Raw genomic sequence first — 52,094 nt, 5'->3', positions numbered from 1 at the left:
AGGGTAGACGGAGCATTTAAATGATTCTGGAGAAGCGTCAGCGTTCGTTTTTGTGAAGGGATCCCAACCTTACCTCGTTGATTCAAAGGAATCCCTGAGCAATGGCGATCGGAAGAACATTTAAATGAGCAGTTTACTGTTTAACCCAGATAAAAAAAGGGGTATCCCATCGTCATTTTCATGACTTATGGGACAGCCCCTTAATCAATCGAATTCGAATTATTCGCCGTATATCGATACGACCGGGTTCGTCTGCTCGCGGTTGCGGCCGACGGAGAAGATCGCGATCGGAATACCTGTCAATTCCGATACGCGGTTCAAGTAGTTCAGCGTGTTAACTGGAAGATCCTCCAGCTTCTTAGCGCCAGTGATATCCTCGGACCAGCCTGGCATTTCTTCATATACCGCTTCGCATTCCGCAAGCACTTTCAGACTTGCCGGGTAATGCTCGATTACTTCGCCGCGATATTTGTATGCCGTACAAATTTTAACCGTTTCAAGACCCGACAGCACGTCGAGGGAATTGAGCGACAAACCTGTAATACCGCTAACGCGGCGGGCATGGCGGACAACGACCGTGTCGAACCAGCCGACGCGGCGCGGACGGCCTGTAACCGTACCGTACTCGTGGCCTTTGTCGCGGATCAGATCGCCAATTGCGTTCATTTGCTCTGTTGGGAACGGACCGTCGCCAACGCGAGTTGTATAGGCTTTCGCTACGCCGATAACCTGTTGAATTTTCGACGGGCCTACGCCCGAACCGATACATACGCCGCCCGCGGACGGGTTCGACGATGTTACGAACGGATATGTGCCTTGGTCGATATCGAGCATGACGCCTTGCGCACCTTCGAACAATACTTTTTTGTTCGCATCGATCGCATCGTTCAGCACAACGGATGTGTCTGTCACGTATTTGCGAATGAACTCGGCATAGCCCAAATATTCGGATACGATAGCGTCAGCGTCAAGCGGCTCTCCGCCATATACTTGCTGAATCACTTGGTTCTTCTCGACAACGAGACGACGAACTTTGGATTCAAACTCTTCGGCGTCCATCAAGTCAGCGATACGGATACCGTTGCGCGCTGCTTTGTCCATGTAGCAAGGGCCGATGCCTTTGCGCGTTGTGCCGATTTTGTTATCGCCTTTGCGCTCTTCTTCAAGACCGTCCAGCACGAGGTGGTAAGGCATGATAACATGAGCGCGGTCGCTAATCTTCAGGTTGTCTGTCGAGAAGCCATTGTCATGAATATAATTAATTTCGTCGATCAGCGCTTGCGGGTTAATAACCATGCCGTTGCCGATCACGCAAATTTTATTGTGATTGAAAATACCCGATGGAATCATCGTCAGCTTGTACTTCTTATTGTCGATGAGAATGGTGTGTCCGGCATTGTTACCGCCTTGGTAACGAGCGACAACGTCCGCACCGTCCGCCAAATAGTCGGTAATTTTGCCTTTCCCTTCGTCTCCCCACTGCGTACCGACAACAACTACCGTAGACATAAACATACCCCCGTCCGGTGTCTAAGCACACCGAAATTTACCGTCGTAATGAGCTTTGTGCGATGCCGGGTCCGATGGAGCAGCTCGTCTAAAGCAGAAGACAGCATTATTAGTGTATCAGTACGCCCTATAGAAGTCAAACTAAAAACGAACAATTGTACAGGGACCCATACAATTGTTCGGATATAATCTCATAATCTATGAAGCTTGCGAAGGATCCTCATGCGTTCGATCAATGCTTACGAATTTATTGAAGTTTTTCAAGAAAACAAGCTCTACCGTTCCTACCGGACCGTTACGCTGTTTGGCGATAATGATCTCGATAATGTTCTTCTTCTCCGATTCTTTATCGTAGTAATCGTCCCGGTAAAGGAACGCTACGATGTCGGCGTCCTGCTCGATCGATCCCGATTCCCGAAGGTCGGACATCATCGGACGTTTATCCTGCCGCTGCTCAACGCCCCGGCTGAGCTGGGACAGCGCAATAACGGGCACTTCAAGCTCCCTGGCAATCTGCTTCAGCGTACGTGAAATTTCCGATACCTCTTGCTGACGGTTCTCGCCGGCTTTGCCGCGTCCTTGAATAAGCTGGAGGTAATCGATCAGAATCATGCCGAGTCCGCGCTCTTTCTTGAGACGGCGGCACTTGGCGCGAATGTCGGCGACTGTAACACCCGGCGTGTCGTCTATATAGACCTGCGCTTCGGACAACGCACCGATCGCCATCGTCAGCTTCTCCCAGTCGTCGCCTTCCAAATAACCGGTCCGCATGCGGCCGGCGTCCACGTTCGACTCGGCGCATACCATACGTTGCACGAGCTGCGCCGCCGACATCTCCAAACTGAATATCGCGACCGTCTCGCGGGCGCGGACGCCGACGTTTTGCGCAATATTCAGCGCGAATGCCGTTTTACCTACAGAAGGACGGGCAGCTACAATGATAAGATCGTTTCTCTGAAAGCCTGACGTCATCTTGTCGAGATCGGTAAACCCCGACGGGATGCCGGTCGTCCCTTGCCCTTTGTTCATATAGAGCGTCTCGACCTTTTCAAATACTTCCATCAAGACGTCGCGGATCGATATAAAACCGCTGCTGGAGCGGCGATTTGAAATTTCAAGAATTTGGCGCTCTGCATCGCTTAAGAGTACACTAACCTCTTCCGTATTGGCATAACCGTCGGTCACGATATTCGTCGCCGTCCGAATAAGGCGCCGGAGCATCGATTTTTCTTCAACGATTTGCGCATAATAATCGACGTTGGCTGCCGTCGGCACCGCATTGGCCAGCTTGGCCAAATACGAAACCCCGCCGATTTCCTCCAGCAGCTGCTGATCCTGCAAATGCGCGGTCAGCGTTACAAGATCGACCGGCTGATTGCTCTCGCCCAACTCAACCATCGCTTCATAGATATGTTGATGGGGAACGCTGTAAAAGTCCTCGCTGCGTACCCGTTCCATCGCCGTGATCAGCGCTTCGGCCTGCAGCAATATGGCCCCGATGACAGCCTGCTCCGCTTCCAGGTTTTGCGGCGGAACGCGGTCAAACATCAGCTCCGTACTCATCAATAGTCCCCTCCCGTGTCTAATCTTATTCGCACAGGGAATAACTCCCCAATGGCGTTGTTATCTTACTGCTCGCATACTTAACTCGTTCAAGTATAGCAAGCCATATAGCATAGAGTAACAGCAGTTTGTTTCCAAGTCGGACGCTTCCGCCTGAACTTTCCATTCTAAATCTAGCACTAGCATTCTACTTTTCTCTGCCAGCGCTACATAACCCGCTATAAACAGAGGAAAAAGATGCAAAAGTGCATCTTTCCCTCTTGTTTCGTTTGACCCAGCCGGAGGAGCCTGCAAATTTGCAGGCTTTCGCTCCACGTCTGATCCTCATCCGCTATATTTACTCGAAAAGCCTGCACTGTTGCAGCTTTTGTCATCATAATCCAGTAAAGAGTCCTGAAAAACTGTACAATTGCAGTTTTGCCTTGCTCGTACACTCGAACACTTGGAAACGCGAACACACGCGGTCACACGGTCAAGCCGCCGAATGCTTCCTTCTACTCTTCAGCCGCCTGAACGTTCAGCTTCGCTTTCACGTCAACATGCAGCTTTACCGGCACTTGCGTTACGCCGAGCGTACGAATTGGATCTTCGAGCTCGATTTTGCGTTTATCGATCTTAATGCCCTTCTGTTCCGCCAGCGCCTCAGCGATTTGCTTGCTCGTAATCGCGCCGAACAACCGGCCGCCTTCGCCCGCTTTCGTCTTGATGACAACCGTCATCTCCTCCAGCTTCTTGCCAAGCTCTTGCGCGTCCAGCTTCTCTTGCGCTTTGCGCTTCGCTTCGGAAGCGTTCTGAACCTCCAGCGTCTTCAGGTTGCCGTCGGAAGCCAGCTTAGCCAGCCCTTGCGGCAGCAAGAAGTTGCGCACGTAGCCTTCCGACAGCTCCTTAACCTCGCCTTTTTTGCCTTGCCCTTTAACATCCTTCAAAAAGATTACTTTCATTCGAATAACCCCTCTTCCGCTTCAATTTCTTCCAAAACTTTTTTCAGCTTCTCGGCGACTTCGTTAACCGTGCCTTCCAGCTGTGCCGCAGCATTCGTCAAATGTCCGCCGCCGCCCATGCGCTCCATGACGACCTGCACGTTCATCGCGCCAAGCGAGCGGGCGCTGACACCGATCAGCCCATCCGGCCGCTCGCCGACAACGAAGGAAGCGAGAATGCCGGTCATGTTCAGCAGCGTATCGGCCGACTGTGCGATCAGCAGCTGCGCGACCTTGCGGCCCGGCTCCGCGACCGCAATCGCAATATGCTCATAATAGACGCCGGCATGCTTAATAATTTCTGCTTTCTTCACGTACTCTTCAAGATCTTCCTTCAGCATCCGCTGAATCATCATCGAATCGGCGCCATGCCGCCGTAGGAACGATGCCGCTTCGAACGTTCTCGCGCCGGTGCGGAGCGAGAAGCTTTTCGTATCGACCGTGATGCCCGCGAGCAGCGCCGTCGCCTCGCGTACATCGAGCGTAACGCGGTCATGAATGTATTGCAGCAGCTCGGTTACCAGCTCGCAAGTGGACGACGCGTACGGTTCCATATAGACGAGGATGGCGTTGCCGATAAACTCCTCGCCCCGCCGATGATGATCGACGACGACGATTTTGTTCGTCATGCTGAGCAGCTTCGGCTCCTTCACCATCGAAGCCTTATGCGTATCGACGACGATCGCCAGCGTCCCCGGCTCCATCAGTCCCATCGCCTGCTCCGGCGTCACGAAGCGCTTGGCGAACTTCTCGTCCTCCCGAAGCAGCTCCATCATTTTCTGGATGGCGGGATTGATGCCCTCAAGAACGATATACGCCTCTTTGCCGCCCATCTGCGCCGCCTTCAGCACGCCGATCGCCGCGCCAATCGCGTCCATATCGGGCATCTTGTGGCCCATAATGACGACATTGCTGCTCTCGCGAATCAAGTCGCGCAGCGCATGCGCTACGACGCGGGCGCGCACCCGTGTGCGCTTCTCCACCGCATTTGACTTGCCGCCGTAGAACGACTGCCGGCCGCCAAATTTCACCGACGCCTGGTCGCCGCCGCGTCCAAGCGCAATATCAAGGCTCGATTGCGCCCATTGGCCGAGCTCCACAATGCTCTCCGCGCCTGCGGCGAAGCCAATGCTTAGCGTAATCGGTATTTTCTGATCGCCGGTCATCTCCCGCACCTCGTCCAGCACGACAAAGCGAGATTGCTCCAGCTGTCTGAGCGTCTTCTGATCGGTTATGAGCAAGAAACGGTCGGACGTGAGCCGTTTCAAATAAATATGGAATCGCTGCGCCCATTCCGTAATTTCCGTTGTCACCTTCGCCTGAAGCGAGCTTCGCTGATGGTCATCCATCCCTTGCGTAACTTCCTCCAGACTGTCGATCATAACGACGCCGAGAGCAAGCTTCTCTTCATCGTATTTTCTGCCCAATTGCCACAAATCCGTTATATCGTTAATATACAGAATCCGTTCCTTAGGCTTGAAAATAAGCTGGTAAATGCGGCCCCCAAAGGTAGCCTCAATCGTTCCCTCGCGGTCCTTCGCCTGCTGCAAAATGGGAAACAGTTCCACCAGAGGAACACCGACCACTGATTCCTGCGTCGTCATTTGCGAAATATAGGGATTATGCCATTCCACCGTTTTATCTTCATTATACAAAATGATACCGATAGGCAATTCGCTGATAACGTCATTGCCCGCTTTTTTCACCCGGTAGGACAGCGTCCCTAAATAAGACTTCAGATCTTTCCGAAATGCGCGCTCAGCGAGCACTGCATAGACGCCTGCGGCAATCGTAAGCAGCAAAGCGGTTAGCCCGAGCACCCACTCGAACCACGCCAGCGCCACCGTCATCAATACCATTAATGCGAAAGCCCAGATCTGGTGCATTCCGTGCCATCGCGTGACAAGAAACTTCGGCATTTCCTTTTCGCTCCCGTGCTATGATTTCTTAAATGCTTTTCGGATCGGTAAAGCTACGTCGATCACGCCGATTAAGCTAAGCGGCGGGAAGAGCAGCACCGGAATCGCGATGAGAATCGGGAACACCTTGTGCCACCCGCGCTCATGCGCAATAAAGAAGAAAAATCCGATAGCTTGAATCGCAAAAGCGTACCGCATGAGCGGCATCAGGTTCATTAACGCAACCGCGAGAAAGGAACTGCTGTCGTTCGGTACAACAAGGTTGACTACATAAGCGATTAAATAATAAACAAAGAGAACGCGCGGCAGCATCCAATCTTTCGCCATCGGCAGCCCTGGCGCCTCGACCCCGCTAGCTCTGAGCAATCTGCGAGCGAGAAAATGCGTAATTACCGTATAGAAGAATGCCACGAATATAAAAGCCATGGGAATCGATTGAATCATAAGCCGGATGACCAATTCGGTATAGTCTGCATTCCAATCCGCCGGCAGCAGCTTCTGCCGCTCCAATCCGGCGTATGTATCGCGCACGACACTGCTCATTTGGTCAATCATCGAAAATCCGATCACATATTCAAAAGCGATCAGCTGAAGCAGCAATAACGCCAATAACGTCACGAACGTTCGCCTAAGCGCCATGCCGGCAGCAGCTTTCTTGCGATAGAAATGTCCCAAGACAAGGGATGGAACGAGGAAGAACACCGCTACTATGAGTACGGACGGCCCTACAAGAATGGCTGCCACAGCCCACACCGGAATTAGATGAAGCAGGAATGACCGCGGCGAAAGCATCGTATATAGAACAACGTAAGGCACCATCATCGGCAGGACGGCTAACAAATTCAAACCGGGAACCGCCAACGACAGAGTAAGGAGCAATGCCGCTGCGCTCCAAAGAACCGATTTTAATCCGGACTTCAAACCTTTCACCTCTGCGCACATTAATCGTAAGCCTTGCCTTTACAAGCTTTTCAAACCTCATTATAGCACAAAAGCAACACATAGCATCTTTTTCAGCGTGCAAACGATATTTCGAGCAAGTGTTAAAAAAGGCGGCGGCAAAAGGCTGCCATCAGCTTCCCTTCGCCGCCGCTTCTTAACGCCTCTTATTCCATCGCGACATCCCACACATTTTCGTCATAATTGACAGTGAAGCCCATTTGGCCAAGCAGCGACAGCGGAATGAAATCCTGCTTCCCGACCGAGAGCAGCGCGGCGCTTGCGCCAGAATCGGTCTCGACCGTATAGCCCCGCTCCAGCAGCAGCTGTCCGGCAGAAGGTGCGGCTTCCGGACCTGCCTCTACTGCCCCTGCCGCTCCCGTTCCCTTCACAGCTGCAGAGTCCGCCCCCATGCCTGCCAACGCTTTGAGCGCGTCCTTCGTCTGCTCCGTGCCCGATTGCTGTGTTTGCGCCGAATAGACGCGGCGAACGTCGTCCCAGCTTAGCCGGTAGCCATGCTGCTCCAGCGCGCGAATATCAACATAATGGGCGCCATACAAAGAAATGACCGGATACTGCTTCGCACCCCAGTTCAGTTCGCCGTCCACACCCTTCAAACGGACAAACTGGCTCCGTATCGGCTCGCCGACACGAATCCGCTTGTTCAGCTTGCCGTTCTCCAGCACCGCCCGGCCGCCGATCAGCACATGCTTGATGCCGCTTGAAGTCTGATCCGGCCGCTCCACCGTCGAGCGATCGATAATCGTCTTGTAGTCGAACACGACGATATCGGCGTCCATCCCTTTCGCCAGCCGCCCTTTGCGGCGCAGCGCCGGCGCTTGCTTCTCCAGCCGCTGCGCGGGCAGCAGGCTCATCTTCGCAACGGCGTCCATCAGCGTAATTGCCTTCCGCTCGCGCGCGTACAACCCGACTGTCCGCGCGAACGTGCCCGATGCCCGCGGATGATTGTTCAGCCCGGGCTCGAGAATAGCGTCGCTGCCGATCATGACGTACGGCGCTTTCAACGCATCGACGACATCCTGCTCCGGAATCGCGTACGCTACCGCCAGCTTTCCTTCCGAACGATAGCGGGCAAACGTCTGCTCCGTCAGCCGTTCCATCGTACCGGCAATTTGCAGGTCCTCAAACGAAATGCGGAACCGCGATTGCCAGCCCGCATCGAAGCGAGTCGAGTTCAAGTACGTTCCCCAGTAATCATAGGGGTAGATGCAGGCAGTCAGATCAAGCCCCTCGTCTCTTGCTCCCTCAACGAGCGCCAGCGACTGCTTCATCGAGAACGTGCCGCCCGTGCTGTTAATATGATCGATATGCACAGAGGCGCCGGTCTGCTTGGCGTAGCCGATCAGCTCGTTAATCGCCTCGATATTCGTGCCAGGCGGCTCCATATCGGAATAACGCGCATGGAAATAGACCGGCACATTGTACTCATGGGCCAGCTCCATAAGCGGAATGATTTCCGCCGCCGTAATGCCCGGCACATATTCAAGGCTGAACGAAATGCCCAGCGCGCCTTCGTTCAGCGCCTGCTCCGCTTGCAAGGTCAGCTCGCCGATCTGCTCCGGCTGCGCGCTGTCGTACCTGCCCAGACGGAACTGATTTCGCGCCTGCGTATAGAAGAAGGAGGCGCCGTAGTGGAGCGGCGTCTCGTTGCGTCCGTAATAGTCGTACCACTTGGCTGGCGTTGACGTGCCTCCGTGCATAGCGATGTTCGCAGTCACTCCATCGGCAATTTTCTGCCAGACGCCCAGCGGATTCGGATCGTACGACAGGTTGTCTATAAAGCCAGGGGCGACGACCATCCCTTTGGCGTCGATCACCTTTTTCCCTTTCAACGGTTTCGGCGTTACAATTGCGATCCCGCCGCCCTCGATGCCGACGTTCCATCCTGGCCCGTCTAGCTGTGTCTCCGGGTTGATGACTCGCCCTCCGGTAATGACGGTATCGTACGTTTTGGCAAGCTCTTCGTCGGTCCACTCCATCTGCTGCTGGACAACAGCCGCCTTTACTGCCTCTCCCGCTGTCCATTGTTTCGCCGCTCTCTTCTCCGCGTCTGCGTCATGCCGGTACCAGCCCGGATACAACGCCGCCGCTGCAACCGCAATCATAACAAAAAGACGGAACCGTCTGCGGTTTCCGTCTTTCTGGCGCTCCTGTTCGCTCATGTAAGACCCTCCTGAAGATGGTATGGCCTTATTCTCCCCTATTGCTGGAAAATTAGACCATACACCCTCTTGAGCTTAGCTAAGCTGAGCGTTTGCTGCTGCGGTTGAGCCTTGCATAATCGTCTGGCAATAATCGATAATTTCGCTTCGTCTAACAATGCCGATAAATCGGCCCATATCGTCCACGACAGGCACAAAGTTCTGCACCTTCGCCAAGCTGATCAAATCTTCCATCTTTGAATCGATTTGCACCGAGCGATTGTTAAGCCTGAGCGGCACCTCCGACAGCTTTACCCGGTTGGCCGTCTCAAACGTAATATCCGGCCGGTTTTTCATAAACCATAGCAAGTCGCCTTCCGTTACCGTACCGGCATAACCGCCGTCTTGATCGATGATCGGAACGGCCGTATAGCGGTGATGCTCCATTTTCTCAAGGGTTTGCCTGAGCGTCGCTTCTTGCGTTACGGTTACCACCTCCTGCTTCGGCAGAAGAAAAAACGCAATATTCATCCGTCATTCAACTCCATTTCCTTGCCACTTATGGATGCGCTGCCGTTGTTCCCTCGTTCGTATCCGCATTCCCGCTTCCGCTCGACAGCGACTGCACGGGCTGCTTCGATACATATTTATCCGGCAAAATGAGCGAGCCTTTAGCGGTATCCGCATCAAGCCAGCTTTGAATCATTTGCTGCGCCTTGCCCAAATCCTCTTCATCGGCAAAATAAACCCACGCTCCGCCTTCCTTGAGGCGTCGGCCTTCGCCCTTAAGCGTATGGCTGTAAATCGTCCGGTTGTCCGCTTGCAGCAGCGACTGCCCCAGCTCGATCATTTGGTTCGGCTGCATATCGGTGCTAAAGTTGTCGCCCATAATTTGAATGAGCTCCGGAATTTTCGTCCATTGGCTGACTGCAGCCGCCTTATCCAGCATCGCATTCAGAAACGTCTGGTGGCGTTCGGTCCGGCTCATATCGCCGCCCGCGTCTTCGCGATAGCGGACATAATTAAGCGCATCGGTCCCATTATACACGTCCTGGCCCGCTTTGACGACAAAATGCTCATGATCGGGATCGTCATTGACTAAATCTTTTTCTATTGGGAGAGATATCCCGCCCATAGCGTCTATGACGTTGCGAAAGCCTTCAAAATTAATGGTCGCGTAATGGTTGATCGGCGAGCCGAACAGCCTCTCGACGGTCTCCAGCGCCATTTTCGCCCCGCCGAAGGCATAGGCATGCGTAATTTTATCCTTCTTGTCTTTGCCTGCGATATCCACGTACGTATCGCGAGGAATCGAGACCATTAGAATGGCTCCGTCCTTTGGACGGACGACCGTATAGATCATCGTATCGGAGCGGCCGTCCTCGTGAGCGCGCTGATCGACGCCAAGCAGCAATACGGAAAATGGCTCCTGTGTTTTGCTCACGGTCGATACCGCTGCTATCTGCTCGCGGCCTTCGAGCGGCTTATAGCTGCCCTCAAGCCCTTTCTCCACCGTATCGGACAGAAAGAGATTGAAGCCGAGCACCGCAAGCGCCGCCCGATTCATATAAGCAGTTGCGCCAAGCAGAACAACAACGACAGCAACAATTGATAATTTAAATGGCAATGATTTCTTATTCATTTTTATTCGTTTTCTCCTAACCATATTTCATAGGTTATTCACCACTGCAATAAAGGTTGGCTTCCGGTCGCTGTTGTTTTCAGATTTCTTGAATGCATCCATTCGCAGACGAAATCCGAAAACAAAGGCGAACGCTTGCGCTCCTCCTGCTCAACCTTTATCTCCGTTGCTTGCACCTATGCTTTTTATTGGCGTGCACAATACAAAAAACGCACTCCTCAATTCTAAACGAGTCTGCCGCTCGACAAGTTACAAAACTTTTACAACACAAATCTGCTAATTTATACATAGCAACATCTCGCGATCTGGAATAATCTATCAATTGGTGGATTAAATGATGAGGAATATTGCAAGCGGACTTAGAATACAATCAAGGCAGGAATACTAATAGAAAGGGTGTGCCTTTATGACCACGCCTGGCTTTCAACCAGATCAATCCTCAACAGGTCTCGACCCGAAAATAGCAGGCTTGCTAGCTTATTTAGGATGGTTCGTTACAGGTATCATTTTTATCGCGATCGAGAAGCAAAGCCGGTTCGTCAAGTTCCACGCCATGCAATCCATTGTCGTTTCCGTCATTCTGATTGTTCTGAATATCGTGCTCGGCTTTATCCCTTTCATCGGATGGGTGCTTGGCGTCATTCTCGCACCGGTCAGCTTCATTCTATGGATCGCTCTTATGCTGCTCGCGCTGCAAGGCAAGTACTTTAAACTGCCGGTTATCGGCGACTGGGCCGAACAGCAGGCAAGCAAGTTCTAACAACAGGCGAGGCAGAGCCGGACTAGCATCGCCGGACTCTGCCTCTTTGTTTTACTTCAATTCCGCCAGCGCTTGCCTTGCCGCTTTCGTCAAGCTCGCGACAACCAGCTCATAGGAATGGTCGATCATGCTCTTCATTTCTTCATTGCTCAACGTTCCGTCATTCAGAACGGTGTTCCAGTGCTTCTTGTTCAAATGGTAGCCCGGCTTAACCGCCGCATGCTCCTCGCGCAGATTAGCAGCGATGATCGGATCGCATTTGAGCGACACCGATTCTGCGGAGAACAATGCGAACATTTTGCCGGCAACCTTCATGACGAGCGGTTCCGGCCCAAACGGATATTCTCCGCTTGCACCGCGTTTCTGCTCGCAATATTCAATTAACGATTGCATCCTGACATCGATCCTTTCCGGTTCGCTGCGGCTACGGCTTCAAGAACAGCGTAGCGTTGCAATATTTTCTAGCCAATGCTTGAAACTGCGCCGTCTGAATCGACAGCACCGCAATAAACAAAATGTTGCGCAGCGCTTCCCGCTGCTCGCTGCCTAAGTGCTCATACTGTTCCGCTATCCGAGCGGCTGCGGCGCGAATTCGCTTCTCCAGCAGCTGTTCCCGCTCCCCTTCATTCAACTCTTCGAACAAAGTGGCGTAGCAAACGTACAATTCCAGCGGATCAATCAGCTTCACTCCGCTCCCGCCGTTCCCGTTATCCTGCGGTTTGCGGAATAATAGATCGAATAAGCTGCGAATCGAATCAAAATCGAGATTAGCTTTCAAATCATCAATAATATAGAGAAGCGCAGCCTGATTGAGCGAATATTTTTTGCCGATTTGCGGGCAGGCGAAATACGCTTTAAAATCCCGCTTTACCCAGTTTTGCATCGAGGTCGTCGATAAATGAGAGTTCTCGATCAGCTGCCCCAGCGCGTTTATTTCTTGAAGCGAGCAGCCTCGCAGCTGATTGCCTTTAATTAGTTTTTCAAGTATGGGCGGCAATGCGGTCGATAGAAATGCCGGCAGCGTCTGGCCGGAAGTCAGCGCATCGCTGTGCGCCTTTCTCCAAGCATGCTGAAGCACCTGAAGCGGATTCCGATCGCCTCCGCCTTGCAGCGCCAGCAGCAAACCGGCCATCTCTTTGCGTGTAAGTGTGAAGGCCTCCATCTTGTCTTCTCCTGCCTCCTGCAACCAATGGTTCATTTCGAGTTCACATGAACTTATCTTACGCCCATGAACAATTGCTTGTAAAGCGGAGATAAATGCCGATAACAGCGCGATACGTTTGATTTATCCGCTCTATTTCTCAGTAACAGACCAGCATCGCTCCACAGTAAATTTGCATCTGATCTATCATTTTCGATATAGTAAACAATATATACTAGCGTAAACGGTTAAAGCTTTGGCAGCTTGCAGATATCGTTTCACGTTAAAACTACATTATAAAGGATTGTGAAGAACCGAAATGGACAGTAGTATAGGATTGAATTTGTTTTTGATTGCCTTATTGATCGTATTAACCGCTTTTTTCGTCGCAACGGAATTTGCGATTATCCGGCTTCGCACAAGCCGCGTCGATCAATTGGTGCTTGAAGGTAAGAAGAACGCTATCGCCGTGCAGCGCGTGACAAGCAACTTGGACGCTTATCTGTCCGCCTGTCAGCTCGGCATCACGATTACAGCGCTCGGACTCGGCTGGCTTGGAGAACCGACCGTCGAGAAAATCCTTTATCCCGTATTTGAAGGGGTAGGCATCAACGGCGACATTAGCCATATTTTATCCTTTATCATTGCTTTTGCTTCAGTTACCTTTCTTCACGTCGTAGTGGGCGAGCTTGCTCCGAAAACGTGGGCGATTCAGAAAGCCGAATTTATTAGCTTCCAGGTCGCGCAGCCCATTATTTGGTTCCACAAAATCATGTACCCTTTTATTTGGGCGTTGAACGGCTCGGCCGGTTTTATTACCCGCCTGTTCGGACTTAAGCCTGCTAAGGAGCATGAAGAGGCGCATACGGAAGAAGAGATTCAGATTATTCTGAACGACAGCTTCCAAAGCGGCAAGATCAACAATACCGAATACGGTTATGTTAGCCGCATCTTCGCCTTTGACGAAATGCTTGCCAAAGAAATTATGGTGCCCCGCACCGATATGATTTGCTTGTATACGAACAACTCGTTGATCGAGAATATGGAAATTATCCGCAAGGAACAATATACACGTTTCCCAGTTGCGACTGAGAGCAAAGACAATATTATCGGTATGATCAATACGAAGCAGCTGTTCTTGGAATTCCAGGACAACCGTGAATTTGATTTCAAAAAGCTCATTCATCCGGTGCTTACCGTATCCGAGGTACTGCCGGTCAAAACTTTGCTTAAGCGCATGCAGCAAGAACGCGTTCATATCGCCATTCTGATGGACGAATATGGCGGCACATCCGGTCTCATTACGATCGAAGACATCTTGGAAGAAATCGTTGGCGAAATCCGCGACGAATTCGACGGCGACGAGCGCCGCGAGATCGAGAAGCTTGCGGACAACTGCTACCTGCTGGACGGCAAAGTGCTGCTCGACGAGATCAGCGACATGACTGGCGCGCATCTGGACAATGACGATGTTGACACGGTCGGCGGCTGGTTGTACAGCATCATCCAAGATCCGAAGCCGGGCAAGGAGCTGCGCCACGAAAACATGCGGTTCATCATCCGTGAAATCGGCAAGCACCGCATCAAGAAAGTCGAGCTCATTATCGAAGATCCAAGCGAAGAAATTGTGGGCGAGGTTGAAACGGCGTAACGAAATAATAAAGCGAAAGCGATTCAGGAGCTCCTCGGCTCTTGAATCGCTTTTTTAATTTTACTCTGAAGGCTGGACATGCTTATCTGTAAAAACGGCCTTTAGCAGCGGCGGCGTAATCAACGTCGTCAAGATGACGACCAGCACGACCGATGTAAAATATTGCGGCAGCAGCAAGCCCGCCTGCAAGCCCGTTGCGGCGATAATAAGCGCTACCTCTCCCCTGGATACCATGCCGGAGCCGATAACAAGCGCAGACCGGTTGTTAAAGCCGGTCAATCTTGCTCCAACCCCGCCGCCAAGCAGCTTCGTAACGACCGCAATCAAAGTCAGCAGCACAATAAACAGCCATTGACTCCCTACCCCGTCAAACGTAATGTTCAAACCAATGCTTACGAAAAAGACCGGAACGAACAGCGTATAGGCGATTGGCTCGATTTTCGACTCGACTTGATGCTTGTAGGCCGTTTGCGAGATCGCAATGCCTGCTGCGAATGCGCCGATAATGCCGGCGATCCCCATTTGCTCAGCGAAATAGGAAAAGGCCAGGCAAACGATAAGACCGGCGCTCATGACCGCCTCGGTTACACGGAAAGGCGCGAACAGCCGCATGAAGCGCGGCACGACGAGCCAGCCGGCAACCGCAACGACAAGGAAGAACAGTACCTTCTTGCCGATCAGCAGGCCAATGGAGACGTCTTGCCCCGCTCCCAGAAAGCTCATCATGACCGCAAGCAGCACAACAACGATGACATCGTCGACAACGGCCGCGCCCAGAATCGTCGTTCCTTCCCTCGAGCCGAGTTTATCCATCTCCTTAAGCGTTTGAACCGATATGCTCACGGACGTGGCGCAAAGCAGCAGACCGAGGAATAACGCCTGATCCTTCGTCAGTCCAAAAGCTTCCGCCAACCCATAGCCTCCGATAAAAGGCAAAATAATGCCGCCAACCGCTACAGCAAAGCTGGACCTCCAGTTGCGGCGCAGCTGCTCCACATCCGTCTCGAGCCCCGCAATAAACATCAGAAGCAGCACGCCGATTTCGGCAAAATGGCCGATAAAATCATCCGGCTTCACCCAGCCGAGAATGGCTGGTCCGAGCACGATGCCGGCAAGCAGCTTGCCCAGCACAGAAGGCTGGCCCAGCTTTACGGACAGCGCTCCAGCCGCTTTCGTAGCGAGAATAATCAACATTAAATAAAGAATAAACGTCATCAGTGCGCACCTCTCCCTCTTCTCAAATAAGCATGCAAAAAAGAGCCTGCAATTATACAGGCTCTTCCGCAAAAGACAGAAAAAGCCCGTCGGTGACAGGCTCCTCCAAGTCCGTGCTTATTCATTTCTTGCCTTTTATTATACCAGATGCCTTATTACGGTTCAATCTTTTCTATCGGCTCATCCTCATAAAGCGTCGACTTCGCCTTCATATAGTTGAACAAATTCATGAAGATCACTTTGAGCACCGCATAGCCGGGAACTGCCAGAATGACGCCCGCTACCCCAAACAAATTGCCTGCTGTAAGAATGACAAAGATGATCGTGATCGGATGAATTTTTAACGTCTTGCCCATAATTTGCGGCGAAATGAATTTGCCTTCAATAAGCTGAACGATCGTCCAGATAACAATCATTTTAACCAGCATAATTGGCGAGGTTACGAGCGCGACGACCAGCGCAGGCGTAATCGCAATTGCCGGTCCCAAATAAGGAATGACGGCGGTACAAGCGGCAATGAGCGCAAGAACAAGCGAATATTTTAACCCGATAATAATGTAGCCGATGTAGAGCAGAAGCCCGATGCAGAAGCTGACAATGATCTGTCCGCGAATATAGCTACTGATCTGCAGATTCATCTCGCTAAATACGCGAAGCGAAGGCATACGCAGCTTGTTTGGAAGGAAGCCAACGATAGTGCGCGGCAGCTTTTTTCCCTCGTATAACAGATAGAACAAAATAAATGGCAGCGTAATGATGGCGAGTAGAATTTCTTTCAGCGTGCTAATGAAGGAACCGATGCTTGACCATGCGTTGTTTAATACTTCCGTTACCTTCTGCGTTGCATTATTGACCAGATCATTCGGATCAAAATTGAAGTATTGCTGGATTTGCCCCGTTAAATCGCTCCCCATTAGCGAATCGATTTGGTTTTGCGCCTGCTTCGCATAATAAGGGAAATTGTCGATTAATGAAGTGATCTGATCTGTTATAAGCGGAATGACTGCCCCAAGCAAAATCGCTATAAGTCCAATAATGATCAGGAACAACAGAAGAATCGAGTACACCCGTTTTATTTTCCATTTTTCCATATAGTCCACGATCGGATTCAGCAAATAATAAACGACGCCTGCCAGCAATACCGGGAGCAATATTGTCTTTAGCAGAACAGTCAGCGGCGTGAAAATAAACGATATTTTTGTAAACACAAAAATGTTCAGTCCGATGAGCAGCAGCACTAACAAAAAGACGACAAACTTATTATTAAGAAAAAATTGCTTAAAGCGGTTCGTGCTCTTACCCGTATGAAGATCCTCCATCCGCAAGCCTCACTCTCTATTCCGTATCTTCTAAATTATAGCATCGGACAAATAGCGAATGCGAATTATGAACAGGCGCTTGATAAAAAGAAAAACCCCTTATCCGCGCGGATAAGGGGTTTGCTTGATTAATAAGAATTAATGAACGAGGGAGAACAAGCCGTTCACGTGACCGAGGTAACGCACGTTGCTCGCTTCTTTCATCAGGGAAGCTGGAACGCCTTTCAGTCGAAGCTGGCTTGCGCCAACGGTGCCGATTGCGTCTTTGCGGCCAAGGCTCGCCAGTACGCCGGAGTTCACGAATTGGAACGACTTCATTGGGATGCCTTTATGCTCAGCATACAGGTTGTAGCCGATCGCTTCGCCCATTTGCCATGCGATTTGCGCGCTTGGCGGGTATGGACGGCCTTCCGGTCCGAATACAACCGCGTTGTCGCCAGCAAGGAATACGTCTGCATGCGATGTCGATTGCAGGAATTCAGTAACGGTCGCGCGGCCGCGGTTAACTTCAATACCGCAGTTTGCAACAACCGGGTTGCCTGTAACGCCGCCCGTCCATACGAATGTGTTCGTATCGATCGAGTTGCCGTCTTTCAGCATAACTTTTGTGCCTTGTACTTCTGTTACTGCAACGCCCATGATCAGCGTTACACCGCGGTTCGTCAAGCTCTCTTTCGCGCGGTCAACAAGCTCGGTTGGGAAGCCAGCCAGAATGGAAGGACCAGCCTCGATGTTGTACAGCTTGATTTGGCTGCGGTCGATGCCTTTTGCATCGCACCAGCTTGGCAGTTTGTCAGCAATTTCACCGATCAGCTCGATGCCTGTCAGGCCGCCGCCGCCGATAACGATCGTTGCGTCTTTCTCGTCTTTCGATTTCGCGTATGCATCCAAACGAGCTTGGATATGCGCGTATACTTTTTTCGCTTCTTCAACCGATTTCAGCGTCATGCTGTTTTCTTCGAGTCCAGGAATGCCGAAAAATGCGGTTTCGCCGCCAAGCGCTACAACGAGCTTATCGTAGCCCAGGTTGCCGCTTGCCAGCAGGCGAACTTGTTTTTTCTCCGGATCGATGTTTTCAACGTTGTCGATAATCAGCTCGATCGATTTGTTTTTCAGCAGCTTGTTAAGCGGCAGCGCAACGTTCTTCTCGTCCAGGCCGTTAACAGCCAGGCGGTGCAGTTCCGTTACGATTTGGTGGTAAGGAACGCGGTTCACGAGCGTGATCGACGCCTCTTCAGGCGAGAAATGTTTGCGGGCAGTAATTGCAGTCAGCAAGCCGCCGTAGCCGCCGCCTAGAATCAAAATTTGTTTAGCCATGCTAATCTAATCCTCCGTCCTAGTATAGATGCTTTTTAGTTAGCGTTATTTTTACGTTCGGACAATACCGTAAGGAAAGACTGCGCGAAACGAAGCGTAGCTTGAACTTGCGGGTCCTTAAGCATTTTCAACACGCCAAACAGGCCGATCGTCGTCGTTGCGTCCGCTTGAGCGCGGTCTCCTGCTTCTACTGCTGCTGCAGCCAAGCCTTTTGCTTTGTCTACAACCGGCATAATGAAGTCGCCTGCGCCATGAATCATATCATTTACAAGCACTTTGTCGTTTGCCACTGTTGTTGCCACATCGTAAACTTTAGTCAACAGCGTGACCATTTCCGCCAATTTAGGCAAGTTTTCTACCAAGGTGTTCAGCGAGGATTGAACCTCCGGCTTCAACAATTGTTCAAGCACATCCAGTTCACGTACAGATACTGCTTCTGCCCCGCTTTCGGGTTGTTTCGTTACTGTTTCGGACATACGAATTGCAGCCTCCCTTTGCTAGCTGTAAATTATGAGCTGTAATCGAACCAATTTCTAAAAATGCCACATTATTGTGAAAACATTCACATTCCGGACAAACGATAACGGCTCGTCGCTTCTCAATAAGCTTATTGTATGCTTCTTTCGAAAAATGTTCAATTCCTATTTTCGGCAAAAGGCTGCGATTTCGGGTATGAAATAGGTGTTTTTCTAAAGAAAATGAATTTATGCGTGAAAAAAAAACTTTCGAGAATCGTCTCAACAGGCTTTTGGAGCAGTAAGCTGCTCAGTCGTGGATGGAAGCAATGCTACAGTGCGCGCACGTTTGATGGCTACAGTCAGCAAGCGTTGCAATTGTTGAACAATATCTTATTATGTACCTTTTCTTACTAAAAACTTAATAGGGATGCTCATGGGCTCTAGAACATCCCTGCTTTGCCTTGCTGTCCGGTCGTACGGAGGATGTGCAGAAAAGTGCCTATTCTACTAAGCCGCTATATTTGTATCGCAGAAGCAAACAATTCTGTTTAAGATTTAACCCTCTATGCGATCTGCATTATAACAAGATGTGCGGAATCCGGCCTGGTTCCTCCAGCTAATGGAGTGATTGTAAGTGCTGTGGAATTACCCGCAGGATTTCGAACTGTGAGTACTGAATTGATGATTGTTGTTTGTACAAGCGCCATTCCTACTATTTGAGAAGTTCCTGTTGCACGCCCGACCACTGTATAGGCTAAGTCAGCACCATTTAGTGTTAAAATCAATTGACCCGCTTCATTTACATTTACCTGAAATAAAACCTGATATGTGCCAATTGCAGCCAAGTTAAATGAGCTCGCATTTATACGTGTAATCGCAGTCCCGCTAATTGGACCATCTTGCGGAAAACTTACGTCAGTGTTAGGAGCGACAGTTGCCGCGTTATTAGGAGGCATCAAGGCAAAAAAATCTGCAAAGCCTAATACTCCACCAGCCGGCCCTACAGGCCCCGTTGGTCCCGTTGCTCCTGTTGGACCCGTCAATCCAGCTGCGCCAATTGCTCCTGCAAGCCCTGCTAATCCTTGGGGCCCAAGTGCACCTATCGCTCCTACAAGTCCTGCTGCTCCCTGGGGTCCAAGTGCTCCTGTAAGTCCTTCGGGTCCAAGTTCGCCAATTGCTCCTACAAGTCCTGCTAATCCTTGAGGGCCAAGTGCTCCTGCGATTCCTTGGGGTCCAAGTGCTCCTATCGCTCCTATAAGTCCTGCTGCTCCCTGAGGTCCAAGTGCTCCTGCAAGTCCTTCGGGTCCAAGTTCGCCAATTGCTCCTACAAGCCCTGTTAGTCCTTGGGGTCCAAGAGCTCCTGCAAGTCCTTGAGGTCCAGCTTCTGCAATGGCTCCAGCAAGCTCTCGTAGTAATTGCTGCCCGTCAGGTGGGGGACACTTTTTACAAGCTATCTTCTTAATAACTCGAGGACGATGTTTCTTTTTTTTCCCTTTTGGACGGCACACAATAATGGGTTTCCTTTTGCAACGTTTTTTTATAATGGGACAACTCAATACGACACCTCCTATAAAGATTGTTCAGTGTACGTGAGTTGTTTTTCTTAAGCATGGACTAATAGCCAACTATTGTCTAGACTAGAAACTATTTATAGAAAAATAGGCCCTTTCGTATGATATGAACGTCCAATAGCCCCCACCTAGCGGCGGGAGCGAGATTTAGCCTATTATCAATTCAAGCGGTTCCGGGTTCAAAAACAATAGAAACAAAACACGGGGGATCCTAATCAAAGGATCCCCCGTACTCAAGTAACGACCTATTCAGTCGTATATGGCAGCAATGCTACTGTACGCGCACGTTTGATTGCAACAGTCAGCAAGCGTTGGTATTTCGCGCTTGTTCCAGTCACACGGCGTGGCAAGATTTTGCCGCGCTCGCTGATGAACTTACGGAGCAAGTCCGTGTCTTTATAGTCAATGTGAGTAATTTTGTTTACAGTGAAGAAACAAACTTTACGGCGTTTGTTGCGTCCGCCTTTGCGGCCGCCGAATTTGCGTTCTGGACGTTCTCCGTCTCCGCCTTCTCTTTGCTTAAAGCTCATTCGTATCCGTCCTTTCAATTAAAATGGCAAATCATCTTCTGATATATCGATCGGTCGACCATCATCCGAGAATGGGTCACGGCTGTCGTTGCGTGAGTTGTTACCCGACCGGCTTCCGCCGCCGCTGCCGCCATAAGACGAGCCGCCGCCACCGCCGAAAGATCCGCCGCCATTGTTATTGCCGCCGCTGTAGCTATTGCCGCCTTCTTCACGCGGAGCTCCGCCTTCGCGATTGGATTCCAAGAAACGAACGTTATCGGCAATAACTTCCGTCACGTAGACGCGTTTGCCTTCGTTGTTCTCGTAGTTCCGCACTTGAATGCGTCCCTCAACCGCCGTTAAGCGGCCTTTACGCAAGTAGTTGGCGCAAGTTTCAGCGAGCTGCCGCCAAGTTACGACCGGAATAAAATCCGCCTCGCGTTCGCCTTGTCCGCTCGTAAACGGACGATCGACCGCAATTGTAAATTGTGTCACGGCAACGCCTGCAGGTGTATAACGGAGCTCAGGGTCTCTCGTCAATCTGCCAATCAGAATTACACGGTTCAACATCGTTCCAGACCTCCCAATCGATCATCCTGGCATGGCTTAGGCTACGTCTCTAACGATCAACGAACGGATAACTTCATCCGTAATCTTCATGATGCGGTCGAGTTCGTTCACAACTTCAGTCGTTGCATTGAAATGAACCAGAACGTAGTAACCATCACGAATCTTATTGATCTCATACGCAAGACGACGTTTGCCGATCACATCAGTCTTAGTGACTTCACCGCCGTTGTTGATGATGCCATTGAATTTGTCAACGAGAACTTGAACTTGTTCTTGCTCTACGTCCGGACGAATGATGTACATCACTTCATATTTGCGCATATTGTTTCACCTCCTTTTGGACTAAACGGCTCCGCAAAGGGAGCAAGGAGCGGTTATGATTGGATCATACTCGCATCTATATACTATATCAAATCGCCCACCGCATGACAAGTCGGTTCCGTTTTCCGTTTTCTCCCGTTCATGATCGCAGGCAGTGCAGCCCATACTAAAAGACAGACGGCATATAAGGAGGTGAGCGGTATGGGTGAATGGACGGTTTTTTCTCCCGGCGATAGTGCACCGAATGACGGCACTTATATTGAAATAGGAGTAAACGCCTTCCACATGGGCGTTAACGATCCGAAGAAGGTTCGGCTTGCAAAAGGCGAGCGTTTTCCGGAAACGTCGAATCATGAACGCAAATGGAAACGGATGGGCCGCAACAGTTAGAAATTATTTTTACGGATCGCTGTATAAAGCATGGTTCTTCCGGACATCATACTATATGACGGCGCGAAGAGAGGTGTGGTTCCGTTGAACCAAACGGTGCAAGGGCTACAAGAGGAATTGGTCCACTCAGCGTAGAAGCGGAGGGTTGTGCTAAAGACACTTATCTGTAACACACGCGCATTCCATTCGGATTTAACGATGAAGCATTAGTGGAATTGTTTCCGATTGTAAAATGCATGCTCCTGTTTTCTTTTGAAGTGTGAATTCATTAACTCAAACGATCAAGCGCCGTCACGGAAGAGAGCTCGCAAGAGCTCTCTTCTTTTGTTTGTTAAATAAATTAGTATTTCAGCAATAAAAAAACCTTCTACAAGTTCTTGTAGAAGGTTGTCTGTTTATTATTTAGGTGGCGGAGAAGGTGGGATTCGAACCCACGCACGCTTTGACACGCCTAGCTGATTTCGAGTCAGCCCCCTTGGGCCTCTTGGGTACCTCTCCGCATGTAATAAATAATATATCATACCGATTGGACATGCGCAAGTGCCCATCGCTTGTTTTCTTCAAAAAATTTATGCGCCAGCGGATCGCCCTGTACTTCTCGGAAAATACACCGTAATGACGGTACCCTCTCCCCGCTCCGATTCGACCTCGATCGTTCCGTTATGAGCCTCCACAATCATCTTGGAAATGCTCATCCCCAGACCGGAACCCTCAGTCGACTCTTCTGTATTCGTGCCGCGGTAATAGCGTTCGAACAGTCGGTTCCTTACTTCCTCGTCCATCCCGATCCCGTTATCCGCGACACTTACATACAGCTCGTCATTCATCATGCCGCAGGATACTGTGATAACCACATTTGCCGGGTTATGCTTAATTGCATTGGACAGCAAATTATCGAACAATCGCTGCAGCCATTTTTCGTTGCCGCTCATCCACAGCGGCCCCTCTTCCCCATCATAGTGGAATTGAGCCGTCGTCAGCGTTGCGTCATTGACGTATTGCAAGACGCATTGTCGCAATACCTCGTTCAAATCGACAGCAACAAGCTCTACCGTCGCGGCATGCTGCTTCAATTCGGATATATGCGAAAAGTCGGAAATGAGCGCCAGCATATAGTCGCCTTTCTCGCGAATTTGCCTACCCATTTCCTTTAGTTCTTCCGCCGACCAATCCGCCGAGCTTTCCTCCAAAATATAACCATATCCCTGCACCGTCGACAATGGCGTCCTGAGATCATGGGATATGCCCGACATCCATTCCTCGCGCAGCAGCTCCAATCGGGCGCGGTCTTTCTCGGTCTGAGCGAGTCGCTCAGCCATCTGATAAAAACTGTGAATGACCTCTTTATACAAGCGGTAGCGATGCCTTAGCTTGCCATTGGCTTTAAATATTTTTCGCCGATCCTTGGCTGTAAATACTTCTTCATAGCTGCCTTGATTCATCCTCTCAAACCATCCGGCAAACAAAATAAGCGGCTGCGCATACCGGTTTCCATGCCACAACGACAATATTAAGGATAACAACAGAAGGCTAGCCGTGATGATCGCCAAAATCTGAACAGCTTCCCTGAATATCCACACAGTCGATGACCTTGGATCATCATTTGGCGAGTACAGCACCCAGACCGGCGCGTTTTCGTTCGCCTGGAACACTTCAATCCGGGTATCGTAATCACCTGGCGCCTGACGAAGCGCAACGATCTCTAAAGGTTTGTAAGCAGGCGGAGCATGCGCCGGATCGCCAATTGCCTGAATTTGCTCGCCATCTTGATTCATGATTGTTAGATAGCTTTCTGAGGCTTTTAGTAACGGTTCGAGCGCTTTCCTGTTGTTTTCGTCGACCCGACCGTTGCTTCCATAGCGGTCATGCCAATTCATTAGCTGATCCAGTTGCGTATTTTCATAGCCTAGCATAAACAAGATCGGCGGATTATAGCTTTCGTCCAACAGCGTATCGACGATTTCTCCGTTATAGCGTCTTGACTCCTGTATGCTTAACAATTGGGGAATGGAATAGGCTTTCGGCTGCTCTGAATCGGTATTGTATTCATAGATAACTTCTCCTTGCATATTCAAAACCTGCAGCCAAGCCTCATACTGGCGAAATAACTTTTCCCAGCTTTTAGAAATTTTTATTTTATTTTCCTCCATATAGGTTTCCGATACAATTGAATCCAGACCGTTAACCGGAAAATTGCGCCGGATTTGCTCTCTGGTTACGAGGCCGATTACAACAATAACAATAGACAACACAAATAATACGATAAAAAAAGAATAAATGATCTGCTGATACGTGAAATGGAGCGCCATCCGCCGTTGCAGCTTCATCGCGTCATCGGCTCCTTCACAAGCTTGTAGCCAAGTCCTCTGACGGTCATTAGATGCGTCGGCGCGCTCGGATCAAATTCAATTCGCTCGCGAATACGGCGAATATGAACCATAACGGTATTATCATCCCCTAGGCCGTCTATGCCCCATACCGCCTCATACAGCTGCGTTTTGGAAAATACGATGCCCGGATGCTTGCAGAAATGAAGCAGCAGCTGAAAAACCTGCGCCGGACAATTGACCGGCTTCTCATCGACAAGCAGCTCGCCTTCAATCTCGCTTAACTGGAATCGACCATATCGGTACACCTTGCGATCGCTGCGCTGACCCGCATCTAGAGTAGTCCGTTCATCAGTCCGCCTAAGCCGCGCTTTAATGCGCGCCGCAATCTCAAGCGGGTTAAACGGCTTCGTTATATAATCGTCTCCACCCATCGCAAAGCCCGCCAGCACATCAAGATCGGAAACTTTAGCCGTCAAAAACAATATATACGGATTGCCGTATGCGCGCAGTTTGCCGCAAAGCTCCAATCCGCTGCCATCCGGAAGCATCACATCCAATATAATGACATCCGCCCCGTGGCGTGCGATCTGATCAATCGCTTCCTTGCAGCTTCCCGCCGTATATATTTGACTGAAGCCTTCCTTCTGCAGCACCATCTGCACCATTTTCACAATGGAAGGCTCATCGTCTACAATCAATACCTTATTGGTTATCATCGCTCATCACCCAATATCACTCTATCATGCCAACCTTAACTGCAGTTTAACATAATTGGTAAAAATTAAGCGACTGTTATCTTTCCGTTTCATTTTCATTTAGCGGCGGCATTTACCATTAATTCCGAGGTGATCGAGAGATGAACAAATCTTTTCAATCGGGAAACCGAGTACGCATTATCGATTCAATACGGGGCTTTAGTTTATTAGGCATTCTGCTTTGCAACATGCTTATTTTTCAGTATGGAATGTACGGGAAAGATCAGCTTCACTTTTTCGGTCTGTCCAACTGGGACTTGGCAATGGATCAGGTTTTGCTGATTGTAGCGGAAAGAAGCTTTATGCCGATTTTTATGTTTCTGTTCGGGTACAGTCTTTTTAAACTGCGGGATCGGCTTGCGCAAAGCGGTTTCACTCCCTGGCGATCGCTGGTTAGACGTTTTTCGTTGCTAATAGTGCTTGGCATGCTGCACGGGTTTTATTTGTGGGATGGCGACATTTTGCTGCCTTATGGCGCAATTGGCTTCCTGCTGCTGCTGTTTGTGAAAAGGAAAGCGAAAACGTTGGTCATCTGGTCCGCCGTCTTAAGCGCTCTGTTTGTTGGCTCCAGTTTACTTGCTATTGCTTCTCCGAATGAGGAGGTTGGTAACAAAGATGCTAAGATCGATGCATACATCGAACGTTCCATTACGGTAATAGGACAAGGCAGCTACTCAGATATCATCAAGTTCCGCGCCGAAGATCCTACGCTTCTCAATAAGGGTATCGGTTCCAAAATCTTGTTAGGATTTGTTGCTATGCCCATCATGTTGCTCCCTATGTTTCTGCTTGGCATTGCTGCGGCTAAAAAAGGCTGGTTTCACAATCCGCACCAAGAGCGCAGGCGATATTGGCTTATGGTTGGCTGGCTCATCCCGTTAGGCGCCGGATTAAAAAGCGTGTGCGTGCTTCTTCTGCACGATAAAACTTGGAGCGCCGGTTTGATTGAATTTGGCGGCCAGCTGCTTGCGCTTGGCTATATCGGCGCCTTCGCTTTAGCCTTATCTCATCTATCCAGCTCTTCCTTCTTTCGCATCGCCTTTGAATCGGTCGGCAGACTGTCATTAACCAATTATCTAATGCAATCGGCCATCTGCACCACCCTATTTTATGGCTATGGGCTTGGCTGGTTTGGAAAAATCGGAATCACCTACGGCATACTGCTAGCTATTGTTATATACAGCTTTCAAGCAATTGCATCCAGCTTTATGCTTCGATATGTCCAGTACGGACCTTTGGAATATCTGCTTCGCATTTGGACCTACTTCTCATTCAAAGGCAAACCCCGGCTAAGTAAAACAGTTGTGTCCGACAAAACCGTAAACTTATAAATCCCGTTAAAAAAAGGCGTCCCGCTGTCATCTTGGCTTTGATGACTACTGGGACGCCTTTTCCATTGGACAAAGCGCTGCTTCTTTATCCATTCTTTATTGACCTGCTTCATCCAGCTGCTGTTCATCTTCTTTTGGAGCGGAACGAAGCACTTTCTTCATATTTTTCTCAAACTTCGCCCGCGGAATGAGGACGCTATGCTTACAGCCAACACATTTAATGCGAATATCCATCCCCATCCGGATAATCTCCATTTCGTTAGATCCGCATGGATGCTGCTTCTTCATTTGCACGATGTCGCCTAATTCAAATTGTTTGCGTTCCATCAATCAACGCCCCCTTCTTTCCGCTGATAGGTAACCATCCTCGGATACGGAATATCAATTCCATTCTCGTCTAGCGCCTTCTTGATCGCCAGATTCATCGACCTCGCTACGCCGATATTGGCGCTTGGCAAGCATTCAGCTGTAATACGCAGCTTTACATCTGTTGCGCCAATCTGCTGAACGCCCAAAATTTCAGGCTGCTTCACGAGATTTGGGTCCTCCAACTGATTCATTGCCTCACGAATGACCGTCGTCGCCCGATCAACGTCTTCTTCATAGCTTATTGCCACGTCAACGACTGCTACCGAGTTGTTGATCGAAAAGTTAGTGACCTCATTAATCATGCCGTTCGGAATAATATGTACTTCGCCGGTCCAATTCAAAATCCTTGTTGTCCGCAGCCCGATGACCTCTACCGTCCCTTTAAACTGCCCTGTCTGAATGACGTCGCCAACCGCGAATTGGTCTTCCAATATGATAAAGAAGCCTGCAATAATGTCTTTCACCAGGCTCTGCGCGCCAAATCCGATCGCTAGACCGATTACGCCAGCTCCTGCCAAAAGCGGCGCCAGCTCGATTCCGAATTCCGATAAAATAATCATAAACGTAATGAAATACCCGATATAGGAAAATACGTTTTTGATCAGCTTACCGACCGTCGTTACTCTCCGGCTCTGGTTCGGCAGTCTTTTGGCTGCTTGATTCAAAATGACCCGATCAATTAATTTATTGGCAATCCAAATGATGATCGGTCCAATAATGATTATTGCGGCTATACGAAAAACCGATTGTCCGAATCCGCTCCAAAACTGTTCATCTGACAGCCATGACATTACTTTTTGAAACTCTACAAGCTCGCTTCCTGTCATTTGCTTCACCATCCCTTGCCTTCACTTGCTCAAGCCGCCTTAGTCCAATTCGACCTGCTCATATCCGGCAGCCGCAGCAAGCGGCTTGAAAATTCCTCGTATCTCTACATGCTCCGAAACGATAACGTCTTTTACCGTATGCAGCGCATCCTCGGGAAAATGAATAGATAACGCGCAGCCGGCTGTAATCTCTTTTGGCGTCGGGCATATATCAATATCTATCTCTGCGTATTCGAGCAGCATCTCTGCACGAAGCGCCTGTTGCGTTGAATCGAAGGCGATTAGCATCAATTTCCTCTCTCCCTCAGTCGGCAAAACGAAAGTACTGCGTTTTCGACGTATAAAATGGTTCTCTCATCCATATACTAGTATCATATTGTGATTTACGGAGGGGATTCTATGAAACTATCTTTTGCGAAGGATATTCCGCTGAAAGTACCGTATACGGAAACCAATGTCGTCGGAATGCTTGTCAACCGTTTGTCTCTGTTGATTAACGAAATGGCAGCCGGACGGCCCGTTGTCATTGTTTGCATCGGAACCGACCGTTCGACCGGCGATTCACTTGGACCTATTATCGGCACATCGCTCGCAAAATATCAAAGTCCCCACTTCTCCATTTACGGTACGTTGGAGGAACCCGTTCACGCCATGAATTTGGAGGATACCATCCTTCAGATCAACCGCAGCTTTCATAAGCCCTTCGTTATTGGTATTGACGCATGTCTCGGCCAAGTGTCCAGCATCGGCTCGATTCAAGTTGGAACCGGCCCCGTACGTCCTGGCGCTGGCGTCAATAAAGAGTTGCCGCCTGTCGGAGACATTCATATTACGGGAATCGTTAACGTCGGCGGCTTTATGGAATACTTCGTTTTGCAGAACACTCGCCTTCATCTTGTGATGAAAATGGCTGACGTTATCGCTTGCAGCCTTTTCTCCGCTGTCGTCAACAGCGTTCATGCCGTTGCCCGGACGAGAGAAATGGCCGCCTCCCGTGAATTATTATCCGACTAACATCGACGCTACTTAGCCTGCTCGATCACTTTCCGCTCCTCTGGCGTCAACGGGTAGCTGGATTCGCCTTTTTCGAGCGGCTTTGCATATACATACGTGTTTTCTCGGCTGTGAATACCCGATAGCACAACGCCATCTTGCGCCGTATTAACAACTGCAATGGAAAAGCTCAGGTCGCTTCCTTGATCGGCAAATGCGTTATAGCGCAACACGCCGATGCGGCCTTTTTCTTGCTTCTGCACTTGCTGCACTTGTTCAAGCTGTTTCTGCATACGCTGCGCATGTTCTTCTTGCGCGGCGATTGTATTTCTTAGTTCAAGGATGACCTCTTCTAAATCCGTAACGCCTGTGCCGCCCATCACTTCAACGTATTGCTTTCTTAACTTTTTCAATCGGCTTCCAACTACCAGAACGCGAATTCCGATAAAAATAACGAACAATGCCAATACAACCGTAACCCCATTCATCGGGTTATACATCCACTCATCCATTGCAGTACTCCGCCCCCATATGTCCATTCAACTCGTTAAAACGCATATTGCTTTCTAATCTCTCTCACCGCATCGACTAACGCATCCGCTTCCGCTTCTGTTGTGAAACAGCCTACGCTCGCTCGCACAGCCCCCGTCTGCATTGTTCCTGCCCGCACATGCGCAAGCGGCGTACAATGATATCCCGCTCTGACCGCAATATTATAATGCTGATCGAGTATGTACGACATCTCTGAAGGGTCAATTCCTTCCGCTACTAACGAAACAATTCCGGTGCGTTCTTCGCCAAGCTTTGGACCCAGTACCTTTACCCCATCGATCGCCAATAGCCCTTCCATCATTCGCTGCGTCAGCGACCATTCCTTAGTATGGATGTTCTTCACCGTCTCATTCAACACAAACTGAACGCCTGCTTTTAACCCCGCCAAGCCTGGCGTGTTTTGCGTCCCCGCCTCGTATCGATCTGGCCGCACACTAGGCTGCTCAGGCGCCTCTGATTGACTCCCCGTACCGCCATGCAGCTGTGGAACCAGATCAACATTCGGATGGATGTACAAGCCTCCTGTGCCCTGTGGACCGAGCAAGCCTTTATGCCCCGGAAAAGCCAGCATATCGATACCCATGCCTTCCACATCGAGCTCAAGAATACCCGCGCTTTGCGCCGCATCTACGAGCAGTTTAACCCCCTTGGATCGCGCCAATTCACCAATGCTGGCTAGAGGCATGATCGAACCCAGCAAGTTCGAACTATGATTTACGATCAATAAAGTCGTACGTGCCGTTATCGCAGCGGCAATCTGATCTACGGCCATAACGCCATTTTCATCCGTATCGACATAGGTCACTTCAATCCCTATCGTTTGCTTCAAAAACTCTAACGGACGCCTAACGGAATTATGCTCAACCGAAGTCGATATAACATGGTCGCCCGGTTTCACATACCCTTTGATCGCCATATTCAATGCAGCAGTTGTATTCGCCGCAAACGCGATGTCATTGGGGTTTTTAATACGAAACAGCTTGCTCAATTGTTTGCGTGTATCAAACAGTACGCGGCTCGCTCTAACCGCCATCTGATGGCTTCCTCTTCCCGGATTCGCCGAGTCATGAATCATCGCATGCTGTACGGCTTCAATAACAACTTGCGGCTTCGGCCAAGATGTCGCTGCATGATCTAAATAGATATATGGCTTCTCACTCATTACAATGCCTCCAATCACCGATCAGAACCTTCAAAACCCCTCATATTTCTTTGCAAAAAAAACAATAGCATACCTTAGTTTAATCGTTCGAATCGAAGATTACAACTTTGGTATGCTATCTATTTTCCCTAGTTATTGGGCGATATATTGCAGCAATTCGAGCAATCTCTCTAAGTCTTGCTTGTTATAATATTGCAGCTCGATTTTACCTTTATCCTTCTGTTGTTTAATCTTCACGGTCGTTTTAAACCGCTCCCGCAAAGACTCCTCGATGCTATCAATATAGGGGTCGCGATTTTTCGCCTTTGGCTTAGCTGCAGGAACATGATCAGCTTCTGCTTTCGTCTCCAGCTTTTGAACAGCTTCCTCCAATTGGCGAACGCTCCAGCCTTGCGAAACAATTAGATCTGCTAATTCCTTCTGCACCGATTCTTTTTTAATACCTACCAACGCTCTAGCGTGCCCCATCGAAATTGTTCCACGTGAAACATTATCTTTTATTTCGGAAGGCAATGAAAGCAATCGTAGGAAGTTTGCAATATGAGAACGGGATTTACCGACCTTCATGGACAATTCCTCTTGCGTAAGCTTGAATTTATCCATCAGACCTTGATAAGCAATAGCCGTTTCAATCGCATTCAAGTCCTCGCGCTGTAAATTCTCGATGAGCGCAATTTCCATCACTTGCTGATCCGTAAAAGAACGCACTACTGCCGGAATCGTTGTATTGCCGCATAGCTGCGAGGCGCGGAAACGGCGTTCCCCTGCAATGATCTCATACCCTTTCAACACCGTGCGCACAATAATAGGTTGAATGACGCCATGCTGCTTAATCGACTCCGCCAATTCACGAATCGCATCTTCATCGAATGTCTTACGCGGTTGATACGGATTCGCGCGCAACTGCGTCAAATCAATCTCAATGACTTTATCGTCCTCATTAACCGATAGCGATGGAATGAGCGCATCAAGCCCTCTACCTAGCCGCTTGCTCATACGTAATCACTTCCTTAGCGAGTTCAAGATATACTTCCGCCCCTTTGGATCGCGGATCATAAGTAATGATCGCTTGACCATGGGAAGGCGCTTCACTCAAACGTACATTTCGCGGAATAATCGTCTGATATACTTTCTGTTGGAAATACTTTTTAACTTCTTCAATAACTTGAATCCCGAGATTCGTCCGTGCATCCAGCATCGTAAGAAGAACGCCCTCTATTTGCAGCGTTGTATTCAAGTGCTTTTGAACGAGACGGACCGTATTCAACAGCTGGCTTAACCCTTCCAATGCGTAATATTCGCATTGAATCGGGATGATGACCGAATCTGCAGCCGTTAACGAATTGATCGTCAACAACCCTAGGGATGGCGGGCAATCGATCAGTATGTAATCAAATTGATCCTTCACCATATGCAGCATTTGCTTCAATCTCACTTCGCGAGATATACGCTGCACAAGCTCGATTTCAGCACCAGCCAATTGAATCGTTGCCGGAATAATTTTCAGTCCGGGAATTTCTGTTTCGCACATCGCTTCATTCGGATGCACTTCATCAATAAGAACATTATAAATGCAGTTTGCCACATCGGCTTTATTAATCCCGATACCGCTAGTCGTATTCCCCTGAGGGTCAATATCGACGAGCAATACTTTCCGGCCTAGCGATGCCAGACAAGCCCCGAGATTAACCGTGGTCGTCGTTTTACCAACCCCGCCCTTCTGATTGGCAATTGCTATTATTTTAGTCAAGCGTATTCACCTCTACCTGTTCCAATCTACTAAATGTTTCGTTAGCCATTCTTGTTGCCCTATCTTTTCCAACATTTTTCGTACAAATGGATTCGCCGCCCTCATGTTTGAGGGCGGCATATAGGAGCGTTCGATGCCGTTTACCGGGCCAACGCTATCTATTTTTGTTTCGGAATTTGAATAACGATCTCATAATGATCGCCATGATCCTTCTCATTCGTCTTAATTGGCAATCCGGATCCGGCTACCATTTCGATCGACTGGCGGATTGTATTCACTGCGAGACGAACATCCTTCGTAAACGATATCCGCTTCGCTTTCTTTATTTTAGATGATTCCTTCAAAAATGCAATGCGCACTTCTGTCTGCTTTACATTTAAATCCTTAGCAATAATTTCCTCGAGCACTTGAAGCTGCAATTCCTCACTATCTAACGATAACAAGGCACGAGCATGACGCTCTGTTATCTTTCTTTCTATTAGTGCTGTTTTGATCGTGTCATTTAACGCCAACAAGCGAAGCTTATTCGCAATCGTCGATTGGCTCTTGCCTAGACGCTGCGCCAAGCTTTCCTGCGTCAATTGATGCAACTCAATCAGCTTTTGATAAGCGATCGCTTCCTCAACAGCAGTCAAGTTTTCACGTTGCAAGTTTTCAATTAGCGCAATAGATGCCGTTTGTGAATCGTTGAATTCGCGGACAATTGCCGGAATGGTCTCGTAACCAAGCTTTGTGACCGCACGCCAGCGACGCTCTCCGGCGATGATCTCATAACGGTTATTGCGCATACGAACAACGATCGGTTGAATGATGCCATGTGTTTTGATCGTCTGGCACAGCTCTTCAATCCGGTCATCGTCAAAAATCGTTCTTGGTTGAAACGGACTTGTATCAATCTCACCTATCGGTATTTGACGAATTTCTTCTTGTCCTGTCCGTTGTTCGCTCAGACCAAATAAACGGGAAATTTGCTCTTTCATCGTATCTACTATCACCCGATCACGAAACGCAACTCAAGCAAGAAGCAACGTTTCTAATTATAGATTTCTTTAGCAATGAAATATACCAGTTTGTATGAATTGCCCTACTGCTATTTTACCACACTATGCCATTCATACAAATCCACCTGGCTATGTTGTTCGATATATTAATTTTCGACCTTCGGCGTTTTATTTCCTGCTTGACATCACATTTCTATGCTTATTCTGCCATAAAACTGCTGACTATTTCAGTCTTTTGTTTAGCAAAAGAAAAAGAGTAATGTTTCACGTGAAACATTACTCTCTCTTCATCAAATTTCTATACAATGGGCTGTTTAATTGGCGTACCCGCTTTGCGTGGGTATTTTTGGGGCGTTGCATCCGTCTTCTCGATCAACACAATATAGCGCTCTGATTGTTCGAAAGGGAGCTTAAAGTTGTGTTGAGCACGTACAACACCTTTCAATTCACGCAAGCTAACGGCTGCTTCGCGAACCTCATCCTCACTTTGCGAGCCTTTCATTGCAGCAAAGATACCTTTCTTGCGTGTGAAAGGCAAACAAAACTCGTTTAGTACATTCAAGCGAGCAACCGCCCTAGCGGTTACAAGATCGTAACGGTCACGATGCTCTGCCAACCGCGAAATGTCTTCCGCACGGCCATGAACGCATTGAACATCCGAAAGACCCAGTTGTTCCACCAAATGTGATAAAAACTGAATTCGTTTGTTTAATGAATCAACAATGACGACCTTCAAATGGGGGAAACATATTTTCAATGGGATGCTGGGAAATCCTGCGCCAGAGCCGATGTCGGCAACACTGGTCACTTCCTTCATATCAATGAAAAACGACAGCGCCGCTGAATCGTAGAAATGCTTCTCGTAAACCGCATCCCGCTCTGTAATGCCGGTTAAATTCATCCGTTCATTCCATTCCACAAGCAGGCGGAAATACGTATCAAACTGATCCAGTTGACGATCGGATAACGAAATGCCGTTCTCCTCCATCAGCTGCACAAACCATTTATTCGTCTCTTCCATCCGTTATCCTCTCGACGCTGTTACGCGATTATAATGCTCCAAGTAAACAATCAAAATTGAAATATCCGCAGGTGTTACTCCAGCAATACGCGAAGCTTGACCGATGGACAAAGGCCGGATCGAGGCAAGCTTTTGTTTCGCTTCAGAAGCCAGACCGTGAACTTCCGCATATTCAATGTCATCCGGAATTTTCTTTTTCTCCATCTTGTTAAGACGCTCAACCTGCAGCAGCTGCTTCTCAATATAACCCGCATATTTAATTTGAATTTCCGCTTGCTCCTTCATTTCCTCTGTTAAAGGCAAATCGGAAGGCGCAATGGTTTCCAACATGCTATACGTAATTTCAGGGCGTCGCAGCAATGTTAACGCATCAACGGTGAAATTGATCGGCGCCGAGTTTGCAGCAGCAAGAATCGCTTCCGCTGCTTCCGGACGGATTTTCGTTGTACGCAGTCTTTCAAGCTCTTCCGCAACCAGCTCTTTCTTCTTCAAGAACGATTGATAGCGCTCTTCCGAAATGAGCCCAATCTCATAACCAATTGGCGTCAAACGCAGATCAGCATTGTCATGGCGCAGCAGCAAACGATATTCGGCACGGGAAGTCAACAAACGATAAGGATCATTTGTCCCCTTCGTCACCAAATCATCAATCATAACGCCGATATATCCTTGTGACCTTTCAATAATGACCGCTTCTTTTCCTTGCACTTTACGAGCTGCATTAATACCGGCAATAATGCCTTGTCCAGCCGCTTCCTCATACCCGGATGTGCCATTGATTTGTCCAGCTGTGAATAAACCGTCAACTACCTTTGTCTCCAGCGACGGCCATAGCTGCGTCGGTTTTACTGCATCGTATTCAATCGCATAACCGTTACGCATCATCTCAACATTTTCCAATCCTGGGATTGATCGTAAAATGCCTAATTGTACATCCTCAGGCATACTCGTCGAGAGCCCTTGCACATAATATTCCGAAGTATGCTTGCCTTCCGGCTCAAGGAAAATTTGATGCTTCGGTTTATCGGCAAAACGGACGATTTTATCTTCGATGGACGGGCAGTAACGCGGCCCTGTGCCTTCGATTGCTCCCGAGAACATCGGTGCGCGATGCAAATTATCGTTAATGATTTGATGCGTTTTTTCCGACGTGTAAGTCAACCAGCAAGGCAACTGCTCATTGTCTGAAGATACGGTCTCATGCGAGAAAAACTTCGGCTTCTCGTCTCCAGGCTGAATTTCCGTCTTGGAGAAATCGATCGTATCCTTATGAACACGCGGCGGCGTACCCGTTTTGAAGCGAACCAGATCAAAGCCATGCTCCTTCAAGCTCGCGGATAATCGAATGGAAGGCTGTTGATTGTTAGGGCCGCTTTCATACATGAGCTCGCCCATAATGATTTTGCCGCGCAAATATGTGCCTGTCGTAATAATGACCGCTTTAGCACGATAAATCGCTCCGGTTTTCGTGATAATGCCTGTAATTTTGCCTTCTTCAACGATCAGCTCCTCCGCCATCCCTTGGCGAAGCGTCAAATGATCGGTCTCTTCAATCGTTTTCTTCATCGTGTGCTGATACGAGAATTTGTCAGCTTGCGCGCGCAGCGCGTGGACGGCTGGTCCTTTACCGGTATTCAGCATCCTCATCTGAATAAACGTTTTATCAATGTTGCGTCCCATTTCTCCGCCAAGCGCGTCAATTTCACGCACAACATGGCCTTTTGCTGGTCCGCCGATCGACGGATTGCAGGGCATGAACGCAACCATATCCAAATTGATCGTAAGCAACAGCGTTTCGCAGCCCATCCGCGCCGCGGCAAGCGCCGCTTCGCAGCCGGCATGACCCGCGCCAACGACGATCACTTCATATTGTCCCGCTTCGTAACTCATATCTTTCTTCCCTCCGTATCATACAGTAAATCCATTTTTATTGAAGCCCCGTAGCAACGGAGAGAAAGGTTGAGCTGGAGGAGCATCAGCGTTGGATAAGGTGTGACTTTGAGCTCCGCCCAAAGATCCTGATGTCAAGTCCAACCTTTCTTGCAGTTGCGGCTATTAGGCTTAAGACTAATTTATTTACACTACCTTTATTTCCCCAAGCAGAACTGGGAAAAGATTTGATCGATCAGCGAATCGCCAACCTCATCGCCTAAAATCTCGCCAAGCGATTCCCAAGCTGAACGCACATCGATCTGAATCAAATCAATCGGTATGCCGGCATTCGATGCTTCGATGGCATCCAAGAGCGATTGCTGCGCCCGCTTAAGCAGAGAAATATGCCGAACATTGCTGACATATGTCAAATCCCCGGAATCAAGCTTGCCTTCGAAAAACATCGTGCTAATCGTTCTCTCCAGCCGGTCCAGCCCTTCTTCCTCCAGCACAGACATCCGCACGATAGAATCCGGTTTGCTGCGACGCTCGACTTCTTCCATATTCAGCTTGCCGCTAAGATCTGTTTTATTAATGACGACGATAACCGGACGTCCGCTCAGTTGATCAAGCAATGCCCGATCATCCTCATGCAGCTCTTCGTTGTAATTGAGGACAAAAAGAATCAAGTCCGCTTCCTCCAGCGCGTTGCGCGAGCGCTCTACGCCGATCCGCTCCACGACATCGTCGGTTTCGCGAATGCCCGCTGTATCGAGCAGCCGCAGCGGAATGGAGCCTAATGTCACATACTCCTCTATAACATCACGCGTCGTTCCGGGAATATCGGTCACGATCGCTTTGTTCTCCTGGACAAGCATATTGAGCAGCGATGACTTGCCGACATTCGGCCGGCCAACAATAGCGGTCATTATGCCTTCTCTTAATATTTTGCCTTCATTTGCTGTTTTTAACAGCTTGCCGATCTCCTCCAGCGTTTTCCCGCTTTGTTCGCGAATATAGGCGCTGGTCAAATCCTCGACATCATGCTCCGGATAGTCGATATTCACTTCGATGTGCGCAAGCAGCTCAATGACCGTCTGACGAAGCGCTTTAATCCGTTTCGACAGCGTACCCTCCGCCTGCTTGCGGGCAATCGAGAAAGCGCGATCCGACTTCGACCGGATCAAATCGATGACAGCCTCGGCCTGCATCAAATCGATGCGTCCATTCAAAAACGCACGCTTCGTAAATTCGCCAGGCTCAGCCAGCCGCAATCCTTCTTGCAGCAGCACAACATCAAGCACCTTTTTAACAGCGACAACGCCGCCATGAGCATTTATTTCAACGACATCTTCTGCCGTGAACGACTTCGGACCTCTCATTAATGTAACGATAACTTCCTCCACTTGCTCACCCGTAACCGGATCAACGATGTGGCCGTAATGCACGGTATGCGATTCTGCGTCGCGCAGCGATAGCTTGGAGCGAAAAATACGCGAAGTTGCTTCAATCGCATCGGGACCGCTCACCCGAATGATCGCTATACCGCCTTCTCCAACCGCCGTCGAGATTGCGGCAATGGTATCATGTACCACCTCATTCAACACCCTCTCAAACACTTCTAAAATGGAAAAACAGCAATGACCATAATAGCCATTGCTGCGAATCGATAACTTCAGCTATACTGTCTTGTCTTTCAGGGCAATGACAACGCGCCGGTTAGGCTCGTCGCCTTTGCTGTAGGTTTTCACCTTCGGATGGTTCTGCAATTGCGAATGGATCACCTTTCGCTCATGCGGCGACATCGGCTCCAGCACGACCTCTTTTCTCGTGCGGATTACTCTGCCAGCCAGCCTCTCCGATAATTCCTCCAGCGTCTTGCGGCGCCGCTCGCGAAAATCTTCCGCATCAAGGACGATACGCAAATGCGAGTCCGAAAAGCGGTTAGCAACAATATTAACCAAGTACTGCAACGCATCGAGCGTTTGCCCGCGGCGTCCAATCAGCATGCCGAGTTCCCCGCTGCCCGAAATGGACAGTTGAGTACCTTCTCTCGTTTGTTTTTGTTCGACAGCGACCGTAAGCCCCATCGTACTTGCCACTTCACGAAGAAATTGCACTGCTTCATTTGTTGGATCAGGTATAAGCTCCAGTTCAACTTTCGCTTCTTTCACGCCAATCAGGCCAAGTCCGAACAGCCCTTTCGCAGGCTGCTCAAGCACCGCTACCTTAACGCGATCCTCGGTTACATTTAATGTTGCCAATCCGCTCCGAACTGCATCTTCAATCGTCTTTCCTGATGCTACGATTTTCTTCATTTCGCGAGGGCCTCCTTACCCTTGTCAGATGAACGTACGTACAGGAAGTAGTTTTGAACAATTGTATAGATATTCGAGAAAATCCAGTACAACGGCAATGCCGAAGGGAAGTTAAGCGCCATAACGAAGATCATCACCGGGAAAATAGCGAGCATCATGCCCATGCCCGGCATCGTCTGTGTTTGCTGCGCTTGCATCATTTTCGATTGGATGAACGTCGTTGCTGCAGCGATCAGCGGCAAAATGTACCACGGACCCGGCTCGCCGAGCGCCAATCCCAAAAATTCATGCGAACGTACGTCTGGATTCATATAAATCGCATTATACAGCGCAATGAACACCGGCATCTGCACGATGAGGGGCAAACATCCCGCCATCGGATTAACCTGGTTCTGTTGGAAGAGCTTCATTGTCTCTTCCTGCTGCTTCTGCGGGTTATCCTTGTACTTCTTCTTGATTTCCGCCATTTGCGGCTGAATCTTCTGCATCGCCTTCGAGCTGCGATACTGCTTCAGCGTAAGCGGCAGAATCGCCGTCCTAACGATAATCGTAAGCAATAGAATGGCTAAACCGTATGATCCGCCAAACCAGTCCGCGAACGAATCAAGCGTAATGGCAAAGTAATACACGACATTTTTTTCCCAAAAGTTTCCTGACTGTAAATCTTCCGTGCTCGTCGTATGGTTGATTTGACCGCCGCAGCCTGCGAGCAGCGCAACCATAAGCACCATGCCAATAACGAGCAGCCATTTGCGGTTAACTTTCCGAACCAACATGAAATCTCCTCTCTAAAAGGCAATGCAATTTCATCCGCAAGCCGCTCACGTAGACCGTCTTAAGCCTGCATACTCATTTCTATTGCGAAAACGCGCATTTCCCCCTCTAAATAAAGCGGCGAAACCGTTTACGCTTGTCTAATTGACTATACCATAATTTATAGGACAAAGAAAAGTGTCCTTCCCTATGTCCTGGATCTGTGCAATCGTTCTTCTTTCCGCAATAAACCTGCTTTTTTCAGCACATGCAAAATGCTTTTTTCGAGCATTTTCGTCTCCATTTCGACAGCCGGTTTTCTTACGATAAGAATGAAATCGATGTGCGGCACAATTTTATCTCCGTTTAGGCGGACGATCTCTTTGATTACGCGCCTCATCCGATTGCGAACGACGGCGTTTCCGATCTTCTTGCTGGCCGATACGCCAAGCCTGAACGGCTCCGCAACCGGCTGCTTGGACCAATAGACGACAAATTGACCGTTCGCAAACGATTTGCCCCATCTATAGATCCGATTAAAGTCAGCTCGGTTTCTCAGACGCAGTTTTCTTTGCACGACACCCGCTCCCTGCCTTCACTTCCTATAATAAGCCTCCCGCACAGTTCCCCATGCAGTATCGCCATCAGGGCAAAAAAAAAGACCACCCGACGTGGTCTTTTGCTTATGCGCTAAGAACTTTTCTTCCTTTTTGACGACGCGCCGCCAAAACTTTACGTCCGTTTTTCGATGCCATCCGTTTGCGGAAGCCATGAACTTTGCTGCGTTTGCTTACATTCGGTTTAAATGTAGGTCTCACTATTCTGCACCTCCAGTACATCATAATCCATTGCGGCCGGCAGCCCGCTGCGAGTAAACCCAGTCAAACGCCGTTCGCTAAAAAATCAGCTTTTTCAATTAAAACATGATTAAGACAAAAAGTCAATCAATCGCCCATTAGCCAAAATTTGTTGAAAACGATCGCTGGCATTCCCCTAACTAGGCTTATGCATAAGTTTCAAAATTATACACAAGCTACAATTTTACGATTCATTTCACTTGTCCCCAGAAAAACGATTATCCGATTCTTTTCGCTAATTTAATAACATGTGTATAATTTTCCGCCGCAAAAGGCGAACTATGTCGAAATGACAACAAGATATTAACAATATCTAGTGTTGTACATAACTTCTGTACACAAGCTATTGAATATGTGGATAAAAACCCACAATTCGTTGAAATATAAGGCATCTTTTGCTATGATTAATATGTTTTCGGTGTGGATACGTCGACCGAATCCCCAATCTTATTAACACCCTGTGGATAAGATTGTGAACAAACTAATCCCCTATTTATAACTTAGACGATTATAATTCTGCATATTGTGGACACTTTCGTTTAAAACAGGGGTTATTCGACATGCTTTAGCTTAACTGCGCCTTCGGGGCGATTTTAGAAAGGACTGACGTCTGTGGACAGCCATACCTATGATTTATGGCAGCAAGTGTTGTCGATCATCCAGACGAAGCTGAGCAAGCCGAGTTTCGATACTTGGTTCAAAGCGACTAAAGCTTCTTTTATAGATGACAATATGCTTGAAGTTACGGCGCCGACAACATTTGCCGCTGAATGGCTGGAAGGCCGCTATACGAAATTGATCCGCACGACGCTGTTCGAATTTTTGGGCCGGCAGGTCGACGTCCGCTTTTCGATTGAAGAAGCGAAAAGCGCGGAGCCGATCGCACCCCTTCCGCCCAAGCTAATTGAACCTGCCGTCGTATCGGAAGAGCCTCATTCCCATATGCTCAATCCAAAATATACGTTCGACACCTTCGTCATCGGCGCCAACAACCGGTTTGCCCATGCAGCATCGCTTGCAGTGGCAGAAGCGCCGGCAAAAGCGTACAATCCGCTGTTTCTGTATGGCGGCGTAGGACTTGGCAAAACGCATCTTATGCATGCAATCGGCCATTATATTATGGATCATAATCCGAGCACGAAAATTATGTACATTTCGTCGGAGAAGTTTACGAATGAGTTCATTAACGCCATTCGCGACAACCGCGGCGAAAGCTTCCGCAACAAATATCGCAATATCGACGTGCTGCTCATTGACGATATTCAGTTTCTAGCCGGCAAAGACGGAACGCAGGAGGAGTTTTTCCATACGTTTAACGCCTTGCACGAAGAACGGAAGCAAATCGTCATTTCGAGCGACCGCACGCCAAAGGAAATTCCAACGCTCGAAGAACGGCTCCGTTCCCGCTTTGAATGGGGACTTATCACCGACATTCAAGCGCCGGACCTGGAGACGCGGATTGCGATTTTGCGGAAAAAAGCAAAGGCTGAAAACCTTGATATTCCGAATGAAGCGATGGTCTACATCGCCAATCAGATCGACACGAACATTCGTGAGCTGGAAGGGGCGCTTATCCGCGTCGTTGCCTATTCGTCGCTGATCAACCAGGACATCTCGTCCCATCTGGCAGCGGAAGCGTTGAAGGACATTATCCCTTCAAGCCGGCCGAAAATGATTACGATCAACGATATTCAGCAGAAGGTCGGCGAATTTTACGGCCTGCGGCTGGAGGATTTTAAAGCGCGGAAACGGACGAAAGCCGTTGCGTACCCGCGGCAGATTGCGATGTATTTATCACGCGAGCTAACCGACTATTCGCTTCCTAAAATCGGCGAAGCGTTCGGCGGCCGAGACCATACAACCGTCATCCACGCGCATGAGAAAATTACGCAGCAGCTTAAGCAAGATCAGGATTTGTACAAAATATTGCAAAACCTGACGGAGAAGATTAAAAACCATACGTAACACCTTGTTAATAAATAGGGACAACCAATCAAGCCTATGCACACGCTATTCACATGTGGATAGGCTTGATTTATCAGCGTTATAATAGGTTATCCACATATTCAGGCCGCCTACTACTACGGCTACTATATTTTTTATTAAAAAAGAACATCAAAAGCGGGCGGAAACGCCCAAATGGCTTCGCCACAAAAAAGCGGAGCTTTGCCCATCATCTCGATCCTTTAGGAGTGAAACTATGAAATTAACGATTTCCAAACATGAATTGAACGAAGCGATCCAACAGGTATCGAAAGCAGCCTCGTCCAGACCGACAATTCCGATTCTCGGCGGCATCAAAATTGAGGTTACCCACCAAGGCGTAACATTAACGGCGAGCGACACCGACATTTCAATCCAAAGCTATATTCCAGTCGAACGCGAAGACATCGTTATTGCACATGTGGATAAACCGGGCAACGTTGTGCTTCCCGCTAAATTCTTTGTGGAAATCGTTAAGAAGCTTCCTTCTGAACAAGTGCAGATTGAGGTCGGCGCTCATTTCCAAACATTGATCCGCTCGGGCTCTACCGATATTCAAATGGTCGGCCTTGATCCGGAAGAATTTCCGGTACTGCCTTCCATCGAAGAAAATGAATTGTTCCAAATGCCTGGCGATTTGCTGAAATCGATGATCCGCCAGACAGTGTTGGCTGCTTCAACGAATGAGCAAACGCCGATTTTGACCGGCGTATTGTGGGGTTTGCAGGATCAGCAGCTGAAATTCGTGGCGACTGACCGCCATCGCCTGGCCAGCCGTACCGCTCATGCCGAGACGGATTCAGAATATCGATTCAACAATGTAGTAATCGCGGCAAAAACATTAGTTGAGCTTTCCAAGCTGATCCCAGAGCAGAACGAGCTCGTCGATATCGTCGTAGCGGACAACCAGGTGCTGTTCAAAATCGGCAACGTCCTGTTCTACACGCGGATGCTGGACGGCACATATCCGGATACTTCTAAAATTATTCCGCAGCTGTACAAAACAGAACTCGTCCTCGATACAAAAAATGTGACAGACGCCATAGACCGTGCGTACCTCATGTCGAGAGAAGAGAAAACGAACATCGTCCGTCTGACGACGCTCGAGGACGGCACAATTGAAATTTCGTCCAGTTCTACCGAGCTCGGCCGCGTTACGGAGCAGCTGGAAGCGAAAAAATTCGAAGGCGACCCGCTAAGGATTGCGTTCAACTCCAAATATATGCTGGATGTGCTTAAAGTTATCGACAGCGAGCATATTTCGCTCGGATTCAACGGCGCGATGAGTCCAATCGTTATCAAACCGACGGACCACGCTTACAATACGTACGTCATTTTGCCTTACCGGACAACGGGCTAACAGGCATGAAGGAAAGGGAGGTGGCCAACGCTTATGAAAGAAGTTGCCATTCGAACGGAATATATTACACTGGGCCAGTTTTTAAAGCTGGCCGATTGCATCGCTACAGGCGGACACGCAAAGTTTTTTCTTCAAGAGAATGAAGTGCATATTAACGGCGAAGCGGATAATCGGCGCGGCAGAAAGCTGTACGTCGGCGATCGTGTAGAAGTTGAGGGCTGCGGCGTCTTTACGGTAACCGGCTCATAACGAATCCAGGCAGCCGGAAGGGCGTGCGAAATTGTTTTTAAACAGCATTCAGCTTCACAATTATCGGAATTACAAGGAGCTTGAGCTTCAGACAAGCAATGCGGTCAATTTGTTTGTCGGTCCGAACGCTCAAGGAAAGACCAATTTGCTGGAGGCGATTTTTGCGCTTGCGCTGACGAAATCGCACCGGACGTCGAAGGATAAGGAGCTGATCGGCTGGGACGCCGATTCGGCCCGGATCTACGGCGAGGTCGATAAGCGATACGGCTCGGTCAAGCTCGATTTGATGTATTCGGCGCAAGGCAAGAAAGCGAAGATTAACGGTTTGGAGCAGCGAAAGCTTAGCGATTTTATCGGCTCTTTGAACGTCGTTATGTTCGCGCCGGAGGATTTGGAAATTGTAAAAGGAACGCCGGGCGTACGGAGACGGTTTCTCGATATGGAAATCGGCCAAGTGCAGCCCGGCTATTTGCATACGCTGCAGCAATTCGGCAAAGTGCTCGTGCAGCGCAACAATTATTTAAAAACAGCAGCGCCTGGCGGTCAGCATGGCGCAATGCTTGAGGTATGGAATGCACAGCTCGCTGAGTACAGTGTTAAAATTATGAAAAAAAGGAAACACTTTATTCATAAATTGCAACGCTGGGCCGAGCAGATTCATTCGGGCATTACGGCGGGCGGCGAGCGCCTCACGATTGAGTACCGTCCTTCTTTCGATATGGGCGGTCTGGAAGATGAAACTGTTTTATTTGAACAATTTATGTTAAAGTTATCACAAGTAAAAGATCAGGAGATTCGAAGAGGGACGACGCTCGTCGGTCCGCATAGGGACGATTTGGCCTTCTTCATCAACGGAAAAGAAGCATCCGTATACGGCTCGCAAGGACAGCAGCGAACGACAGCGCTTTCGCTTAAGCTCGCAGAAATCGAGCTCATTTGCGAGGAGATTGGGGAATATCCGTTGCTGCTTCTCGATGATGTGTTGTCCGAGCTTGACCAGAACCGTCAGACGCAGTTGATTGAGACGTTTCAAAGCAAGGTGCAGACGTTTATTACGACCACCGGTCTAGAAAGCGTCAATATGAACAAGCTTAAGGATGCCGGCATCTATGAGGTGCGGGAAGGTTATGCCGTGCGCTCTTAGGCGCTTACATGGGAGGCGGAGGATATGTATATCCATTTGGGCGGCGAGAAAATTATACGGGCTGCCGAGCTGGTAGCCATTTTCGATATATCAATAGAGCAATCCTCCAAGCTGTCCAAGCAATTTGTTGCCGGAGCCCGCAAACGCAAAGACGTGGAGACGATTGGCGAGGAAGAGCCGAAATCAATCGTTGTAACGAAGAATAAAATCTATTATTCGCCGATATCATCTTCGACGTTGAAGAAACGGGCGCATCATTTTGTGGCCAATGGCTGACTTTGACGGCAGTATGCTAAGCCAAAGCGAACAGGAAGAGCAGTTGAGAGGAGAGTAGAGCTGGGATGTCTTTAAATCAGCAGCAAAATTCGTACGACGAGAGCCAGATACAGGTACTGGAAGGTTTGGAGGCAGTACGCAAACGTCCAGGGATGTATATCGGCTCCACTAGCAGCAAAGGTCTTCACCATCTCGTATGGGAGATTGTCGACAACAGTATCGACGAAGCGCTGGCCGGCTATTGCAATAGGATTCAAATTTTCATTCATGAGGATAACAGCATTACCGTTATCGACAACGGCCGGGGCATTCCGGTCGGGGAGAACGCGAAGCTGAAAAAATCGACGCTCGAGGTCGTTATGACGGTCCTGCACGCCGGCGGTAAATTCGGCGGTGAGGGCTATAAAGTGTCCGGCGGTTTGCATGGTGTAGGCGTATCGGTCGTAAACGCATTGTCCGAGCATGTGACCGTAACCGTCACACGCGACGGGCATAAGTATCGCCAAGAATACGTTCGGGGTGTGCCGCAATACGATGTCAAAATTATCGGCGATTCCAATGAAACCGAGACAGGCACAACGACACGTTTTAAACCCGACCCGGAAGTGTTTACGGACACGACGATTTTTGAATATGAAATTTTGCAGACTCGCGTACGCGAGCTTGCTTTCTTGAATAAAGGCATTGAGCTCGTTCTGACGGACGAGCGTACCGGCGTCAGCCATACGTACAAATACGACGGCGGTATTATCGAATTCGTCAAATATTTGAACCGGAACAAGGAAGCGCTCCATGAGTCCCCGATCTATGTCGAAGGCTCGAAGGATCACATTCAGGTCGAAGTTTCGATGCAGTATAACGATGGGTACAGCGAGAACCTGCACTCCTTCGCTAACAATATCAATACGCATGAGGGCGGCACGCATGAATCCGGCTTCAAGAGCGCGCTGACGCGGGTCATTAACGAATATTCCCGCAAAATGAATCTGATCAAGGACAACGACAGCAACTTCTCCGGCGATGACGTTCGGGAAGGTCTAACCGCGATCATTTCCGTAAAAATTCCGGAGCCTCAGTTCGAGGGGCAAACGAAGACGAAGCTTGGAAACAGCGAGGTTCGCGGTATCGTGGAATCGTTGCTGGCCGAGAAACTGCAGGAATTTATGGACGAGAACCCTGCCGTATCGCGGAAAATTGTCGAGAAGGGACAGCAGGCTGCAAGAGCACGGGAAGCGGCGCGTAAAGCACGCGAGCTGACTCGTCGCAAGAGTGCGTTGGAAGTGAGCTCGCTGCCGGGCAAACTGGCGGACTGCTCGTCCAAGGACGCTTCGATCAGCGAACTGTACATCGTCGAAGGCGATTCCGCAGGCGGATCGGCTAAGCAGGGCCGGGATCGTCATTTCCAAGCGATTTTGCCGCTGCGCGGTAAAATTTTGAACGTTGAGCGCGCAAGGCTTGACCGCATTCTCGGCAATGCCGAGATTCGTGCGATCATTACAGCGCTTGGCACAGGCATCGGCGACGATTTCGATATTTCGAAGGCGCGTTACCATAAGGTCATTATTATGACCGATGCCGACGTCGACGGCGCGCATATTCGCACGCTGATGCTGACGTTCTTCTTCCGCTACATGCGCAAAATTATCGAAGCCGGTTATGTGTACATTGCACAGCCGCCGCTCTTTAAGATCGAGCGCAACAAAGTGATTCGCTATGCGCAATCCGAGAGGGAGCGCGACGAAATTATGGCGGAGTTCGGCGAAGGCATGAAAATTAACGTTCAGCGCTATAAAGGTCTAGGAGAAATGAACGCTTCCCAGCTGTGGGAGACGACAATGGATCCGGAGAGCCGCACGATGCTGCAAGTAACGATTGAGGATGCGATTGAGGCCGACGTTATTTTCGATACGCTTATGGGCGATAACGTAGAGCCGCGTCGCGACTTTATTCAGCAGTTCGCGAAAAACGTTAAAAACCTCGATATCTAGCATAAAAAGCCGTCCGCAAGCAGCGGACGGCTTTTATTTTTCCAATTCAGGATCTTGTTTTCCGTCTGATCGGTTTTGAAACGGCAACGGTTTTGCGTTTGCGTGTAACGACAGGCTGCCGCGGGCGAAGCCGGCCATAAGCAACTGCATATCGATAGATTTTGCGGAAGACAGCCTTATTAGGCAGCTTTCGGAAAATAAACGGATCGGGACAAGTGTTCACTTCCAAAATCCAAGGATGAAAGTCGGTGTCGATGGCAATGTCGATGCCGATTTCTTTTATACGCGGATAAGTGGCTTGCAGCGATCTTACGATCAAAAGTCCAAGGGCATGAAGTCTGGCGGTATATTGCTGCTGCTCGATTGGCGCCATATGGCTCGACATCAGCCTCTCGAAGGACATCGGAGTGCCTCCGCTGTGATAGTTGGTGACGATTTTGGCGGGGTGGGAGAGACGCCCGATAATGCCGGTCACTTCCCAAGCACGTGACAGATTTTTTTGTACCATGACGCGAATATCGAAACGGCGTTCTTGATGCATGAGCAGATGGATTCCCCGTTGAACGAGATAACGTCTTTTGCTCGTATAAACGTTAAGGCTTCTAAACAGCTGGTCAAAAGTGAGGAAGCTGCGGATGAGCGTGCCATGCTGGTATTTAAAGCCGATCTCGGGCTCGGCAAGCTTCTCGACACGGATGACTCCTTTACCGTAAGTGCCGTTATTCGGTTTGACGTAGACCATCTTGTAGTTTTCAAGCATGATGAACAAAGTTTCACGAGAGTAGTTTTGCGTCTCTGGAATATATTCAAGCAAATGTTGCGACTTCAGCAAGGCGTTTGTTTTCGCCCATTTGCTAGTGACGCGTTGGATCGACAAGGCGCTTTCTCCTTTCATGGATTCCGGTCTTTATGCAGGACAGCGTGAGCGAAAGTAATGGCTCAAGTTGCTAATCAAGCAGAGACAGACTTTGGAATGAGTGGTATAATGGAAGTTGGGTCTGTTTATATTATGGCGGTTACACGCTATCGAAAACTGTGATTCACCTATTTTCTGAAATAGTTTTGCAGGTTTGTGAAAGAAACGCAGCCGATATATTTTTAAGGCCGGCGCGGGTTTAACGGCATCTGTTTTGTGAAAGTAATATAATGGTTATCGTGATTTATAGGATGGAAGATAGATGACGTCAGGGAGGTAAATCATGGCGGAAGAACAACAGCGTTCGCAAATAAAAGACCGTGAGATTGGGACGGAAATGCGCGATTCCTTTATGGATTATGCGATGAGTATCATCGTAAGCCGCGCTCTGCCCGATGTTCGGGACGGCCTAAAGCCGGTACATCGCCGTATTTTGTATGCAATGTCGGATCTCGGCATGGCGGCGGACAAGCCGTATAAGAAATCGGCAAGGATCGTAGGCGAAGTTATCGGCAAATACCATCCGCACGGCGACTCGTCCGTATATGAGGCGATGGTTCGGATGGCGCAAGATTTCTCGATGCGCTACATGCTTGTAGACGGACACGGCAACTTCGGTTCCGTCGACGGCGATATGGCAGCGGCTATGCGTTATACGGAGGCGCGCCTGTCCAAAATCGCGATGGAAATGCTGCGTGACCTGAACAAGGAAACAGTCGATTTCATACCGAACTATGACGGCGAAGAGAAGGAGCCTGCCGTTCTGCCATCGCGTTTTCCGAATCTGATGGTAAACGGGGTTACGGGTATCGCTGTCGGTATGGCAACGAATATTCCTCCGCATAACTTGGGTGAAGTGGTTGACGGTATTCAAGCGTTGATTGCTAATCCTGAGATTACGCCTCTTGAACTGATGGATTATGTAAAAGGTCCGGATTTCCCGACGGCCGGTCTCGTTATGGGACGTCACGGCATGCGCCAGGCTTATTTGACCGGACGCGGCACAGTGACGATGCGGGCTAGAGCGACCATTGAAGAGAACGGCAACAAAGCGCGCATTATCGTGTATGAATTGCCGTATCAAGTCAATAAAGCGCGTTTGGTTGAGAAAATCGCCGAGCTCGTGCGGGAGAAGCGGATTGACGGTATTACCGACCTGCGCGACGAGTCCGATCGCAACGGCATGCGTGTCGTTATTGAGCTTCGCCGCGATGTAACGCCTAGCGTCGTACTGAACAATTTATATAAACAAACGCAAATGCAATCGAACTTCGGCATTAACATGCTGGCGCTCGTAAACGGCGAACCGAAGACGCTCAATTTACGCGAAATGCTGTATTACTATTTGCAGCATCAGATTGAAGTCATCCGCCGGCGCACCGAGTTCGATCTGAAAAAAGCGGAAGCGCGCGCTCACATTCTCGAGGGCTTGCGTATTGCGCTTGATCATTTGGACGAAGTCATCGCGTTGATCCGCGCGTCACAGACAGCGGATATTGCCCGTGAAGGCTTGATGGATCGTTTCGCACTCAGCTACGAGCAAGCGCAAGCGATACTCGATATGCGCCTGCAGCGTCTGACAGGCTTGGAACGCGACAAAATTGAAGCTGAATATGCAGAGCTTCTGAAGAAAATCGCCGAATACAAAGCGATTTTGGCAGACGAGCAGCTTGTGCTGAACATTATCAGCGAAGAGCTTGCTGAGCTCAAGGAGCGTTTCGGCGACGAGCGCCGGACAGAAATTACGATCAGCGAAGAAGAGATATTGGATGAAGATCTCATTCCGCGCGAAGACGTAATTATTTCGGTAACGCACAGCGGATACATTAAGCGTTTGCCGGTTACGACTTACCGCAGCCAGAAGCGCGGCGGCAAAGGCGTTGTCGGCATGGATACGAAGGAGAACGACTTCGTCGAGCATCTTTTCGTATCGAATACGCATCATTACTTGCTGTTCTTCACGAACAAAGGCAAGGTGTACAAGCTGAAAGCGTACGAAATTCCGGATTTGAGCCGGACGGCTCGCGGAACGCCGATTATTAACTTGATTCAGATCGAACAAGGAGAGACGGTTAACGCCGTTATTCCGGTGCAAAGTTTCGATTCTGACCATTATTTGTTCTTCGCTACACGTCAAGGGGTTGTGAAAAAGACTCCGCTTGACGATTATATGAATATACGGAAAGTGGGACTCATTGCCATCTCGCTCCGCGAGGATGATGACTTGATCGGCGTTAAGCTGACAGACGGCAATCAAGAGATTGTGATGGGTACCGCGCAAGGGATGTCGATTCGTTTCTCCGAGCATGATGTGCGCTCTATGGGACGTTCGGCGACCGGCGTAAAAGGCATTCAGCTCGACGATGACGATGTCGTGATCGACATGGACGTTGTTGTTAATGACAATGACGTATTGATCGTAACGTCCAAAGGCTACGGCAAGCGGACGCCAATGAGCGAATACCGGATACAGAACCGCGGCGGGAAAGGCATCAAGACGTTGAACGTAACGGATAAGAACGGTCCGATCGTCAGCTTGAAGGTCGTGCTGAACGACGAAGACTTGATGATTATGACTGCACTCGGAACGCTTATTCGGACCAGCATGGAAGGCATTTCGACGATGGGCCGGAATACGCAAGGCGTTAAGCTGATTAATACGCGCGAGGATGATACCGTAGCTACAGTAACACGTGTTGCACGCAGCGAAGAAACTGAAGAAGAGAGCGATGAAGAGTCGTTTGAATCTGACGGTGCTGAGGCAAATGCGGATTCGGATGCAGGCAGCGATGCCGATTCTGCTGAATAAGCGGTCCAAAAGCGATAGATAACACGGGGAGGGGACCGGAGAGATGACCACACCATTGTCACATGTGAAATTAGGCGATAAACTCGGCGAAGATGTCCTCACCCCGCATGGCGGAGTGTTGTTTAATAAAGGGAAAATTGTCACGCCGCGCGCGCTGGAGATTTTACAGGCCTTTTTGGTGCCGAGTGTTGTTATTGATTCTCCGCTAAATGCGCTTGCAAGAAATAAAGGGGAAGCAGCAGCAGAACCAAACAACACGAAGCAGACAACTCCGCCTTCCTCGTTGCAAGACGAGTATGAAAAAATGGTCGCGCTGCTAAAACGCACGTTCAATGATTACGCGCCTGGCCTGTCTTTGCCAGTCATGGATTTGCGAACACAACTGGAGAAGCTGCTTCAGCAGGCAGGCAGCTACAATGTGCTGACGTTTTCGCCGCGTACATTCAATGAACAGGACTATTGGCTGCATAATAGCGTAGCTTGCTCGATAACGTCTTATTTGATGGCGCAGTGGGTGAAGCTGCCGCAGAAGGACTGGATGCAGGTGGCGCTTGGCGGTTTGCTCCATGATATCGGCAATATTCGGGTCGATCGAATGATCTTAATGAAGCCGACCAAATTGACTGATGTTGAGCATGAGGAAATTAAGCGCCATCCGATGCAAGGTTATCAGCTGCTGAAAAATGTTGCTGCAATCAACGAGGGTGTAAAGCTAGCGGCTCTTCAGCATCATGAACGCGTAGATGGAAGCGGGTATCCGCAAGGAATCGAGTCCTCGGAGATTCATCCATATGCCAAAATCGTTGCGATTGCCGATATTTTTCACGCGATGACGTTGAATAAATCGTATCAAAAGGCGATTTCTCCTTATATAGTATTGGAGCAAATTCAAAGCGATTCGTTTGGCAAGCTGGATCCGGGCTACGTACGTATATTTATTGAGAAGGTGACACAATTCCATAACGGAACGGTAGTCCGTCTCAATGACGATCGGATCGGAGAGATTGTATTCTCGGATTCGATGCATCCAACTCGTCCTTGGGTGTCCATTGACGGCAAAATCATTAATTTGACCGTTGAAAGGCAGTACCATATTACAGAAGTTGTTCGTTAAAATAGAGCGGTTTTCGGCGTCATCCTTCATAAGGATGACGCCGTTTTTGTTTGCAGATATGGCTTGGGCAAATGTTTTTTAAAAAACTTTAAAAAAAGACTTGCAATGGCATAGGCACCCGTGATATATTATCTAAGTCGCCGCTGAAACAAACGCGGTTGACACGAAAAAGAAATTGTTCTTTGAAAACTGAACAACGAGCGAAACTGCCCTTACGAATGGCTCGCCATTCGTGAGAAAAGCGATAAAAACAAAGTAATGAGCAAGTCAAATTCTGACCGGGATTTTCCGATCAGCCTTGGGCTGGACAATCGGAAAACCCTTTCTATGGAGAGTTTGATCCTGGCTCAGGACGAACGCTGGCGGCGTGCCTAATACATGCAAGTCGAGCGGATCTGATGGAGTGCTTGCACTCCTGACGATTAGCG

General features: G+C 49.2%; 50 protein-coding genes, 1 tRNA gene and 1 rRNA gene. 14 read left to right on the top strand and 38 right to left on the bottom strand.

Features of this window, described 5'->3' with window-relative positions; all coding sequences use genetic code 11:
• Window positions 1-219: 219 nt before the first annotated feature.
• The 8 genes from GOM71_RS21190 to GOM71_RS21155 all read right to left on the bottom strand — a co-directional run bounded on the left by GOM71_RS21190 (window position 220) and on the right by GOM71_RS21155 (window position 10,714).
• The gene (locus GOM71_RS21190; protein ID WP_156284707.1) at window positions 220-1,509 is read right to left on the bottom strand and encodes an adenylosuccinate synthase; all 1,290 of its coding nucleotides are present in this window, start codon (window positions 1,507-1,509) and stop codon (window positions 220-222) included.
• A gap of 198 nt (window positions 1,510-1,707) precedes the next feature.
• Entirely contained in the window at window positions 1,708-3,072 is a 1,365-nt protein-coding gene (dnaB, locus tag GOM71_RS21185; protein ID WP_156284705.1) for a replicative DNA helicase, read from the bottom strand.
• 494 nt (window positions 3,073-3,566) lie between these two features.
• The gene (rplI, locus tag GOM71_RS21180) at window positions 3,567-4,013 is read right to left on the bottom strand and encodes a 50S ribosomal protein L9 (protein WP_156284703.1); all 447 of its coding nucleotides are present in this window, start codon (window positions 4,011-4,013) and stop codon (window positions 3,567-3,569) included.
• Window positions 4,010-5,971: a DHH family phosphoesterase gene (locus tag GOM71_RS21175; RefSeq protein ID WP_156284701.1), complete on the bottom strand. Its 1,962-nt coding sequence runs from the start codon at window positions 5,969-5,971 to the stop codon at window positions 4,010-4,012. The genes rplI and GOM71_RS21175 overlap by 4 nt, the downstream gene beginning before the upstream one ends.
• Window positions 5,972-5,989: 18 nt before the next feature.
• The gene (locus GOM71_RS21170; protein ID WP_367649737.1) at window positions 5,990-6,901 is read right to left on the bottom strand and encodes a DUF2232 domain-containing protein; all 912 of its coding nucleotides are present in this window, start codon (window positions 6,899-6,901) and stop codon (window positions 5,990-5,992) included.
• A 176-nt stretch (window positions 6,902-7,077) separates the two neighbouring features.
• Entirely contained in the window at window positions 7,078-9,093 is a 2,016-nt protein-coding gene (locus tag GOM71_RS21165) for an amidohydrolase family protein (RefSeq protein ID WP_156284697.1), read from the bottom strand.
• A 75-nt stretch (window positions 9,094-9,168) separates the two neighbouring features.
• Complete coding sequence (locus GOM71_RS21160) at window positions 9,169-9,603, bottom strand: CBS domain-containing protein (RefSeq protein WP_156284695.1); 435 nt, start codon at window positions 9,601-9,603, stop codon at window positions 9,169-9,171.
• A gap of 28 nt (window positions 9,604-9,631) precedes the next feature.
• Entirely contained in the window at window positions 9,632-10,714 is a 1,083-nt protein-coding gene (locus tag GOM71_RS21155; protein ID WP_156284693.1) for an LCP family protein, read from the bottom strand.
• A gap of 406 nt (window positions 10,715-11,120) precedes the next feature.
• Here GOM71_RS21155 and GOM71_RS21150 point away from each other — a divergent pair, with 406 nt between their 5' ends.
• The gene (locus GOM71_RS21150; protein ID WP_156284691.1) at window positions 11,121-11,474 is read left to right on the top strand and encodes a DUF4870 domain-containing protein; all 354 of its coding nucleotides are present in this window, start codon (window positions 11,121-11,123) and stop codon (window positions 11,472-11,474) included.
• Window positions 11,475-11,525: 51 nt separating this feature from the next.
• Here GOM71_RS21150 and GOM71_RS21145 read toward each other — a convergent pair whose 3' ends face one another.
• Complete coding sequence (locus GOM71_RS21145) at window positions 11,526-11,867, bottom strand: MmcQ/YjbR family DNA-binding protein (protein ID WP_156284689.1); 342 nt, start codon at window positions 11,865-11,867, stop codon at window positions 11,526-11,528.
• 31 nt (window positions 11,868-11,898) lie between these two features.
• Entirely contained in the window at window positions 11,899-12,636 is a 738-nt protein-coding gene (locus GOM71_RS21140; RefSeq protein WP_156284687.1) for a DUF1836 domain-containing protein, read from the bottom strand.
• A gap of 298 nt (window positions 12,637-12,934) precedes the next feature.
• On the opposite strand from GOM71_RS21140, the gene GOM71_RS21135 reads away from it, so the two are divergent.
• The gene (locus GOM71_RS21135) at window positions 12,935-14,266 is read left to right on the top strand and encodes a hemolysin family protein (RefSeq protein ID WP_156284685.1); all 1,332 of its coding nucleotides are present in this window, start codon (window positions 12,935-12,937) and stop codon (window positions 14,264-14,266) included.
• A gap of 60 nt (window positions 14,267-14,326) precedes the next feature.
• Here GOM71_RS21135 and GOM71_RS21130 read toward each other — a convergent pair whose 3' ends face one another.
• The 9 genes from GOM71_RS21130 to rpsF form a co-directional block, all read right to left on the bottom strand.
• Entirely contained in the window at window positions 14,327-15,481 is a 1,155-nt protein-coding gene (locus GOM71_RS21130) for a cation:proton antiporter (protein WP_156284683.1), read from the bottom strand.
• A gap of 155 nt (window positions 15,482-15,636) precedes the next feature.
• Window positions 15,637-16,800: an AI-2E family transporter gene (locus GOM71_RS21125; protein WP_156284681.1), complete on the bottom strand. Its 1,164-nt coding sequence runs from the start codon at window positions 16,798-16,800 to the stop codon at window positions 15,637-15,639.
• A gap of 138 nt (window positions 16,801-16,938) precedes the next feature.
• Complete coding sequence (locus tag GOM71_RS21120; protein ID WP_156284679.1) at window positions 16,939-18,117, bottom strand: NAD(P)/FAD-dependent oxidoreductase; 1,179 nt, start codon at window positions 18,115-18,117, stop codon at window positions 16,939-16,941.
• A gap of 35 nt (window positions 18,118-18,152) precedes the next feature.
• Window positions 18,153-18,593, bottom strand: a complete 441-nt coding sequence (locus GOM71_RS21115; RefSeq protein ID WP_156284677.1) for a DUF1641 domain-containing protein — start codon at window positions 18,591-18,593, stop codon at window positions 18,153-18,155.
• Between the two features lie 261 nt (window positions 18,594-18,854).
• A complete protein-coding gene (locus tag GOM71_RS21110) occupies window positions 18,855-18,962 on the bottom strand; it encodes a hypothetical protein (RefSeq protein WP_367649738.1) in 108 nt (35 codons plus the stop codon).
• Between the two features lie 176 nt (window positions 18,963-19,138).
• Window positions 19,139-20,131, bottom strand: coding sequence for a collagen-like protein (locus GOM71_RS21105; protein WP_156284675.1), 993 nt, complete (start codon window positions 20,129-20,131; stop codon window positions 19,139-19,141).
• Between the two features lie 260 nt (window positions 20,132-20,391).
• Complete coding sequence (gene rpsR / locus GOM71_RS21100; protein ID WP_156284673.1) at window positions 20,392-20,676, bottom strand: 30S ribosomal protein S18; 285 nt, start codon at window positions 20,674-20,676, stop codon at window positions 20,392-20,394.
• Window positions 20,677-20,694: 18 nt separating this feature from the next.
• Window positions 20,695-21,225 carry a single-stranded DNA-binding protein gene (gene ssb, locus GOM71_RS21095; RefSeq protein WP_156284672.1) on the bottom strand — a complete coding sequence of 177 codons (531 nt, stop codon included), beginning with the start codon at window positions 21,223-21,225 and terminating at the stop codon, window positions 20,695-20,697.
• A 36-nt stretch (window positions 21,226-21,261) separates the two neighbouring features.
• Entirely contained in the window at window positions 21,262-21,546 is a 285-nt protein-coding gene (rpsF, locus tag GOM71_RS21090) for a 30S ribosomal protein S6 (protein ID WP_156284670.1), read from the bottom strand.
• 201 nt (window positions 21,547-21,747) lie between these two features.
• On the opposite strand from rpsF, the gene GOM71_RS21085 reads away from it, so the two are divergent.
• Window positions 21,748-21,936: a YjzC family protein gene (locus GOM71_RS21085; protein WP_156284668.1), complete on the top strand. Its 189-nt coding sequence runs from the start codon at window positions 21,748-21,750 to the stop codon at window positions 21,934-21,936.
• 407 nt (window positions 21,937-22,343) lie between these two features.
• Here GOM71_RS21085 and GOM71_RS21080 read toward each other — a convergent pair.
• The 3 genes from GOM71_RS21080 to GOM71_RS21070 all read right to left on the bottom strand — a co-directional run bounded on the left by GOM71_RS21080 (window position 22,344) and on the right by GOM71_RS21070 (window position 24,982).
• Window positions 22,344-22,434: transfer RNA gene (locus GOM71_RS21080), tRNA-Ser, on the bottom strand.
• Between the two features lie 71 nt (window positions 22,435-22,505).
• Window positions 22,506-24,263 (bottom strand): sensor histidine kinase, encoded by a 1,758-nt coding sequence (locus GOM71_RS21075; protein ID WP_156284666.1) that lies wholly within the window; start codon window positions 24,261-24,263, stop codon window positions 22,506-22,508.
• A complete protein-coding gene (locus GOM71_RS21070) occupies window positions 24,260-24,982 on the bottom strand; it encodes a response regulator transcription factor (protein ID WP_156284664.1) in 723 nt (240 codons plus the stop codon). The genes GOM71_RS21075 and GOM71_RS21070 overlap by 4 nt, the downstream gene beginning before the upstream one ends.
• 140 nt (window positions 24,983-25,122) lie before the next feature.
• On the opposite strand from GOM71_RS21070, the gene GOM71_RS21065 reads away from it, so the two are divergent.
• Window positions 25,123-26,352 carry a DUF418 domain-containing protein gene (locus tag GOM71_RS21065; protein ID WP_156284662.1) on the top strand — a complete coding sequence of 410 codons (1,230 nt, stop codon included), beginning with the start codon at window positions 25,123-25,125 and terminating at the stop codon, window positions 26,350-26,352.
• Window positions 26,353-26,448: 96 nt separating this feature from the next.
• Here the strand turns inward: GOM71_RS21065 and GOM71_RS21060 are convergent, their stop codons facing one another.
• Genes GOM71_RS21060 through GOM71_RS21050 form a run of 3 tightly spaced genes read right to left on the bottom strand, consistent with a single transcriptional unit; the run spans window position 26,449 to window position 27,836 of the window.
• Window positions 26,449-26,679: a DUF951 domain-containing protein gene (locus tag GOM71_RS21060; protein WP_156284660.1), complete on the bottom strand. Its 231-nt coding sequence runs from the start codon at window positions 26,677-26,679 to the stop codon at window positions 26,449-26,451.
• Entirely contained in the window at window positions 26,679-27,560 is an 882-nt protein-coding gene (locus GOM71_RS21055) for a mechanosensitive ion channel family protein (protein ID WP_253944963.1), read from the bottom strand. Before GOM71_RS21055 ends, GOM71_RS21060 begins: the two co-directional genes overlap by 1 nt.
• Window positions 27,561-27,587: 27 nt before the next feature.
• Window positions 27,588-27,836: a putative Se/S carrier protein gene (locus GOM71_RS21050; RefSeq protein ID WP_156284715.1), complete on the bottom strand. Its 249-nt coding sequence runs from the start codon at window positions 27,834-27,836 to the stop codon at window positions 27,588-27,590.
• A gap of 111 nt (window positions 27,837-27,947) precedes the next feature.
• On the opposite strand from GOM71_RS21050, the gene yyaC reads away from it, so the two are divergent.
• A complete protein-coding gene (gene yyaC, locus GOM71_RS21045) occupies window positions 27,948-28,562 on the top strand; it encodes a spore protease YyaC (RefSeq protein ID WP_156284657.1) in 615 nt (204 codons plus the stop codon).
• An 8-nt stretch (window positions 28,563-28,570) separates the two neighbouring features.
• Here yyaC and GOM71_RS21040 read toward each other — a convergent pair whose 3' ends face one another.
• The 12 genes from GOM71_RS21040 to rpmH all read right to left on the bottom strand — a co-directional run bounded on the left by GOM71_RS21040 (window position 28,571) and on the right by rpmH (window position 39,788).
• On the bottom strand, window positions 28,571-29,053 hold the full coding sequence (locus GOM71_RS21040) for a DUF4446 family protein (protein ID WP_156284655.1): 483 nt from the start codon (window positions 29,051-29,053) through the stop codon (window positions 28,571-28,573).
• A 35-nt stretch (window positions 29,054-29,088) separates the two neighbouring features.
• Window positions 29,089-30,255 carry an aminotransferase class V-fold PLP-dependent enzyme gene (locus GOM71_RS21035; protein ID WP_156284653.1) on the bottom strand — a complete coding sequence of 389 codons (1,167 nt, stop codon included), beginning with the start codon at window positions 30,253-30,255 and terminating at the stop codon, window positions 29,089-29,091.
• Between the two features lie 132 nt (window positions 30,256-30,387).
• The gene (locus GOM71_RS21030) at window positions 30,388-31,251 is read right to left on the bottom strand and encodes a ParB/RepB/Spo0J family partition protein (protein WP_156284651.1); all 864 of its coding nucleotides are present in this window, start codon (window positions 31,249-31,251) and stop codon (window positions 30,388-30,390) included.
• The gene (locus tag GOM71_RS21025) at window positions 31,232-32,005 is read right to left on the bottom strand and encodes a ParA family protein (RefSeq protein WP_156284649.1); all 774 of its coding nucleotides are present in this window, start codon (window positions 32,003-32,005) and stop codon (window positions 31,232-31,234) included. Before GOM71_RS21025 ends, GOM71_RS21030 begins: the two co-directional genes overlap by 20 nt.
• 158 nt (window positions 32,006-32,163) lie before the next feature.
• Window positions 32,164-32,985: a nucleoid occlusion protein gene (noc, locus tag GOM71_RS21020; RefSeq protein ID WP_156284647.1), complete on the bottom strand. Its 822-nt coding sequence runs from the start codon at window positions 32,983-32,985 to the stop codon at window positions 32,164-32,166.
• Window positions 32,986-33,304: 319 nt separating this feature from the next.
• Window positions 33,305-34,027 (bottom strand): 16S rRNA (guanine(527)-N(7))-methyltransferase RsmG, encoded by a 723-nt coding sequence (gene rsmG, locus GOM71_RS21015; protein ID WP_156284645.1) that lies wholly within the window; start codon window positions 34,025-34,027, stop codon window positions 33,305-33,307.
• A 3-nt stretch (window positions 34,028-34,030) separates the two neighbouring features.
• Complete coding sequence (mnmG, locus tag GOM71_RS21010; protein WP_156284643.1) at window positions 34,031-35,917, bottom strand: tRNA uridine-5-carboxymethylaminomethyl(34) synthesis enzyme MnmG; 1,887 nt, start codon at window positions 35,915-35,917, stop codon at window positions 34,031-34,033.
• Between the two features lie 197 nt (window positions 35,918-36,114).
• Entirely contained in the window at window positions 36,115-37,494 is a 1,380-nt protein-coding gene (gene mnmE / locus GOM71_RS21005; protein WP_367649736.1) for a tRNA uridine-5-carboxymethylaminomethyl(34) synthesis GTPase MnmE, read from the bottom strand.
• 84 nt (window positions 37,495-37,578) lie between these two features.
• Window positions 37,579-38,217 (bottom strand): RNA-binding cell elongation regulator Jag/EloR, encoded by a 639-nt coding sequence (gene jag, locus GOM71_RS21000; RefSeq protein ID WP_156284641.1) that lies wholly within the window; start codon window positions 38,215-38,217, stop codon window positions 37,579-37,581.
• Window positions 38,214-38,993 carry a YidC/Oxa1 family membrane protein insertase gene (locus GOM71_RS20995; protein WP_156284639.1) on the bottom strand — a complete coding sequence of 260 codons (780 nt, stop codon included), beginning with the start codon at window positions 38,991-38,993 and terminating at the stop codon, window positions 38,214-38,216. Before GOM71_RS20995 ends, jag begins: the two co-directional genes overlap by 4 nt.
• A 185-nt stretch (window positions 38,994-39,178) precedes the next feature.
• Window positions 39,179-39,547, bottom strand: coding sequence for a ribonuclease P protein component (rnpA, locus tag GOM71_RS20990; RefSeq protein ID WP_367649735.1), 369 nt, complete (start codon window positions 39,545-39,547; stop codon window positions 39,179-39,181).
• A gap of 106 nt (window positions 39,548-39,653) precedes the next feature.
• Window positions 39,654-39,788, bottom strand: coding sequence for a 50S ribosomal protein L34 (rpmH, locus tag GOM71_RS20985; RefSeq protein ID WP_367649734.1), 135 nt, complete (start codon window positions 39,786-39,788; stop codon window positions 39,654-39,656).
• A gap of 651 nt (window positions 39,789-40,439) precedes the next feature.
• Between rpmH and dnaA the strand changes: the two genes are divergently transcribed.
• The 6 genes from dnaA (at window position 40,440) to gyrB (ending at window position 46,827) form a co-directional block, all read left to right on the top strand.
• Window positions 40,440-41,792: a chromosomal replication initiator protein DnaA gene (dnaA, locus tag GOM71_RS20980; RefSeq protein ID WP_367649733.1), complete on the top strand. Its 1,353-nt coding sequence runs from the start codon at window positions 40,440-40,442 to the stop codon at window positions 41,790-41,792.
• A gap of 235 nt (window positions 41,793-42,027) precedes the next feature.
• On the top strand, window positions 42,028-43,170 hold the full coding sequence (gene dnaN / locus GOM71_RS20975) for a DNA polymerase III subunit beta (RefSeq protein WP_156284635.1): 1,143 nt from the start codon (window positions 42,028-42,030) through the stop codon (window positions 43,168-43,170).
• A 33-nt stretch (window positions 43,171-43,203) separates the two neighbouring features.
• Complete coding sequence (yaaA, locus tag GOM71_RS20970) at window positions 43,204-43,419, top strand: S4 domain-containing protein YaaA (RefSeq protein ID WP_156284633.1); 216 nt, start codon at window positions 43,204-43,206, stop codon at window positions 43,417-43,419.
• A 31-nt stretch (window positions 43,420-43,450) separates the two neighbouring features.
• Entirely contained in the window at window positions 43,451-44,563 is a 1,113-nt protein-coding gene (recF, locus tag GOM71_RS20965) for a DNA replication/repair protein RecF (protein ID WP_156284631.1), read from the top strand.
• A gap of 24 nt (window positions 44,564-44,587) precedes the next feature.
• Window positions 44,588-44,839: an extracellular matrix regulator RemB gene (gene remB / locus GOM71_RS20960; RefSeq protein ID WP_156284629.1), complete on the top strand. Its 252-nt coding sequence runs from the start codon at window positions 44,588-44,590 to the stop codon at window positions 44,837-44,839.
• A 65-nt stretch (window positions 44,840-44,904) separates the two neighbouring features.
• Window positions 44,905-46,827 (top strand): DNA topoisomerase (ATP-hydrolyzing) subunit B, encoded by a 1,923-nt coding sequence (gene gyrB, locus GOM71_RS20955; RefSeq protein ID WP_156284627.1) that lies wholly within the window; start codon window positions 44,905-44,907, stop codon window positions 46,825-46,827.
• A 46-nt stretch (window positions 46,828-46,873) separates the two neighbouring features.
• On the opposite strand, the gene GOM71_RS20950 is transcribed toward gyrB, so the two are convergent.
• Window positions 46,874-47,704 carry a YheC/YheD family protein gene (locus GOM71_RS20950; RefSeq protein ID WP_253944962.1) on the bottom strand — a complete coding sequence of 277 codons (831 nt, stop codon included), beginning with the start codon at window positions 47,702-47,704 and terminating at the stop codon, window positions 46,874-46,876.
• A 322-nt stretch (window positions 47,705-48,026) separates the two neighbouring features.
• Here GOM71_RS20950 and gyrA point away from each other — a divergent pair, with 322 nt between their 5' ends.
• The 3 genes from gyrA to GOM71_RS20935 all read left to right on the top strand — a co-directional run.
• Window positions 48,027-50,552 carry a DNA gyrase subunit A gene (gyrA, locus tag GOM71_RS20945; protein ID WP_156284623.1) on the top strand — a complete coding sequence of 842 codons (2,526 nt, stop codon included), beginning with the start codon at window positions 48,027-48,029 and terminating at the stop codon, window positions 50,550-50,552.
• Between the two features lie 43 nt (window positions 50,553-50,595).
• Window positions 50,596-51,666: an HD-GYP domain-containing protein gene (locus GOM71_RS20940; protein WP_156284621.1), complete on the top strand. Its 1,071-nt coding sequence runs from the start codon at window positions 50,596-50,598 to the stop codon at window positions 51,664-51,666.
• Window positions 51,667-51,990: 324 nt separating this feature from the next.
• Window positions 51,991-52,094 (top strand): 16S ribosomal RNA (locus GOM71_RS20935); the annotation flags it as partial.

It is taken from the genome of Paenibacillus sp. NEAU-GSW1 (genome assembly GCF_009737085.1).
GTDB lineage: Bacteria > Bacillota > Bacilli > Paenibacillales > Paenibacillaceae > Pristimantibacillus.
The sequence above is the reverse complement of the archived record's forward strand: the minus strand, read 5'-3'. Positions and strand labels throughout refer to the sequence as shown.

Coding starts and splice junctions, on each gene's coding strand:
- GOM71_RS21190 (WP_156284707.1), bottom strand. CDS start 1,509: ATGTCTACGGTAGTTGTTGTCGGTACGCAGTGGGGAGACGAAGGGAAA.
- dnaB (WP_156284705.1), bottom strand. CDS start 3,072: ATGAGTACGGAGCTGATGTTTGACCGCGTTCCGCCGCAAAACCTGGAA.
- rplI (WP_156284703.1), bottom strand. CDS start 4,013: ATGAAAGTAATCTTTTTGAAGGATGTTAAAGGGCAAGGCAAAAAAGGC.
- GOM71_RS21175 (WP_156284701.1), bottom strand. CDS start 5,971: ATGCCGAAGTTTCTTGTCACGCGATGGCACGGAATGCACCAGATCTGG.
- GOM71_RS21165 (WP_156284697.1), bottom strand. CDS start 9,093: ATGAGCGAACAGGAGCGCCAGAAAGACGGAAACCGCAGACGGTTCCGT.
- GOM71_RS21160 (WP_156284695.1), bottom strand. CDS start 9,603: ATGAATATTGCGTTTTTTCTTCTGCCGAAGCAGGAGGTGGTAACCGTA.
- GOM71_RS21155 (WP_156284693.1), bottom strand. CDS start 10,714: ATGAATAAGAAATCATTGCCATTTAAATTATCAATTGTTGCTGTCGTT.
- GOM71_RS21150 (WP_156284691.1), top strand. CDS start 11,121: ATGACCACGCCTGGCTTTCAACCAGATCAATCCTCAACAGGTCTCGAC.
- GOM71_RS21145 (WP_156284689.1), bottom strand. CDS start 11,867: ATGCAATCGTTAATTGAATATTGCGAGCAGAAACGCGGTGCAAGCGGA.
- GOM71_RS21140 (WP_156284687.1), bottom strand. CDS start 12,636: ATGGAGGCCTTCACACTTACACGCAAAGAGATGGCCGGTTTGCTGCTG.
- GOM71_RS21135 (WP_156284685.1), top strand. CDS start 12,935: ATGGACAGTAGTATAGGATTGAATTTGTTTTTGATTGCCTTATTGATC.
- GOM71_RS21130 (WP_156284683.1), bottom strand. CDS start 15,481: ATGACGTTTATTCTTTATTTAATGTTGATTATTCTCGCTACGAAAGCG.
- GOM71_RS21125 (WP_156284681.1), bottom strand. CDS start 16,800: ATGGAGGATCTTCATACGGGTAAGAGCACGAACCGCTTTAAGCAATTT.
- GOM71_RS21120 (WP_156284679.1), bottom strand. CDS start 18,117: ATGGCTAAACAAATTTTGATTCTAGGCGGCGGCTACGGCGGCTTGCTG.
- GOM71_RS21115 (WP_156284677.1), bottom strand. CDS start 18,593: ATGTCCGAAACAGTAACGAAACAACCCGAAAGCGGGGCAGAAGCAGTA.
- rpsR (WP_156284673.1), bottom strand. CDS start 20,676: ATGAGCTTTAAGCAAAGAGAAGGCGGAGACGGAGAACGTCCAGAACGC.
- ssb (WP_156284672.1), bottom strand. CDS start 21,225: ATGTTGAACCGTGTAATTCTGATTGGCAGATTGACGAGAGACCCTGAG.
- rpsF (WP_156284670.1), bottom strand. CDS start 21,546: ATGCGCAAATATGAAGTGATGTACATCATTCGTCCGGACGTAGAGCAA.
- GOM71_RS21085 (WP_156284668.1), top strand. CDS start 21,748: ATGGGTGAATGGACGGTTTTTTCTCCCGGCGATAGTGCACCGAATGAC.
- GOM71_RS21075 (WP_156284666.1), bottom strand. CDS start 24,263: ATGAAGCTGCAACGGCGGATGGCGCTCCATTTCACGTATCAGCAGATC.
- GOM71_RS21070 (WP_156284664.1), bottom strand. CDS start 24,982: ATGATAACCAATAAGGTATTGATTGTAGACGATGAGCCTTCCATTGTG.
- GOM71_RS21065 (WP_156284662.1), top strand. CDS start 25,123: ATGAACAAATCTTTTCAATCGGGAAACCGAGTACGCATTATCGATTCA.
- GOM71_RS21060 (WP_156284660.1), bottom strand. CDS start 26,679: ATGGAACGCAAACAATTTGAATTAGGCGACATCGTGCAAATGAAGAAG.
- GOM71_RS21055 (WP_253944963.1), bottom strand. CDS start 27,560: ATGGTGAAGCAAATGACAGGAAGCGAGCTTGTAGAGTTTCAAAAAGTA.
- GOM71_RS21050 (WP_156284715.1), bottom strand. CDS start 27,836: ATGCTAATCGCCTTCGATTCAACGCAACAGGCGCTTCGTGCAGAGATG.
- yyaC (WP_156284657.1), top strand. CDS start 27,948: ATGAAACTATCTTTTGCGAAGGATATTCCGCTGAAAGTACCGTATACG.
- GOM71_RS21040 (WP_156284655.1), bottom strand. CDS start 29,053: ATGGATGAGTGGATGTATAACCCGATGAATGGGGTTACGGTTGTATTG.
- GOM71_RS21035 (WP_156284653.1), bottom strand. CDS start 30,255: ATGAGTGAGAAGCCATATATCTATTTAGATCATGCAGCGACATCTTGG.
- GOM71_RS21030 (WP_156284651.1), bottom strand. CDS start 31,251: ATGAGCAAGCGGCTAGGTAGAGGGCTTGATGCGCTCATTCCATCGCTA.
- noc (WP_156284647.1), bottom strand. CDS start 32,985: ATGAAAGAGCAAATTTCCCGTTTATTTGGTCTGAGCGAACAACGGACA.
- rsmG (WP_156284645.1), bottom strand. CDS start 34,027: ATGGAAGAGACGAATAAATGGTTTGTGCAGCTGATGGAGGAGAACGGC.
- mnmG (WP_156284643.1), bottom strand. CDS start 35,917: ATGAGTTACGAAGCGGGACAATATGAAGTGATCGTCGTTGGCGCGGGT.
- jag (WP_156284641.1), bottom strand. CDS start 38,217: ATGAAGAAAATCGTAGCATCAGGAAAGACGATTGAAGATGCAGTTCGG.
- GOM71_RS20995 (WP_156284639.1), bottom strand. CDS start 38,993: ATGTTGGTTCGGAAAGTTAACCGCAAATGGCTGCTCGTTATTGGCATG.
- dnaN (WP_156284635.1), top strand. CDS start 42,028: ATGAAATTAACGATTTCCAAACATGAATTGAACGAAGCGATCCAACAG.
- yaaA (WP_156284633.1), top strand. CDS start 43,204: ATGAAAGAAGTTGCCATTCGAACGGAATATATTACACTGGGCCAGTTT.
- remB (WP_156284629.1), top strand. CDS start 44,588: ATGTATATCCATTTGGGCGGCGAGAAAATTATACGGGCTGCCGAGCTG.
- gyrB (WP_156284627.1), top strand. CDS start 44,905: ATGTCTTTAAATCAGCAGCAAAATTCGTACGACGAGAGCCAGATACAG.
- gyrA (WP_156284623.1), top strand. CDS start 48,027: ATGGCGGAAGAACAACAGCGTTCGCAAATAAAAGACCGTGAGATTGGG.
- GOM71_RS20940 (WP_156284621.1), top strand. CDS start 50,596: ATGACCACACCATTGTCACATGTGAAATTAGGCGATAAACTCGGCGAA.